45 protein-coding genes (2 of these 45 cut by a window edge) are annotated in these 57671 nt (G+C 69.1%); 20 read left to right on the top strand and 25 right to left on the bottom strand.

The window, feature by feature from the left end:
* Together AC07RM_RS21675 and AC07RM_RS21670 are read right to left on the bottom strand one after the other, a co-directional pair.
* Nucleotides 1-1589, bottom strand: partial view of an ATP-binding response regulator gene (locus tag AC07RM_RS21675; RefSeq protein WP_495335834.1) — the 5' portion only. 259 nt of this gene lie to the left of the window's left edge; only the first 1589 of its 1848 coding nucleotides appear in the window; it begins with the start codon at nt 1587-1589; its stop codon lies beyond the left edge, outside the window.
* 46 nt (nt 1590-1635) lie between these two features.
* Nucleotides 1636-1953 (bottom strand): winged helix-turn-helix transcriptional regulator, encoded by a 318-nt coding sequence (locus AC07RM_RS21670; protein WP_495335833.1) that lies wholly within the window; start codon nt 1951-1953, stop codon nt 1636-1638.
* A 112-nt stretch (nt 1954-2065) separates the two neighbouring features.
* On the opposite strand from AC07RM_RS21670, the gene AC07RM_RS21665 reads away from it, so the two are divergent.
* On the top strand, nt 2066-2629 hold the full coding sequence (locus AC07RM_RS21665; protein WP_495335832.1) for a carboxymuconolactone decarboxylase family protein: 564 nt from the start codon (nt 2066-2068) through the stop codon (nt 2627-2629).
* Between the two features lies 1 nt (nt 2630).
* Here the strand turns inward: AC07RM_RS21665 and AC07RM_RS21660 are convergent, their stop codons facing one another.
* Nucleotides 2631-4979, bottom strand: a complete 2349-nt coding sequence (locus tag AC07RM_RS21660) for a heavy metal translocating P-type ATPase (protein ID WP_495335831.1) — start codon at nt 4977-4979, stop codon at nt 2631-2633.
* A 118-nt stretch (nt 4980-5097) separates the two neighbouring features.
* Between AC07RM_RS21660 and cadR the strand changes: the two genes are divergently transcribed.
* Entirely contained in the window at nt 5098-5556 is a 459-nt protein-coding gene (gene cadR, locus AC07RM_RS21655) for a Cd(II)/Pb(II)-responsive transcriptional regulator (protein ID WP_296776027.1), read from the top strand.
* Here the strand turns inward: cadR and AC07RM_RS21650 are convergent.
* Together AC07RM_RS21650 and AC07RM_RS21645 are read right to left on the bottom strand one after the other, a co-directional pair.
* Nucleotides 5553-6575 carry a histone deacetylase family protein gene (locus tag AC07RM_RS21650; protein WP_495335830.1) on the bottom strand — a complete coding sequence of 341 codons (1023 nt, stop codon included), beginning with the start codon at nt 6573-6575 and terminating at the stop codon, nt 5553-5555. The two genes, cadR and AC07RM_RS21650, sit on opposite strands and share 4 nt — an antisense overlap.
* A 26-nt stretch (nt 6576-6601) precedes the next feature.
* Nucleotides 6602-7903, bottom strand: coding sequence for an MFS transporter (locus AC07RM_RS21645; RefSeq protein ID WP_495335965.1), 1302 nt, complete (start codon nt 7901-7903; stop codon nt 6602-6604).
* A 162-nt stretch (nt 7904-8065) separates the two neighbouring features.
* Here AC07RM_RS21645 and AC07RM_RS21640 point away from each other — a divergent pair, with 162 nt between their 5' ends.
* Nucleotides 8066-9040, top strand: coding sequence for a LysR family transcriptional regulator (locus tag AC07RM_RS21640; RefSeq protein ID WP_495335829.1), 975 nt, complete (start codon nt 8066-8068; stop codon nt 9038-9040).
* A gap of 16 nt (nt 9041-9056) precedes the next feature.
* Here AC07RM_RS21640 and AC07RM_RS21635 read toward each other — a convergent pair whose 3' ends face one another.
* From AC07RM_RS21635 to AC07RM_RS21625, 3 genes are all read right to left on the bottom strand, one after another.
* Nucleotides 9057-9806: a DUF4303 domain-containing protein gene (locus AC07RM_RS21635; protein WP_495335828.1), complete on the bottom strand. Its 750-nt coding sequence runs from the start codon at nt 9804-9806 to the stop codon at nt 9057-9059.
* Nucleotide 9807: 1 nt separating this feature from the next.
* The gene (gene cysE, locus AC07RM_RS21630; RefSeq protein ID WP_093339507.1) at nt 9808-10578 is read right to left on the bottom strand and encodes a serine O-acetyltransferase; all 771 of its coding nucleotides are present in this window, start codon (nt 10576-10578) and stop codon (nt 9808-9810) included.
* A 92-nt stretch (nt 10579-10670) separates the two neighbouring features.
* Complete coding sequence (locus AC07RM_RS21625) at nt 10671-11402, bottom strand: RNA methyltransferase (protein ID WP_431509603.1); 732 nt, start codon at nt 11400-11402, stop codon at nt 10671-10673.
* Nucleotides 11403-11596: 194 nt separating this feature from the next.
* On the opposite strand from AC07RM_RS21625, the gene AC07RM_RS21620 reads away from it, so the two are divergent.
* From AC07RM_RS21620 to AC07RM_RS21605, 4 genes are read left to right on the top strand one after another with little or no spacing between them, the layout of a single operon-like run.
* Nucleotides 11597-12655 (top strand): inositol monophosphatase family protein, encoded by a 1059-nt coding sequence (locus AC07RM_RS21620; RefSeq protein WP_208509205.1) that lies wholly within the window; start codon nt 11597-11599, stop codon nt 12653-12655.
* Nucleotides 12655-14931 carry an FUSC family protein gene (locus tag AC07RM_RS21615; protein ID WP_495335827.1) on the top strand — a complete coding sequence of 759 codons (2277 nt, stop codon included), beginning with the start codon at nt 12655-12657 and terminating at the stop codon, nt 14929-14931. Before AC07RM_RS21620 ends, AC07RM_RS21615 begins: the two co-directional genes overlap by 1 nt.
* On the top strand, nt 14928-16019 hold the full coding sequence (locus AC07RM_RS21610; protein ID WP_495335826.1) for a mechanosensitive ion channel family protein: 1092 nt from the start codon (nt 14928-14930) through the stop codon (nt 16017-16019). Before AC07RM_RS21615 ends, AC07RM_RS21610 begins: the two co-directional genes overlap by 4 nt.
* A gap of 29 nt (nt 16020-16048) precedes the next feature.
* The gene (locus tag AC07RM_RS21605; RefSeq protein WP_093339520.1) at nt 16049-16441 is read left to right on the top strand and encodes a YbaN family protein; all 393 of its coding nucleotides are present in this window, start codon (nt 16049-16051) and stop codon (nt 16439-16441) included.
* Between the two features lie 18 nt (nt 16442-16459).
* On the opposite strand, the gene AC07RM_RS21600 is transcribed toward AC07RM_RS21605, so the two are convergent.
* The 4 genes from AC07RM_RS21600 to AC07RM_RS21585 all read right to left on the bottom strand — a co-directional run bounded on the left by AC07RM_RS21600 (nt 16460) and on the right by AC07RM_RS21585 (nt 19951).
* The gene (locus AC07RM_RS21600; protein ID WP_495335964.1) at nt 16460-17692 is read right to left on the bottom strand and encodes a DUF418 domain-containing protein; all 1233 of its coding nucleotides are present in this window, start codon (nt 17690-17692) and stop codon (nt 16460-16462) included.
* Nucleotides 17693-17708: 16 nt separating this feature from the next.
* Nucleotides 17709-18371 (bottom strand): suppressor of fused domain protein, encoded by a 663-nt coding sequence (locus AC07RM_RS21595; protein ID WP_495335825.1) that lies wholly within the window; start codon nt 18369-18371, stop codon nt 17709-17711.
* A gap of 50 nt (nt 18372-18421) precedes the next feature.
* Nucleotides 18422-18913: a YfbM family protein gene (locus tag AC07RM_RS21590; protein WP_495335824.1), complete on the bottom strand. Its 492-nt coding sequence runs from the start codon at nt 18911-18913 to the stop codon at nt 18422-18424.
* Between the two features lie 108 nt (nt 18914-19021).
* Nucleotides 19022-19951, bottom strand: coding sequence for a LysR substrate-binding domain-containing protein (locus AC07RM_RS21585; RefSeq protein ID WP_495335823.1), 930 nt, complete (start codon nt 19949-19951; stop codon nt 19022-19024).
* A gap of 136 nt (nt 19952-20087) precedes the next feature.
* Here AC07RM_RS21585 and AC07RM_RS21580 point away from each other — a divergent pair, with 136 nt between their 5' ends.
* Nucleotides 20088-21092 (top strand): Bug family tripartite tricarboxylate transporter substrate binding protein, encoded by a 1005-nt coding sequence (locus AC07RM_RS21580; protein WP_495335822.1) that lies wholly within the window; start codon nt 20088-20090, stop codon nt 21090-21092.
* A gap of 10 nt (nt 21093-21102) precedes the next feature.
* On the opposite strand, the gene AC07RM_RS21575 is transcribed toward AC07RM_RS21580, so the two are convergent.
* Entirely contained in the window at nt 21103-21666 is a 564-nt protein-coding gene (locus AC07RM_RS21575; RefSeq protein WP_495335821.1) for a MarR family winged helix-turn-helix transcriptional regulator, read from the bottom strand.
* 143 nt (nt 21667-21809) lie between these two features.
* On the opposite strand from AC07RM_RS21575, the gene AC07RM_RS21570 reads away from it, so the two are divergent.
* Genes AC07RM_RS21570 through AC07RM_RS21560 form a run of 3 tightly spaced genes read left to right on the top strand, consistent with a single transcriptional unit; the run spans nt 21810 to nt 25202 of the window.
* Nucleotides 21810-22820 carry a Bug family tripartite tricarboxylate transporter substrate binding protein gene (locus tag AC07RM_RS21570; protein ID WP_495335820.1) on the top strand — a complete coding sequence of 337 codons (1011 nt, stop codon included), beginning with the start codon at nt 21810-21812 and terminating at the stop codon, nt 22818-22820.
* A gap of 31 nt (nt 22821-22851) precedes the next feature.
* Nucleotides 22852-23841, top strand: a complete 990-nt coding sequence (locus tag AC07RM_RS21565) for a Bug family tripartite tricarboxylate transporter substrate binding protein (protein WP_495335819.1) — start codon at nt 22852-22854, stop codon at nt 23839-23841.
* Between the two features lie 32 nt (nt 23842-23873).
* Nucleotides 23874-25202 carry a sulfatase family protein gene (locus tag AC07RM_RS21560; RefSeq protein WP_495319112.1) on the top strand — a complete coding sequence of 443 codons (1329 nt, stop codon included), beginning with the start codon at nt 23874-23876 and terminating at the stop codon, nt 25200-25202.
* A gap of 14 nt (nt 25203-25216) precedes the next feature.
* Here the strand turns inward: AC07RM_RS21560 and AC07RM_RS21555 are convergent, their stop codons facing one another.
* Nucleotides 25217-27241, bottom strand: a complete 2025-nt coding sequence (locus AC07RM_RS21555; RefSeq protein WP_495335818.1) for a helix-turn-helix domain-containing protein — start codon at nt 27239-27241, stop codon at nt 25217-25219.
* Nucleotides 27242-27458: 217 nt separating this feature from the next.
* On the opposite strand from AC07RM_RS21555, the gene AC07RM_RS21550 reads away from it, so the two are divergent.
* The 9 genes from AC07RM_RS21550 (at nt 27459) to AC07RM_RS21510 (ending at nt 37241) form a co-directional block, all read left to right on the top strand.
* Complete coding sequence (locus AC07RM_RS21550; protein WP_431509614.1) at nt 27459-28250, top strand: SDR family oxidoreductase; 792 nt, start codon at nt 27459-27461, stop codon at nt 28248-28250.
* Between the two features lie 49 nt (nt 28251-28299).
* The gene (locus tag AC07RM_RS21545; protein ID WP_495335817.1) at nt 28300-29565 is read left to right on the top strand and encodes a branched-chain amino acid ABC transporter substrate-binding protein; all 1266 of its coding nucleotides are present in this window, start codon (nt 28300-28302) and stop codon (nt 29563-29565) included.
* Between the two features lie 116 nt (nt 29566-29681).
* Complete coding sequence (locus tag AC07RM_RS21540; RefSeq protein WP_203201982.1) at nt 29682-30623, top strand: branched-chain amino acid ABC transporter permease; 942 nt, start codon at nt 29682-29684, stop codon at nt 30621-30623.
* A gap of 17 nt (nt 30624-30640) precedes the next feature.
* The gene (locus AC07RM_RS21535; protein ID WP_495335816.1) at nt 30641-31933 is read left to right on the top strand and encodes a branched-chain amino acid ABC transporter permease; all 1293 of its coding nucleotides are present in this window, start codon (nt 30641-30643) and stop codon (nt 31931-31933) included.
* A complete protein-coding gene (locus tag AC07RM_RS21530; protein WP_398492067.1) occupies nt 31930-32685 on the top strand; it encodes an ABC transporter ATP-binding protein in 756 nt (251 codons plus the stop codon). The genes AC07RM_RS21535 and AC07RM_RS21530 overlap by 4 nt, the downstream gene beginning before the upstream one ends.
* Nucleotides 32682-33401 (top strand): ABC transporter ATP-binding protein, encoded by a 720-nt coding sequence (locus AC07RM_RS21525; protein WP_495335815.1) that lies wholly within the window; start codon nt 32682-32684, stop codon nt 33399-33401. Before AC07RM_RS21530 ends, AC07RM_RS21525 begins: the two co-directional genes overlap by 4 nt.
* A 41-nt stretch (nt 33402-33442) precedes the next feature.
* A complete protein-coding gene (gene kce, locus AC07RM_RS21520; protein ID WP_057594877.1) occupies nt 33443-34384 on the top strand; it encodes a 3,5-dioxohexanoate:acetyl-CoA acetone transferase in 942 nt (313 codons plus the stop codon).
* Between the two features lie 38 nt (nt 34385-34422).
* The gene (locus AC07RM_RS21515) at nt 34423-35325 is read left to right on the top strand and encodes an SDR family NAD(P)-dependent oxidoreductase (protein WP_495335814.1); all 903 of its coding nucleotides are present in this window, start codon (nt 34423-34425) and stop codon (nt 35323-35325) included.
* Nucleotides 35326-35462: 137 nt separating this feature from the next.
* Nucleotides 35463-37241: a tannase/feruloyl esterase family alpha/beta hydrolase gene (locus AC07RM_RS21510; protein WP_495335813.1), complete on the top strand. Its 1779-nt coding sequence runs from the start codon at nt 35463-35465 to the stop codon at nt 37239-37241.
* A gap of 67 nt (nt 37242-37308) precedes the next feature.
* On the opposite strand, the gene AC07RM_RS21505 is transcribed toward AC07RM_RS21510, so the two are convergent.
* The 11 genes from AC07RM_RS21505 to AC07RM_RS21455 all read right to left on the bottom strand — a co-directional run.
* Complete coding sequence (locus AC07RM_RS21505; protein WP_495335812.1) at nt 37309-38376, bottom strand: hypothetical protein; 1068 nt, start codon at nt 38374-38376, stop codon at nt 37309-37311.
* Between the two features lie 118 nt (nt 38377-38494).
* Nucleotides 38495-40261, bottom strand: coding sequence for an Ig-like domain-containing domain (locus AC07RM_RS21500; protein WP_495335811.1), 1767 nt, complete (start codon nt 40259-40261; stop codon nt 38495-38497).
* A gap of 219 nt (nt 40262-40480) precedes the next feature.
* The gene (locus AC07RM_RS21495; RefSeq protein WP_495335810.1) at nt 40481-41131 is read right to left on the bottom strand and encodes a DNA-3-methyladenine glycosylase I; all 651 of its coding nucleotides are present in this window, start codon (nt 41129-41131) and stop codon (nt 40481-40483) included.
* 55 nt (nt 41132-41186) lie between these two features.
* Nucleotides 41187-42323 (bottom strand): acetylornithine deacetylase, encoded by a 1137-nt coding sequence (argE, locus tag AC07RM_RS21490; RefSeq protein ID WP_495335809.1) that lies wholly within the window; start codon nt 42321-42323, stop codon nt 41187-41189.
* Nucleotides 42324-42330: 7 nt separating this feature from the next.
* Nucleotides 42331-43056: an alanyl-tRNA editing protein gene (locus AC07RM_RS21485; protein ID WP_495335808.1), complete on the bottom strand. Its 726-nt coding sequence runs from the start codon at nt 43054-43056 to the stop codon at nt 42331-42333.
* Between the two features lie 24 nt (nt 43057-43080).
* Nucleotides 43081-43977: a DMT family transporter gene (locus AC07RM_RS21480; protein ID WP_490875983.1), complete on the bottom strand. Its 897-nt coding sequence runs from the start codon at nt 43975-43977 to the stop codon at nt 43081-43083.
* Nucleotides 43978-44066: 89 nt separating this feature from the next.
* Nucleotides 44067-44906 carry an AraC family ligand binding domain-containing protein gene (locus AC07RM_RS21475; protein WP_495335807.1) on the bottom strand — a complete coding sequence of 280 codons (840 nt, stop codon included), beginning with the start codon at nt 44904-44906 and terminating at the stop codon, nt 44067-44069.
* Nucleotides 44907-44966: 60 nt separating this feature from the next.
* Nucleotides 44967-46706, bottom strand: a complete 1740-nt coding sequence (locus AC07RM_RS21470) for a ShlB/FhaC/HecB family hemolysin secretion/activation protein (protein WP_495335806.1) — start codon at nt 46704-46706, stop codon at nt 44967-44969.
* A gap of 11 nt (nt 46707-46717) precedes the next feature.
* Nucleotides 46718-47326: a hypothetical protein gene (locus AC07RM_RS21465; protein WP_495335805.1), complete on the bottom strand. Its 609-nt coding sequence runs from the start codon at nt 47324-47326 to the stop codon at nt 46718-46720.
* A 121-nt stretch (nt 47327-47447) separates the two neighbouring features.
* Nucleotides 47448-48269: an immunity 49 family protein gene (locus AC07RM_RS21460; protein ID WP_495335804.1), complete on the bottom strand. Its 822-nt coding sequence runs from the start codon at nt 48267-48269 to the stop codon at nt 47448-47450.
* Between the two features lie 12 nt (nt 48270-48281).
* Nucleotides 48282-57671, bottom strand: partial view of a two-partner secretion domain-containing protein gene (locus tag AC07RM_RS21455; RefSeq protein WP_495335803.1) — the 3' portion only. The gene runs 2133 nt beyond the window's last position; only the last 9390 of its 11523 coding nucleotides appear in the window; its start codon lies off the right edge, out of view; its stop codon occupies nt 48282-48284.

Below are 57671 nucleotides of genomic sequence, written 5' to 3'. Positions count from 1 at the left end.
GCGCCGGCGCGCGCCAGCGCCTGCGCGGCGGCGGCCTCGTCGGCCACCGCGTGCAGGTCGATCGCGTGCTGGCGCAGCAGGCCGGTCATGGCATCGCGGATGTCGGCCTCGTCGTCGACCAGCAGCACGCGGCGCGGCATCGGTTCCATGCGCGGCATCGGCGCGCGCGGCCCGAACGAAGACGCGGGCGTGAAGGACTGGCGCCACGGCGGCGCGGCCGCGGCGGCGGGCGCGCAGGCCTCGTCGCGCGCCGGCGCGGCGGGCACCACCACGCGCACGTGCGTGCCACGGCCCAGGCGCGAATGCACCTGCACCGGATGGCCGAGCAGGCGCGACAGACGCTGCACGATCGCCAGCCCGATGCCGAGCCCGCGCGAGCGGTCGCGGCCCGGGTTGTCGATCTGGTAGAACTCCTCGAAGATCCGGCCCGACTGCTCGGGCGCGATGCCGATGCCGGTGTCGCGCACCTCGATCCACACCACCTCGCCGCGGTCGCGCGCGATCACCGTCACCCCGCCGCGCCAGGTGTACTTGAGCGCGTTGTCCATCAGGTTCGACAGCATGCGGTGCAGCAGCTGCGGATCGCTGCGCACCCACAGCCCGCTGGCGCGCACGCGCAGCTGCAGCTGGCGCTGCTCGGCCTGGGCCGAGAAGGTGTGGTTGAGCGGCAGGAACAGCGCATCGAGCGGCACCGCGTCGAGCGCCGGCGCGACCACGCCGGCATCGAGCCGCGAGACGTCGAGCATGGTGTCGAGCGAATGGCCCAGCGCATGCACCGCGCGCATCAGCCGCTCGGCATTGCGGCCCTCGGGGCGGTTGCGCAACTCGTTCTCGAGCGCGGCGCCGAACAGCGCGATGGCATGCAGCGGCTGGCGCAGGTCGTGGCTGGCGGTGCCGAGGAAGCGGCTCTTCTCCTGGCTCGCGCGTTCGGTGGCCACCACCTGCTCGCCCAGGCGAGCGGCCAGCACCTCGTTGCGAAAGCGCAGCCGCAGCGCCTCGTCGAGCACGCGGTGCTGGCGCGTCGCGATGCGCAAGGTCAGCACCAGGTGCACCGCGCCGAAGACCGCGAGGAACAGGTGCACGCCGTCGCCCTGCCAGGCCAGCGCGAGCACCAGCCCCGCCATCATCGGGATGCCGTAGCCGAACAAGGCGGGCTTGAGCGAGCACAGCGACTGCATCGAGCGGGTCCAGCCGCTCATGATGACCACCACCAGCAGCGTGGTCGTCACCAGGTCGTCGCGCGCCATGAAGAAGGCCGGCACCGGCGCCGCGACGAGGCTCAGCAGCGTGACCTGCGCGGCATAGCGACGCGCCCAGGTCGCGCTCATGGCATCGGGGATGCCGGCATGCCAGCGCGGCGCCAGCAGCACCGCGAGATCGGTGGCGATCACCAGCCCCAGCCACAGCAGCGCGAGGACCGAGCTGCGCTCGAAGGTCGCGACGCCGAGTGCGATCGCGAAGCCGATGTGGGTGGCGACCGAGACGTTGCGCGAGGCATAGAACGACGCCAGGTGCTCGCGCAGCACGCGCTGCGCGAGGGCACGGTCGAGGGGCTCGCCGTTCGGGTCGCGGGCTGCGGCGCTGGTCATCGGGACGATTCTGGGGACCGCCCCCGGCGCTCGGAAGTGCCCTAAGTCATGGGGCGAACCAGCGGTCGGCCCACTGGTTGAGCGGCTTCAGCCGCCGCACCAGCTCGGCGCCCGACTCGGTCAGCGCATAGCCCGCGTCGCCCAGCGCCACGATCCCGGTGGCGCGCAGCTCCTTGAGGCGGTCGTTGAGCACCGAGGGCGACATCTCGCCGCAGCTGGTGCGCAGCGCGCGAAAGCTCTGCGACTGGCCGTCGCGCAGCTCCCACAACACGCGCAGCGTGCCCTTGCGGCCGAGCTGCTCGAGCAGCCGCATGACGGGGCGGCGGTGCACTGCGGGGGCTTCGGCGGGTTCGTTCTCTTGCATGGTTCGTTGGGCGAGTCGCGTGCGTTACTTCGCTACGCATTTCGTAGCGATAGACTGGAGCATCGCTACGGATTTCGTAGCGATTTCGAGCCATTCTATGCAAGGAGTTCCCATGACTGCAGAGACCGCGCCCCGCATCCCGCCGCTCGAGGCGCCCTACCCCGAAGGCATCGCCGAACTGCTCACGCGCATGACGCCACCGCAGGCCCCCGAGGTGCTGGGCCTGTTCCGGGTGATGGCCGTGAATCCCCGGCTCGCCGAGCGCACGCTCGAGCTCGGCCGCCACTTCCTGGGCCGCAAGGCCTCGATCTCGCTGCGCGAGCGCGAGCTCGTGATCCTGCGCGTGTGCGCGCGCTGCGGCGCCGAGTACGAATGGGGCGTGCACTGGAGCGGCTTCGCCGACGCGGCCGGCCTCGGCGAGGCCGAGCGGCGGGCAACCGCCGCGCGCGACGCCGACCTGTCCACGCTGCAGCCGCGCGATGCCCTGCTGCTGCGCATGGTCGACCAACTGCACGACACGGGCGACATCGACGATGCGTTGTGGCACGCCCTCGGCGAGCACTGGGACCACGCGCAACTGCTCGAACTGATGATGCTCGCGGGCTGGTACCACGCGGTGAGCTACGTCTGCAACGCGGCGCGCGTGCCGCTCGAGCGCTGGGCCGCGCGCTGGTAGCTCAGGCGGCGTTCTTCTCGGCGCGCATCAGGCGCAGCCCGTTCGCCACCACCAGCAGGCTCGCGCCCATGTCGGCGAACACGGCCATCCACATGGTCGCGCTGCCGAACACCGCGAGCACGAAGAACACGCCCTTGATGCCGAGCGCCAGCGTGATGTTCTGCCACAGCACGGCATGCGCGCGGCGCGACAGCCGGATGGTCTCGGGGATGCGGCGCAGGTCGTCGTTCATGATGACCACGTCGGCCGCCTCCATCGCGGTGTCGGTGCCGGCGCCGCCCATCGCGAAGCCGATGTCGGCCTGCGCGAGCGCGGGCGCGTCGTTGATGCCATCGCCGGTCATGGCGGCCATGCCGTAGCGCTGCTGCATCGCCTTCACGGCATCGAGCTTCTCCTCGGGCAGCAGGTTGCCGCGCACGTCCTCGATGCCGGCATGCGCGCCGATGGTCCGGGCGGTGGCGGCGTTGTCGCCGGTCAGCATCACGGGCACCACGCCGAGCGCGCGCAGTTCGGCGACCGCGGCCTGCGACGAGGGCTTGATGGTGTCGGCCACCGCGAACAGCGCGAGCACCGCCTGTTCCGAAGCCAGCAGGGTGACCGTGCGGCCGGCCTCCTCGTGGCGCTTCAGCGCGGCCTCGATCGCGGGCGTGCAAAGGCCGCGCTCCTCGATCAGGCGGTGGTTGGCCAGTGCGTAGCGTTGGCCGCCGTGCACGGCTTCCACGCCGCGGCCGGGCAGCGCCGCGAAGTCCTGCACTTCCTCGAGCGCATGGTCGACCGACTTCAGCCCCTCGGCGATGGCCCGGGAGACCGGATGGTCGGAGCGCCCCGCGATGCTGGCCGCGATGGCGAGCACGGCCGCGTCGCCGCCGGCCGTGGCGCCGAGCACCTCGGATTTGACCAGCCTGGGCTTGCCCTCGGTGATGGTGCCGGTCTTGTCGAGCGCCACCGCCTTGAGCTTGCGCGCCTCCTCGAGGTAGGTGCCGCCCTTGATCAGGATGCCGCGCCGCGCGGCCGAGGCCAGCGCGCTCACCACCGTCACCGGCGTGGAGATCACCAGCGCGCAGGGGCAGGCGATGACCAGCAGCACCAGCGCCTTGTAGATCGCCTCGAGCCAGGTCCAGCCCATGGCCCAGGGCGTGAACAGCGCGATGGCCAGCGCGATCGCGAACACGGCCGGCGTGTAGATCGCGGCGAAGCGGTCGACGAAGCGCTGCGTGGGCGCGCGCGTGCCCTGCGCCTCCTCCACCGCGTGGATGATGCGCGCCAGCGTGGTGTTGGCGGCCACCGCGGTGACGCGGAACTCGAGCCCCGCGGTCTGGTTGATGGTGCCGGCGAAGACGGTGTCGCCCACGGTCTTGTCGACCGGGATGCTCTCGCCCGTGACCGGCGCCTGGTCGATCGCGCTGCTGCCGGCCGTGACCACGCCGTCGAGCGCCACGCGCTCGCCGGGGCGGATGCGCACCACCGCGCCCAACGGCACCTCGCTCGCGGGCACCGTCCGCCAGCCGCCATCGGGCTGGCGCACCTCGGCCTGCTCGGGCGCCAGCGCCAGCAGGCTCTGGATCGCATTGCGCGCGCGGTCCACGGCGCGCGCCTCGATCAGCTCGGCGATCGCATAGAGCGCCATCACCATCGCGGCCTCGGGCCACTGGCCGATGAAGAAGGCGCCGGTCACGGCCACCGCCATCAGCGCATTGATGTTGAGCCGGCCGCGCACCAGCGCCGCGAAGCCCTTCTTGTAGGTGTCGAGGCCCGCGAGCGCGATCGCCGCGAGCGCGAGCCCCATCTCGAAGACCATGAAGCCCCGGCCCTCGAGCGCGAGGAAGGAGACGGACTCGGCGCCGATGGCGAGCACCAGCGCCGCGACCAGGCGCGCGAGGCCGGCGCTCTTCCAGCCCGCGGGCTCGATGCTGCGCGCCGCGCCCGGCGCGGGCGCGGCCACCGGCTCGGGCTTGAAGCCGGCCTTGCGGATCGCCGCCAGGGCCTCGGCCAGCGCCGCTGCGTCGGCGGTGATCGCCATGGTGCGTTCGCCGAGCCGGAAGCGCAGCGCGCCGATGCCGGCCACGGGCTCGAGCGCGCGGCGGATCTCGGACTCCTCGACCGCGCAGTCCATGGTGGGAATGCGGAACAGCGTCGCGCCTTTGGGCAGGTCGGCCGGCTCCGGCGCCGACACGAAGGTCGACACCGAGGCCGAGCCGCAGCCCGTGTGGCTGCAGCAGGCGTCGTGCGCGGGCGGCGCGGCCGCGGGCGCATGGCCGTGATCGTGCGCATGGCCATGGTCGTGGCCGTGCGCGTCGGCGGGCGCCGTGCCCCCCCGAATATCCCTGTCGAGCGTGTTCTGGTTCGTCATGGGCTCGATTGAAAACCCTGAAGCAGGTGTAGAGTCAAACGCAGTTCCCCCACCCGCTGGCGGGGCTTCGCCGGCCACCACGGCCCGGCCCGCCCGCCAGCCTTCCATCTGCCGCATCATGAAAATCGGTGATCTGGCCAAGGCCGCGAACACGCCCGTCGAGACCATCCGCTACTACGAGCGCGAAGGCCTGCTGCCCGCGCCCGCGCGCACCGAGGGCAACTACCGCATCTACGGCGAGGACCACGCGCAGCGCCTGGGCTTCGTGCGCCGCTGCCGCTCGCTCGACATGACGCTCGACGAGATCCGCAGCCTGCTGAAATTCCGCGATGCGCCGCAGGAGGACTGCGGCGAGGTCAACCAGCTGCTCGACGACCACATCGGCCACGTGGCGGCGCGCATCGCCGAACTGCGCACGCTCGAGAAGCAGCTGAAGGCGCTGCGCCAGCAATGCGGCGGCGCCGACTCGGCCCAGCCCTGCGGGATCATCCAGGAGCTCGACGCAGTCGCGCTCGAGCCCGAGGGCTTCGGCCAGCACGCGGGCCACGTGCACGGCGCGCTGCACGCGCGCCGCTAGCGCTCGCGCGCGAAGCCCCTGAAGAACGCGGCCGCGTTCCGTTCGAGGCTGTCGAGGTGGTAGCCGCCCTCCTGCACGATCAGGGTCGGCAGCTTCAACCCGCCGATCGCCTCGCCCAGGCGAGCGAAGCCCGGCGTGGTCACCGAGACGCGCGACTGCGGATCCTCGTGGTAGATGTCGAAGCCCAGCGCCAGCACCAGCGCATCGGGCTGGTAGCGCCGCAGCGCGCGGGCCGCCGCGTCGAGCCGGTCGAAGAACAGCGCCTCGCTGGCGCCATGGGGCATCGGCAGGTTGAGGTTGAAGCCCAGGCCGGCACCGGCGCCGCACTCGTCCTCGTGGCCCGCGACCACCGGGTAGAAGTTGGTCGGGTCGCCATGGATCGAGACGTAGAGCACGTCGGCGCGCTCGTAGAAGATCTCCTGCACGCCCTGGCCGTGGTGCATGTCGGTGTCGAGCACCGCCACGCGCGCATGCTGCGCGCGCAGCGCCTGCGCCGCGATGGCCGCGTTGTTCAGGTAGCAGAAGCCGCCGGCGCCCTCGGCGCGCGCATGGTGGCCGGGCGGACGGCACAGCGCATAGGCCTCGCGTTCGCCGGCCAGCAGCGCCTGCGCGCCGGCCAGCGCCGACTGCGCGGACCCGTAGGCCGAGCGCCAGGTCTGCGCGCCCACCGGGCAGCTGCCGTCGGTCAGGTAGCGCGCGGCCTGCGCGAGCACGCCGCGCAGCGCGTTGCCTTCGCGCACGTAGATGTTCGACATCACCTCGTCGCCCCAGTCGGGGCCCGCGACCCGCCACTCGGCATGCGCCTCCTCGAGGAAGCGCAGGTAGTTCATGCCGTGCACGGCCGCGAGCGGCGCGGCGCCGTGGTCGGCGGGCTCGCGCACCTCGAAGCCCAGCGCGCGCGCGGCGCGCAGCAGCCGCAGCGCGCGCTCGGGCACCTCCTGCGGCGTGCGCATGCGGCCGCGCGAGAGGTAGCTCTGCGGATGGTGCTTCAGTTGCTCGGGATGGAAGTAGGTCAGCATCGGAATCGGATCGGTGTCGTTGCGGGTCAGTGCTCGGGGGCGCCGGCATCGGCGCGGCGGTGCCTGAGCGCATCGAGTGCCATCACGCAGGCCAGCGACACGCCGGCCAGGCCCGTGAAGAAGACGGCCAGCGGCCACCACTGGCCGACGAAGCGGTGCGCCAGGTAGGTGCCCACCAGCGGGGTCAGGCCGCCCGCGATCGCGCCGCACACGTGGTAGCCGATCGAGATCGCCGAGTAGCGCACGCGCGTCGGGAACACGCCGCTCACGAAGCCCGCGATCACCGAATAGAAGCTCGACAGGCAGACCACCGCGAGCGCGATGCCCAGCACCATCGACGGCACGCTGGTGCCCTGCACCAGCAGGAACATCGGGTAGGGCGAGAGCATCGCGAGGAAGGCGCTGAGCTTGAGGAAGCGCGCGCCGCCGATCTTCTCGGCCAGCAGCGCGGCCAGCGGCTGCGCCACGAACTGGATGATCGCGACCAGGAACAGGCAGTCGAGGATCACCGACTTCGTCACGCCCAGGTAGGTGGTCGTGTACGCGATCATGAAGGTGTTGGTGAAGTACACGCCGGCCACGCCGAGCGTGTTGGCGCCGATGCACAGCGCCACCAGCAGTCCCGAGGAACGGAACACCTCGGCAATGGGCAGCTTCACCGTGAGCCGCGAGCGCTTCTCCTGCTCGAACTCGGGCGACTCGTGCACGCCGAGGCGGATGCAGGCGCCCACCAGCAGCAGCACGGCGCTGGCCAGGAACGGCAGGCGCCAGCCCCACGAGAGGAAGTCGGCCGGGTCCATGGTCGAGACCAGGCGGAACGCGACCAGCGACAGGATCAGCCCGGCCGGGCTGCCGAGCTGCGCGAACGAGGCGAAGAAGGTGCGGCGGCCCTTGGGCGCGTGTTCGCCGGCCATCAGCACCGCCCCGCCCCATTCGCCGCCGACCGCGATGCCCTGCACGACGCGCAGCACGATCAGCAGCACCGGCGCCAGCACGCCGATCTGGCCGTAGGTGGGCAGCAGGCCGATGCAGACGGTGGCGATGCCCATCATCACGATGGTGGCCATCAGCGCCTTCTTGCGGCCGATCCGGTCGCCGATGTGGCCGAACACCACCGCGCCCAGCGGCCGCGCGAAGAAGCCGACGGCGAAGGTGCCGAACGAGGCCATCGTGCTCAGGAACGGGTCCTGCGAGGGGAAGTACAGCGCGCCGAACACCAGCGCGGCGGCCGTGGCGTAGATGTAGAAGTCGTACCACTCGATCATGGTTCCGACGAAGGCCGCGGCCGCCGCGCGGGCGGGTTGGCGGACCGGGGCGGCGGACGGCATCGAGGCCGCCGGGTTGGCTGTGTTCAAGGTGTCTCCTCCGGGTGCCGCGGCGAAGGCCGCAGGCGAGCCCGGACTATCGTCAGCGCCCAAATATCAGTCAAATTTCTGTTTTTTATTTTTCACATAAGTTGAGCTAATCTTGAAGGCGGAGAACCACCGCCCATGACCTCGCCCAACCTCGACAAGGCCCGCTTCCTCAACGACCGGCTCGACTGGAACCTGCTGCGCACCTTCCTCGTGATCGTGCAGGAGCGCGGCGTGAGCCGGGCCGCCGCGCGCCTGCACGTCACGCAGCCCGCGGTGAGCCAGGCGCTCAAGCGGCTCGAGGAGTCGCTGGACTGCCGTCTGATCCAGCGCCACGGCGCGCGCTTCGAGCCCACGCGCGCGGGCGAGGAGGTGTTCCGCATCGCGAGCGACATCTACGGCCACGTGTCGCGGCTGGAGAGCGAGCTCGACGAGCGGCGCGACGAGGTCGCGGGCTCGGTGCGGCTGCTGTCGCTCAGCCGCATGCAGTCGGCCGTCTACGACCAGTTCCTGGCCGACTTCCACCAGACCTATCCGCGCATCGAGCTGCAGATCGAGGTGATGCGCTCCTCGGACATCATCTCCTCGCTGCTGCAGAAGACCGCGACCGTCGGCCTCGGGCTGTGCCGCGCGCCCGACGAGCGGCTGGACCTGCGCTGCTTCATGCGCCAGCGCTACGCGATCTTCTGCGGCCGCCACCACCGGCTGTTCGGCCGCCACGGGCTGACGACGAACGACCTGCTGGCCGAGAACTTCGTCTCCTTCACCAGCGACCAGCTCGGCGACAGCCTCTCGCCGCTCACGGTGTTCCGCGACACGCGCGGCTTCACGGGCCGCATCGTGGCCGCCTCGTCGAGCCTGGACGAGGTGCGGCGCATGATCTTCGCGGGCTTCGGCATCGGCTGCCTGCCCGAGCACATCGTGCGCGAGGACCTGGCGCAGCAGCGCCTGTGGCGCCTGCCGCCCGACGAGGGCGTGACCGACGTCGACATCCAGCTGATGTGGCTGCGCGCACGCAAGATGAACGCCGCGGAGCAGGCCTTCCTCGAGGCCATGGAGCGCACGATGCAGCGCTACTCGCTGACCGAGCGGCTGAGCATGGTGCCGGGCTGAAGGCCCGGCCCGGCCTTCATTGGCAGAGATCGATCCAGCGCTGGAGCCGACCCGCCACGCGCGCGGTGTTGAGCCGGGCGACCGAGCCTTCCATGTCCTCGCCGCCCTCGACCTGGCACAGCAGCACCACCTCCTCGCGTGCGGCGCCGGTGCCGAAGAATCCCTCGCCATCGAGCTGTGCCATCGCGGCGATGCAGGCCTCGAAGAGGCCGTCGTGCAGCACGTCGAACTCGACGCCGCAGGGCAGGTCCTCGCGGTGGCAGGCCAGGATCATGCGGTAGGCGATGTCGAGGAACTCGCCGCCCTCGCCGTGGGACCATTCGCCGGAGCTCCAGATCTCGCTTTCGTCCTCCATCTCGCCCGGTTCGCCCAGGACGAGGTCGCTGGCGGCGTGGACGATGGTCATCGCGCTCTCGTCGCTGCCCAGCGCGAAAAGCCGGAAGGTCCGGTCGGGCTCGGCCGCGCGAATGGCCTCGAAGGCGCGGCGGGCGCCCTCGCGGATCTCGGTCGTGAGCAGCGCGAAGTCGACGCGGGCGGGGTCGTGGATGCCTTGGCGCACCCGCACGTAGCCCTGGGCCTCGATCTCGCGGCTGCGCTGCGCCAGGGCCTCCTCGGCGGCCTGGGGACTGGCGAACTCGGCGACGCTCGAGCGCCCCCAGGTCTGCATCTTGCCGCTCGCGGCCCACAGCGAGTTGCCGAACTGCCGCAGCTCGTGGAAGTCGGTGGGCCGCTCGTCCTCGAAACGATGGAACAGCGCCCAGCTCACGTCACTTCCCCACCAGCTGCGTGAGCTTCTCGGCCTCGAAGCACTCGTCGCGCGCCGCGTCGCCGGGCACGCAGTCCTTGGTGCCGGGATGGGCCGAGAGCTTCTCGATCGCCTGCCACAGCAGCGCGATCTGGTGCTCCTGGCTCGAGGCGTTGTCGATCAGGCCGCGCATCGCCTGGCTCAGCGGGTCGTCGTCCTGCGTGATGCCGTAGGCGCTGAATTTCTGCGGCACGGTCACGTCGGCGCTCTCGCCGGCCTTCGACGGGATGATGCGCGCCGGGATGCCGACCGCGGTCGCGCCGGCCGGCACCGGCTTGATGACCACCGCATTGCTGCCGATCTTGGCGCCGTCGCCCACCACGAAGCCGCCCAGCACCTTGGCGCCGGCGCTCACCACCACGTTGCGGCCCAGGGTCGGATGGCGCTTGGTGCCCTTGTAGAGCGAGGTGCCGCCCAGGGTCACGCCCTGGTAGATGGTGCAGCCGTCGCCGACCTCGGCGGTCTCGCCGATCACCACGCCCATGGCGTGGTCGAAGAACACCTCGCGGCCGATCTTGGCGGCCGGGTGGATCTCGATGCCAGTGAGCCAGCGCGCCATGTGCGCGATGAAGCGCGCGGGCCACTTGAAGCCATGGTTCCAACAGGCATGCGCCCAGCGATGCAGCACCACGGCATGCAGGCCCGGATAGACCGTGAGCACCTCCCAGGCGCTGCGCGCGGCCGGGTCGCGTTCGAGGATGCACCGGATGTCGGCGCGCAGGCGAGAGAACATCGCTGCCTTCGGATATTTTGGTTATGACGATGGGGGCCGCGCAGTCTATAGCCGGCCCTCATCGCGTACGGGCGATGGGGTTTTAGGCCCGCTCAGCGCCGGATCTTGCCGGCTGCGGCCTCGCTCATCGCCTTGGCGATGCCGCGCAGGATGTGGATCTCCTCGGCCGTGGGCTGGGCCCGGTTGAACAGCTGCTGCAGCCGCGGCATCAGCTTCTTGGGCGCCTCGGGATCGAGGAAGCCCACCTCCACCAGCGAGCGCTCCCAGTGCTCGAGCATGCCGGCCACGGCCTGGGCATCGGCCGCCGGCGGCGGCGCGACCGCGTCGCGCACCTCGAAGCCGCCGAGCGCGAGCCGCCATTCGTAGGCGATCACCTGGATCGCGGCGCCGAGGTTGAGCGAGCCGAAGTTCGGGTCGGTGGGGATGCTCAGGGCGACGTGGCAGCGGTAGACGTCCTCGTTGCGCATGCCGAAGCGCTCGGAGCCGAACAGGAAGGCCACGTGCGCCTCGCCCTGCGCGGCCAGCGCTCCGAGGTGCTCGCGCGGCGTGCGCGTGGGCGGGCCGAAGTCGCGCGGCACCATCGCGGTGGCGCACAGGTGGGTCACGCCGTCGAGGGCCTCGTCGAGGGTCTCGACGATGCGCGCGTTGGCCAGCACGTCGAGCGCGCCGCTCGCGCGCTGGATGGTTTCCTCGCGCCGCAGCACGTTGGCCCAGCGCGGCGCCACCAGCACGAGTTCGCCGAAACCCATGGTCTTCATGGCGCGGGCGGCGGCGCCCACGTTGCCGGCGTGGCTGGTCTGGATCAGGATGAAACGGGTGCGCATGAAAAGGGGTGGGGAGACAGGGACCGGCCGAGCCGTTAAAATCCCTCGATTCTCGCCGCCCGCATCGCCGGGCCGGTTTCCGGGTCCTTCAGGGTCCCACCCCCAGTTCTTCCAGTCAGTCAGGAACGACAGCCGTGGCCACCCGGGCCTTTGCCGGGTCCGCGCAGGCGTTCCGCTCACGCTCACAATTCAGAATGTCGTCCCCCAACCTGCATCCCATGCTCAACGTGGCCGTGAAGGCCGCTCGCGCCGCCGGCGCCATCATCAACCGCGCCGCGCTCGACGTCGAGGCCGTGCGCATCTCCCAGAAGCATGTGAACGATTTCGTCACCGAGATCGACCACGCAAGCGAGCAGGCCATCATCGAAACGCTTCTCACGGCGTATCCGGGGCACGGCATCCTGGCCGAGGAATCGGGCTCCGAGCATGGCGCCAAGGATTCCGACTACGTCTGGATCATCGATCCCCTCGACGGCACCACCAACTTCATCCACGGCTTCCCGTTCTACTGCGTGTCGATCGCGCTGTCGGTGCGCGGCAAGATCGAGCAGGCGGTCGTCTACGACCCCACGCGCAACGACCTGTTCACTGCCACCAAGGGCCGCGGCGCCTATGTCAACGACCGCCGCATCCGCGTCTCCAAGCGCACCCGGCTGTCCGAATCGCTGGTGGCCACCGGCTTCCCGTTCCGCACCGGCGACAACTTCAAGCAGTACCTGGCCATCATGGCCGACCTGATGCCGCGCATGGCCGGCCTGCGCCGCCCCGGCGCCGCCGCGCTCGACCTCGCCTACGTGGCGGCCGGCTTCACCGATGCCTTCTTCGAGACCGGCCTCAACCCCTGGGACGTGGCGGCCGGCTCGCTGCTGGTGACCGAGGCCGGTGGCCTGATCGGCAACTTCACGGGCGAGCCCGACTTCATCGACCAGCGCGAATGCCTGGCCGGCGCGCCGCGCATCTACGGCCAGCTGGTGCCGCTCTTGGCCAAGTACTCGAAGTTCGCGAGCGTCGACGACAAGCTGCGCGCCAGCGACCGCGTGCGCGCGATCGCCGCCGCGAGCAAGCCCCAGACCGAGGGCTCGGCCGACATCTACGCGCGCAGCACCGTGACCGAGATGGGCCCGGCCGAGGACGACCAGAACGCGGAGGCACCCGCCGCCACCGCCGCCCCGGCCAAGCGCAAGCTCACCCGCATCCGCCGCGACGCCCCCGCCGCCACCGGCCCGTTCGAGGGCGACGCTTCCGCCAAGTGATGGCAGGGGCCCGCGCCATCGGCGGCGAGACCCAGGCCTCGGTGCTGCAGCAGCGCCTGCGCGCCGCGCTGCGCATCGCGCTGAGCCACTACGTCGCCAGCGGCCTCACGGTCGCGCTCGGCCTGCTGTTCATTTCGGGCGGCGTGCATTTCTGGCTCGGTACCATCGCGGCCTCCTCGGCCGCGGTCGGCGTGATCGTCACCGCGCCGCCCGACCTGCCGGGCCCGCGCCGCGGCAAGTTCTGGCAGATGCTGCCGGCACCGCTGATCGGGCTGCCGCTGTTCTTCGCCGTGCAGCTGCTGCACGCCGCGCCGATCCGGCTCGGCCTGCTGCTGGTGCCGGCCACCTTCTTCGCCTTCCTGGCCATGGCCTGGGGCAAGCGCGGCATCCCGATCGCGATCGCCGTGATGTTCTCGATGATCTTCTCCATGGCCACGCCCACGCCGCACGGCATGGCCGAAGCCATCGAGCGCACCTGGCACTTCGGCCTCGGCGCCGGGCTGTACGTGGTGTGGTCGGTGCTCGCCAACCTGATCCTCAACACACGCTACCGCGTGCAGTCGGTGGCCGACGTGCTGTATTCGCTGGCCGCGCTGATGCGCACCGAGGCCAGCCAGTTCACGCCCAAGGACGAGACCGGCGACGTGCGCGAGACCCCCGCGCCGATGCTGGGCCGCCTGCTGCGCGAACAGGCCGCGCTGGCCGACCAGCTGCAGGCCACGCGCGACATCGTGCTCGAGTCGCCGCGCACGCCGCGCCGCCAGCGGCTGGCCGCGATGCTGGTGATCGTGCTCGAGATGCGCGACCAGCTGCTCGCGAGCGAGCTCGACCTCGATGCCCTCAAGACCCATCCCGCCCATGCTGACGCGCTGGTCGAGATGCGCTGCGTGCTCGAGGAACTGGCCGAGGACACGATCGCGCTGGCCGACGCGCTGCTCATGGGCCGCCACCCGCACCTCGTGGCCGACCGCCGGCCGCGCCTCGCGGCGATCCACGTCGACGGCGAGGATTCGGCCGGCCACCCGCATCCCATGCTGCCCGGCCCCAATGCCGCCATGCTCGCGCGCGGCCTCGCGAGCCGCATCGGCCACATCAACGACGAGGTGCTGCGCCTGTCGGCCATGGCGCGCGGCGACGCCGAGCCCAACCTCGCCGTGGTGCGCGCCAATTGGCAGATGTTCGTGAGCCCCACCGACTGGTCGTGGCGCCCCTTCTTCACCTTGTGGCGCTGGGACGCGCCGCCGCTGCGCCACGCGATCCGCGCCGCGCTCGCGATCGCGGCCGGCTACGCGGTCGCGGTCTCGATGCCCTGGGGCTCGCACGACTACTGGATCCTGCTGACCATCGTGGTGGTGCTGCGCGGCAGCCTCTCGCAGACGCTGGAGCGGCGCAACCACCGCGTGGCCGGCACCCTGCTGGGCTGCGTGCTCGCGGTCGGCCTGCTGTCGGCGCATCTCTCGGCGCTCGGGCTGCTGGCCGTGCTCACCGTGGCGCAGGCCATCGCCCACAGCTTCGCGGTGCGGCGCTACCTGATCACCGCGGTGGCGGCCACCGTGCTGGGCCTGCTGCAGGCCCACATGCTCAACACCGGCGCGGCGCCGCTGTTCGCGCTGTTCGAGCGCATTGCCGACACGCTGATCGGCGCCGCGCTCGCCTGGGCCTTCTGCTACGTGCTGCCCTCGTGGGAGCGCGGCCAGATCCCGGCGCTGGTGGCGCGCGTGCTGACCGCGCAGGCGCGCCATGCGCGGCTCGCGCTCGGCCTGGGCCAGTTGCAGACCGTCGACAGCAGCCCCGAGCTCGAATGGCGGCTGGCGCGCCGCGAGGCCTTCGACAGCCTCTCGGCGCTGGTGCAGGCCACGCAGCGTTCGCTGTCCGAACCGCGCGCGGTGCAGCCGCCGGTCGAGCCGCTCGAGCACCTGCAGGCCCACAGCTACCAGCTGCTGGCGCAGCTCAGCGCGGTCAAGTCGATGCTGGTGCTGCGGCGCGACCGCCTCACGCCCGGCGAGGTCGAGGGGCCGCTCGCGCGCACCACGCAGCGCATCGAGGCCGCCATCGGCGCGGTGCCCACCTCGGGCCCCACGCAGCCCGAGAGCACGGCCTCCACCGCCGTCGGCGGCCCGATCCCGCTGCCCGATCCCTTCGACAACGACATCAGTCCCTGGCTGCTGCGCCGGCTCGACTTGGCGACCGCGCTGTCGACCCAATTGCGAGACGATGCGGCCCGGATCCTCCAGGCATTGAACGAACAGGAAGCTTCGGGACTCGCATCGGCATGACCCTGTTGCAATCCATCCTCTCCCATCCCTGGTTCGGCACCTGGCTGGCCGCCGTCATCGCCGTTCCCGTCGCCCTCGTCGTCCACCGCATCGGCGGCATGGTGCTCAAGCGCATCACGCGCCCCGCGCCCGCCATCCATGCCATGGTGGTCGCCTGCCATGCCCCGGCGCGCGCGGTGCTGCCGCTGATCGCGCTGCAGATGGTGTGGCAGGCCACGCCCGAGGACCTGCGCTACATCGAGAACGTGCGCCACCTCAACGGCCTGCTGCTGATCGCGGCCACCACCTGGCTCGCGCTCAAGGCCATCGGCGGCTTCGCCGACGGCGTGCTCGCGCAGCATCCGTCGGACGTGGCCGACAACCTGCAGGCGCGCCGCGTGCTCACGCAGACCCGCGTGCTCGCGCGCACCGCCATGACCGTGGTGGTGGTGGCCGGCGGCGCGATGATGCTCATGACCTTCCCGGGCGCGCGCCAGGTCGGCGCCAGCCTGCTGGCCTCGGCCGGCGTGATCGGCATCGTGGCCGGCCTCGCGGCCAAGCCCGTGTTCAGCAACCTCATCGCCGGCCTGCAGCTCGCGCTCGCGCAGCCGATCCGCATCGACGACGTGCTCGTGGTCGAGGGCGAATGGGGCCGCGTCGAGGAGATCACCGGCACCTTCGTCGTGCTCAAGATCTGGGACGAGCGCCGGCTGATCCTGCCGCTGACCTACTTCATCGAGAAGCCGTTCCAGAACTGGACCCGCCACTCCTCGCAGATCCTCGGCTCGGTGTTCGTCTATGCCGACTACGGCATGCCGCTGGCGCCGCTGCGCGCCGAGGTCGAGCGCATCGTGAAGGCCTCGCCCGAATGGGACGGCCGCTTCTTCAACCTGCGCGTGACCGACGCCACCGAGCGCACCATGCAGATCCGCGTGCTGTGCACCGCCGCCACCTCGGGCCTGGCCTTCGACCTGCGCTGCAACGTGCGCGAGGGGCTGATCGACTTCATGCAGCGCGAATACCCGCAGCACCTGCCGAAGGTGCGCGTGGGCAACGACCACCCGGCCGAGCGCGAGCCCGGGCCGCTGCAGCCGCAGGCCGTGGCCTGAGCGGCCTTCTTCGTCCCGAGCGTGCCGCGTTGAAGCCCGATCCCGAACCCAGAGGCCCGCTGGTACGCGCCCTGCTCTATGCCTTCGCCGTGCTGTGCCTGGTGCTCGGCCTCATCGGCGTGGTGGTGCCGGGCATGCCGACCACCGTCTTCATCCTGCTGGCCGCCTGGGCCGCGGCGCGCAGCTCGCCGCGGCTGCATGCCTGGCTGCTCGGCCACCGCATCTTCGGGCCGCTGCTGCACAACTGGGCCCACGGCCGCACCGTGAGCCGGCGCGCCAAGTGGAGCGCCACCGTCACCATGGCGCTGTGCGCCGTGATCATCTCGTACACCGCGCACCGCGCCTGGACCGCGGTGCTCGCGATCGGCTGCATGGCGGTGGTGCTGGCCTGGCTGTGGTCGCGGCCGCTGCCGCCGCCCTGATCGGCGTACGCCGCGGGCTCAGGGCCGCAGCGGGGGCCATGCGAGGTTCGTGAACGCCCGCAGCAACCACTCGACGGGCCCGTAGGCGAAGCGCCCCATCCACCAGCGGCTCAGCGGCAGCTGGCAACCGAAGATCGCGAAGGCGATCCCCATCGCCGCGAGCGGCGGCGTCGCGCCGATCCAGCGCAGTCCGTAGGCCAGGAACAGCCACGCGCACACGGCCGACTGCAGCAGGTAGTTCGACAGCGCCATGCGCCCCGCGGGCGCGAGCCAGCGTTCGAGCACGCGGCCGCGCGGCGTGCGGAATAGCAGCACCAGCGCGCAGGCATAGGCGGCGCTCAGGAACGGTGCCGTGAGCAGCGTGGCCGAGAGCCCGAGGAAGTCGCGCACCGAGCCATCGACGCGCAGCGCCGACTGGGCATAGAAGGCCGCGCCCGGCAGCCCCACCACCAGACCCCAGGCCAGCAGGCGCCGGAACAGCGGCAGGTGCGCGCCGGTGTCGGCCAACAACGCATGCCGCCCCGCGACGAAGCCCGCGAAGAACATCGCGAGCGCCGTCGGTGCCTGCACCAGCGCCGTGAGCCACCAGATCTGCGACAGCTCGCGCAGGTGCTGCACGATGACCGTCATCGGCGTGCCGCGGTAGGCCGCCAACGCGGAGACGGCTTCCGCATAGGCGCTGCGCAGGTCCATCGGGCCGCCGCCCAGCGCGAACGACAGCAGCGCGCTGAAGGCCGCCCACAGCAGCGCGGTGCCGAGCACCAGCGCGATGCCGGCGCCCAGCAGGAAGCGGTCGCCGCGCCGGTGCAACATCAGCAGCACCACGCCGATCACGCCATAGGTCGTGAGGATGTCGCCCTGGTAGAGCAGCACCCCATGCGCCACGCCCAGCAGCCACAGCCCCAGCAGCCGGCGCGCCATGCGCGGCGCGAACGCGCGGCCCGCGCGCTGCGCGGCCTCCTTCTGCAGCAGGAAGCTGTAGCCGAACAGGAACGAGAACAGCAGGTAGAACTTGGTCTCGAAGACGAAGGTGCGCACGAACACCGCGAGCCGCTCGGGCAGCGAGTTCGCGAGCGGATCGGGCAGCCCCATGCCGTAGTAGGTCGAAGCGAAGGTCGCGATGTTGACCACCAGGATGCCCAACAGCGCGAAGCCGCGCAATGCATCGACCGTGGTCTGGCGCTGCGGCGCATGAGGCGCATGAGGCGCGTGCGGCGCGGGCGTTGAGGAAGGCGCTTCGGCCTCGTCCATTCCCTGCATGCGGCGCTCAGGCCACCGGCGCGCGCTTCGGGTCGGTCACCGGGCAGTGGCCATGCACCTCGAGCAGCCGCACCAGGTCCTCGGAGCTGCGCGCCTTGGCCCAGTCGCGCTCGGTGTCGGAGATGCCCACTACGTGCAGGAAATCGAACTTGCCCGAGTCGAGCTGCGCCGTCGCCGGATAGTGCTTCGGCTGCGCCAGCAACACGTGGCGCAGCACCGACGCGGCCTTCTGCCCGATCGGCCCGCCCAGCGGGATGCGGTCGCCGTAGTCCAGCGGCGGCTTGTCCTCGCCGAAGCGGCCATGCGCGAGCAGCACGTTGTAGGCCAGCAGCTTCTGCAGCAGCTTGATCGGCCAGGTCTCGCCAGCCTGCGACGGCACCTCGAGCACCAGCTCGGAGCCGATCCACGAGTAGTCCTCGGGGTCGTAGTCGGCGGGCTCGCCCTCCCAGGGCGTCGATCCGCCCGAGGTCACGTAGAGCCAGGAGTTGCGCACGGGCGTCGGCTCGAACTCGAACACGCCCAGGTGCAGCCAGCGCGGATCGATGTCCTGCGCGCCCAGCGCCGAGAAGTCATCGGCGCCCAGCACGAAGATGCCCTTGCGCTTCTCGCCGAAGAGCTGGGGGTAGAGCACTTCCTCGCGGTATTTCCAGACTTCTTCCATCGGGCTCATCGCGTCTTCTCCTGGTTCGGTACGGGCCGGCCCTGCGTGGACACGGGCCGTCAGAGAATGGCCAGCAGCATCGCGTCGCCGCGCCCGGCAGCCGCGGCATAGAAAAGCTGAAGCTGCGCATACCAGTGGGCCAGGTACTCGAAGGCTTCGTCTCCCTCGTCTTCCCAGATGCCCGTGGGATAGATGTAGGCCTCCTCGAGCTCGGCCGGCTTGAAGCGCTGGCGCAGTTCGTCGACAGGCAGGGCCGCCAAGGCCTCCGCGGCCTCCTTGACCTGCGGCGCGTCGAGATAGCGCGGCGCGCCATAGCCCATGTCGTCGCCGATCGCGGTGCCGCCCAGGATCGGCAGCGAGAGCGGTCCGCCGCCCCCATAGGCTTCGTGGGTCATCAGGAAGTGCAGGCCGTGCCAGGCCTTGTCGATGTCGAGCACGCGGTCCTCGGCATCGCCACCGATCTGCGCCATGAAATGGTCGGCGGCGGTTTCCGGAGCGGCCTTCAATGCCTCGAGCGTTTCCTGCGTCAGTGCGACGAACGATGCGGTCATTCCCATGGCGACTCCTTTCTTTTTGCGATGCGCCGATTAGATACCGAACGGGCGGCCCGAATCGGGGGCATGGCGCGGCTCGGGCGGCAACGCGACCCCGATCCGTCCTCAAGGCGCGGCCTCATGGCGCCGGCCCACGATCCGCCGGATCGCCTCCACCAGCAGCCGCGCGCCCTCCCCGAGTTCGGCGCCGCGCCGCACCGTCATGCCCACCGGTCCCTCGGTGCTCGCGGTGTCGATCGCCACGCGCCGCAGCTCGCCGCGCGCGATGAAGCCTTCCACCGCCCCCTGCGGCGCGAACCACACGGCATCGGAGCGCTGCAGCAGCCCGACGATGAAACTGGTGTCGGTCGCTTCCACGAGCCGGTGCGGCAGCTCCAGGCCGCGCGCGATCAGGAAGGCATCGGCCGTGTGGCGGATCAGCGTGCCCGACACCGGCAGCACCAGCGGATGGGCGGCCAAGGCATCGAGCGGCGGCCGGCGCCGCGCGGCCAGCGGATGGTCGGGGCGCACCACCAGCAGCAGCGGCTCGCTGTAGAACTGCTCGAAGGCGAGATCGGCCATCGCCGAGGCCTGGGCGAGCCGCCCCAGCACGAGGTCGATCTCGCCCTGGCGCAGCTGCGTCATCAGCTGCGCGTTGGTGCCGCTCATGACCCGCACGCGCAGCGCGGAATGCGCGGCATTGAGCAGCGCGACCGCCTCGGGCAGCAGGTTGGGCACCATGTTCGGCAGCGCACCGACGGCCACCAGCAACTGGTCGGCATCGGGCTGGTCCATGGCCAGGCCCATGCCCTCCCGCAGTCCGCGCAGGGCCGACACCGCGTGCCGCACCAGCACCTCGGCCGCGGGCGTGAGCTCGACGCCGCGCCGGCGGCGCAGCAGCAACTGGCGACCCACGATCTCCTCGAGCTCGGCGATGGTCTTGGAGACCGCGGGCTGCGTCAGCGACAGGGCCTCGGCCGAGCGCACCAGGTTGCGCTCCTGCGCCACGGTCACCAGGCACTGCAGGTGGCGCAGCTTCAAGCGAGAAAAGTTCATGGCTGACATGGCGGCTGGCTGTGGAGCGGCGGGCACCAAATATAACGAGACGGAATACCTGGCGGAACAGCTTTCAGTTGTGCGCGCGGCACCACGCTCCTAGAGTGCGCCGACACGGAGACAAGGAAACACCCGCATGACCCCCCGCATCCCGAAGGGCCGGCGCCTGGCGCTCGCCAGCGCCTGCATGGCCGCATCGCTCGTCCTGGGCCTCGGCGCCCCGGCCGCCGCCCTGGCGCAAACCGAAGCCGCGTACCCGGCCAAGCCCGTGCGCTTCCTCACCAACTTCCCGGCCGGCGGGCCGCTCGACATCCTCGGGCGCGCGCTCGGCGAGGTGCTGCAGAAGGAACTGAAGCAGCCCTTCATCGTCGACAACCGTCCCGGCGCGGGCGGCAACATCGGCGCCGACCTCGTGGCCAAGAGCCCGGCCGACGGCTACACGGTGCTGCTGAGCATCGACAGCACCTTCACCATCAACCCGCAGCTCTACGCCGCCATGCCCTTCGCGGCGAAGGACCTGAAGCCGCTGATGATCTTCAGCTCCTCGGGCCTGGCCTTCGGCACCGGCGCCGCGGTCAAGGCGAAGACGCTGCCCGAGTTCGTCGCGCAGGCCAAGGGCGAGTCGGTCACCTTCGGCTCGGCCGGCAACGGCAGTCCCGGCCACATCGCCGCGGAGATCTTCGCCAACGCCACCGGCGCGAAGATCACGCACGTGCCCTACAAGGGCAACGCACCCGCCGTGCTGGCGCTGCTCTCGGGCGAGGTGCAGGCCGGCATCCTGGCCACGCCGGGCCTGCTGCCGCACCTGCAGGCCGGCAAGCTGCATGCGCTCGCGGTCACCGGCCGCCAGCGTTCGCCGCTACTGCCGCAGGTGCCCACGGTGGGCGAACTCGGATTGAAGGACCTCGAGTTCGAGGTGCTCTACCTCGCGATGGTGCCGGCCGCCACGCCCGAGCCCGTGATGCAGACCTTGCGCACGGCGCTGCAGTCGGCACTGGGCCGGCCCGAGGTGAAGGCGCGGCTCGCCTCGCTCGACATGGTGGCGCTCGGCGAGACCGGTGCCGCGGCCGCGTCGCACCTCGACGGCAACCGCGAACGCTACGGCCGCATCGTCAAGGCCACGGGCATGAAGGTGGATTGAGATGCACCGCTCAGCGCGCGGCCGCCGACTGGCGCCTGCCGCGGTCCGCCTTCGGCAGCACCGCCTGCGCCACCATGCGCTCGGCCCGCTCCTGCAAGCGATGCAGCGCCGCATCGAAGCGCTCGGCCTCGCCGGCATCGAGCGCGCCCATCAGCTCGCCGTTGATCGCCGTCACGAGCGGAAAGAGCGCGTCGTAGAGCGCCTGCCCGCTGTCGGTGAGGCGCAGCTCCACATGGCGCCGGTCGCCCGCGCGCGCCACGCGCGAGAGCAGTTTCTTTTCGACCAGCGAGCCCACGGCCTTCGAGGTGCGCGCGCGGTCGAGCTGCGCATGCTCGGCCAGTTGCGAGGAGCCGAGCTCGCCGCGGCTCGCGAGCGTGGCGATCAGCCGCCATTCGCGGCGCGTGATGCCGAAGCGGCCCTCGCACAGGCGGATCACCATGCTGCCGGCCACCGCGAGCAGGCGCGAGAGGCGGTAGAGCAGCAGGTCGTCGAGCGGGCGGCGCGGCAACGCGAGGCTGGCGTCCTCGGCCGCCTCGATGGTGGCCTTGGCCGTCTTGCGAGCGGTCGCTTTCACGGGCACATCGATGGGCTGGGGCATCGCGCTCGGGTTAATCCGGGGAATGGTTGATTTGATCAATCGACTGTAGCGTCTCCAGAATCGTCCGCAGCCGCGGGACCACGCCCCGCCGACCCGGCGCCTTTCGGAGACTTCGCCCCATGCCTTCCCGCCCCTCGCACGCTTCCCACCTGCCCGCCCCCGGCCGCCGCCGGCTGGTCGCCGCGCTCGGCGGCCTCGCGCTCGCGCCCGCGCTGTCGCGCGCCCAGGGTTTCGCGCCGGGCCAGCCGATCAAGGTGCTGATCGGCGTGCCGGCGGGCGGCACGCAGGACGTGCTCACGCGGGCCATCGCGCAGGAGGTGCGCGACAGCCTCGGCCCGCTGATCATCGACAACCGCTCGGGCGCGGCCGGCCGCATCGCGGTCGAGACGGTCAAGACCGCGGCGCCCGACGGCCACACGCTGCTGCTGGGCACGGCCGGCATGATGACCATGTTCCCGAGCGCCTACCGCAACCTCTCGTACGACCCGATCAAGGACTTCGCGCCGATCCTCAACGCGGCGCGCTTCGAGCTCGCGCTGGTGCTCAACAAGGACGTGCCCGCGAACACGCTGCCCGAGTTCATCGCCTGGGCCAGGGCGCAGGGCGACAAGGTCAGCTTCGCCTCGTACGGCGCCGGCACGCCCTCGCACTTCCTCGGCGAGATGCTCAACCGCGCGGCCGGGCTGAAGATGGTGCACGTGCCCTACCGCGGCTCCACGCCCGCGCGGCAGGACGTGATGGGCGGCACCGTCCCGGTCTACTTCGACACCGTGGGCGGCGCGCAGCAGATGCTGCCCTCGGGCCGCGTCAAGGTGCTGGCCACCAGCGGCGAGAAGCGCTCGCCGCTGATGCCCAACCTGCCGAGCTTCGTCGAGGCCGGCTACAAGGACGTGGTCGCCACCGCGTGGTTCGCCTACTACGCGCCGCTGAAGACGCCGCAGCCCGTGGTCGAGAAGCTGCGCTCAGAGTTCGCGCGCGCCGTCAACAAGCGCGAGGTGCGCCAGATGCTGCTGCAGAACGGCATGTACCCGGTGGCCGACACGGGCGATGCGCTCGTGAAGACCATGCGCGAGGACACGGCACGCTGGGCCGGCATCATGAAGGCCGTGAATTTCCAGGCCAACGACTGAACCCCAATACATGAAACGCAAGGAGGACCCCATGCAACGCAAACACCCGATCACCCGCCGCCTCGCCGGCCTGATGGCCATCGCCGGTCTCGCGACGGCCCTGACGGCCACCGGCGCCGCCGCGCAGCAGCCGCTCGACGGCCCGCTGCGCATCGTCGTGGGCTACGCGCCCGGCGGCGCCACCGACCGCGTCGCGCGCATCGTCGGCGACAAGCTCGCGCCCAAGCTCGGCGTGCCGGTCATCGTCGACAACAAGCCCGGTGCTGGCGGCCGCCTCGCGGCGCAGCAGGTCAAGGTCACGCCCGCGAACCAGAACGTGCTGATGCTCGCCAACCCCGCCGTGATGGTGGTGGCGCCGCTGGTCTTCAAGGACAACGGCTATGACGCAGAACACGACTTCGTGCCGGTCTCGCACGTCAACGACTACGACTTCGCGCTCGCCGTGTCGCCCACGCTGCCGGTGCGCGAGCTCAACCACCTGCTGGCCTGGATGCGCGCCAATCCCAAGCAGGCCAACGTCGGCGTGCCGGCCACCGGCAGCCTGCCGCACTTCTTCGGCCTCATGGTCGGCGAGAAGGCCAAGGTCCAGACCCAGGTCATCGGCTACCGCGGCTCGGCGCCGCTGCTCAACGACCTGATCGGCGGCCAGGTGCCGATCGCGGTCGACACCGAGGACGTGGTGATCCCGCAGCACGAGGGCGGCAAGCTGCGCATCCTCGCGATCTCGGGCGCCAAGCGCTCGCCGTTCGCGCCCTCGGTGCCCACCTTCAAGGAAGCCGGCCTCGACCTCTCGGCCAGCGGCTGGAACACCTTCTTCGCGCCCGCCACCATGCCGCGCGAGAAGGTCGAGCGCCTCGCCACCGCGATTCGCGAGGTGATGCAGGACCCCGACACGGTGCGCAAGTTCACCGACTCGAAGATGACGCCGGTGGTCAGCACCCCGGCGCAGACCGCCGCGATGCTCAAGGCCTACCGGCTGCAATGGGGTCCGGTGGTGCAGAAATCGGGCTACCAGCCCTGACCTTTTTCCCGGCCCTGCAGGCCCTCGACACCATGACAAGACCCAACATCATCTTCATCGTCGCCGACGACCTCGGCTATGCCGACCTCGGCTGCTACGGCGGCCGCGACGCCGTCTTCGGCCCCGTCTCGCCGGTGCTCGACGGCCTGGCCGCCAAGGGCCTCAAGCTCACGCAGGGCTACGCGAACTCGCCCGTGTGCTCGCCCACGCGCTTCGCGATGATCACCGCGCGCTACCAGTACCGGCTGCGCGGCGCGGCCGAGGAGCCGATCAACAGCAAGAGCCGCGGCAGCAGCACGCTGGGCCTGCCGGTCGACCATCCCACCCTGCCCTCGCTGCTCAAGGACAGCGGCTACCGCACCGCGCTGATCGGCAAGTGGCACCTCGGCTATCCGCCGAGCTTCGGCCCGCTGCGCTCGGGCTACGAGGAGTTCTTCGGCCCGATGTCGGGCGGCGTCGACTACTTCACCCACTGCGACTCCAGCGGCCGCCACGACCTCTGGTACGGCGAGGAGGACAAGCAGGAAGAGGGCTACCTCACCGACATCCTCTCGAAGCGCGCCGTCGACTTCGTCGAGCGCATGGCGCAGCAGCCTTCCGAAGAGGCCAAGCCCTTCTTCCTGAGCCTGCACTACACCGCGCCGCACTGGCCGTGGGAAACGCGCGACGACGCCGACAAGGCGCCGCTGGTGAAGGACAACCTGTTCGACCTCGCGGGCGGCAACATCCACGTCTACCGCCGCATGATCCATCACATGGACGAGGGCATCGGCTGGATCATGGCCGCGCTCGAGAAGCACGGCATGGCCGAGAACACGCTCGTGGTCTTCACCAGCGACAACGGCGGCGAACGCTTCTCCGACAACTGGCCGCTGGTCGGCGGCAAGATGGACCTGACCGAAGGCGGCATCCGCGTGCCATGGATCGCCCACTGGCCCGCCGTCATCGCGCCCGGCGGCGAGAGCGCCCAGCACTGCCTGACCATGGACTGGTCGGCCACCATGCTCGACGCGGCCGGCGTGCAGGCCGACCCGGCCTACCCGCTCGACGGCGTCTCGCTGATGCCCGTGCTCAAGGATGCCAAGCACGGCTTCCGCCGTCCTCTGCACTGGCGCATGAACCACCGCGGCCAGCAGGCGCTGCGCGACGGCGACTGGAAGTACCTGAAGGTCGACGGCAACGAGTACCTGTTCAACATCCCGTCCGACGAGCGCGAGCGCGCCAACCGCGCGAAGCAGGAGCCCGAACGGCTGGCGGCGATGCGCGAGGACTGGCTGGCCTGGAACGCGACCATGCCGCCGATTCCGGAGGATGCGACGGTGAGCCTGGGGTATTCGGTGAAGGACATGCCGCAGCGCTGAGCGCCGCGCGAGGCTCAGGCCTCGTCGGCGCCGCCCCGCGCGCTGGACATCCCCAGGCTCCACAACCGCAGCGCCACATGGATCTCCAGCGCCCGGCTCGCGCTGCCCCAGTGCCCCAGCAGTTCCTCCACGCTCGCGAGCCGCTGCCGCACGGTGTTCACATGGATGCCCATGCGCGCCGCGGTGGTCTTCGCGTTCTGGTTGCAGTCGAAGTAGGCCAGCAGGGTCGACGTGAGCTCCGCGCCGCGCTTGCGATCATGGCTCGTGAGCGCGCCGATGGTGGCGTCGAGGAAGGTGTTGAGGCTGCCCTGGTCGTGGGTCTCGAACAGCACCGAATAGAGCGCCATCTCGTTCTGCCCGACGATGGCGCCGCGCATGCCCAGGCGCCCCAGCACGGGCAGCGCGCGGCGCAGCGCGGCATACAGCGCGGGCATCTCGGCCGGCGACTGCACCGGCCGCGACAGCACGCCGCGGTAGGCATCGCCGAGCTCGCGCCGCGCGAAGGCGGTGACGGCCTCGAGCACGTCCTGCGCGCGGGTGGCGGCGCAGACGATGGCGAGGGCGCCGTCGACCTCGTCGAACACCTGCTCGGACATCGGCGCGCCGGCGCGCAGGCGCCGGGCCCAGAAGCCGGGCCGGGGCTCGGCCATCTCGACCACCATCAGCGAGATCGGCTGCGAGAGGTCGAGCCCGAAGCGCTCGGCGCGGTCGCGCGTGAGCGCGGGCTCGTCCTGGCGCGGCGAGATCAGGGTGCGCAGCAGCGCCGCCACCTCGCGGCTCTTGCCGGCCTCCACGCGCTCCTGTGACAGCAGCACGATGCCGATGATGCTGGAGCTGCGCTCGAAGGTGCGCAGCGAGGTCTCGCGCAGGTCCTGGTGCCGGAACAGCAGCACTGCACCGAGCACCTCGTTGCCCCCGAGCACCGCGATGGCGCGGCACAGCTCGCCGTCGCGCTCGTAGGCCACCACCGAGCGGCCGGCCTGCCGGCTCTCGCGCAGCGCCTTCGCGAGCGCGGCGCTGTGCTCGTCGTTCGGCGCATAAGCGTCAGCGGCCGTGCCCTCATAGCCCGGCGCCAGCGCGCGGCCGATGACCTGGTGGGCCTCGTCGAGCACCAGCACGCCGCCGTTGAGCAGCTGCGCGATCGACTCGCACAGCGCGCCCAGCGACGCGCCCTTGGCCAGCAGCGAGGTCAGCTGCTCGTGCGCCTCGGCCGCGCCCTGCACGTCGCGCACGTGTCGCTCGAGTTCGCCACGCGCCTCGTCGGCATGCGCGAGCGCGTCCTTCGCTTCCGCGAAGGCCTTGGCGTTCTCGATCGCCACCGCCGCATGCGCGGCCAGCGTGCAGAGGATCGACACGTTGAGCGCGGTGTGCGTGCGGTGGTAGCGGTCGGCCACGAACAGCAGGCCGATCACCTCGTCGTCGCGCATCAGCGGCGCGCCCACCAGCGCGGCCACGCCCTCGTCGCGGAAGATGTCGTCGAGCGTGGGGTCGTGCACGAAGCGGTTGTCGTGCAGGTAGTCGGGCGTGAAGAAGGGCAGCCGCGTGCTCATCACGATGCCCGCGATGCCGAGGTTGCGGCCCACGGTCATGCGGCCGGTGCGGTCGGAGATCGCGCCGTCGGCCACCACCACCTGGAACGCGCCGGTCACGGTGTCGTAGACCGTGAGCCAGCACAGGTGCGAGCCCATCAGGTGGCGCGCGCGCTTCACGATGGTCTTGAGCAGGCCCGTGAGGTCGAGCCGGCCCGAGAGGTCCTGCGCCGATTCGATCACCGCGAGCATGCCGCGCTCGCGCTGCTCGTGCAGCTCGAGCCGGTTGCGCAGCGCCATCGCCATGCGCACCAGCTCGACCAGGCTGGACTTGCGCCGCAATGCATCGGGCAGGGCTTCCACGGCCGCGAGCCGGCCGGCGAATTCTTCCGCGGGCGCATTCCGGTGCAGCAGGCCGATGAGTTCGGCGGCGATCTCGTCGGCCGCCTGCTCGCTCGCGTCGCGCGAGGAGCCCGCCGCGCGCGGTCGTTCGGTGGACAGGGATGACATAGGGCCGCGAAGGCTAGCAGAACGATGCGGCCATGCCCATGGGTCCGATCCCTCTCCCCTGGTGCCGCGATGGCGATCGCGAACACCGCATCACATCGACAGGGGGTTGCCAGTGTGCGCGACGCACATAGTTTTGACGCGGTGCTTTCAAGACACTGCCGATGAAGCGAGAGCGCCATGGCGCCCGCATGGACACAACGAGACACCACAGGAACCCATGAGCATCATCGATTCACTGCGGCCCGCGCCGGGCCTGCGGGTGCTGATCAGCGCGGGCGCGTCCGGCATCGGCGCGGCCATCGCGCTGGCCTTTCGCGAGACCGGCGCGCGCGTGCATGTCTGCGACATCGACCGCCTCGCGCTCGACCGCATGGCGCGCGAGGCGCCCGAGATCACCTCGAGCATGGCCGATGCCTCGGTGCCCGAGGACGTGGCGCGCGTGTTCGACGACGTGGAGGGCGCGCTCGGCGGGCTCGACGTGCTGATCAACAACGTCGGCATCGCCGGCCCCACCGGCGCGCTGCAGGACCTGCAGCGCGGCGACTGGGAGCGCACGGTGGCCGTCAACCTGCACAGCCAGTTCTATTTCGCGCAGCGCGCGATCCCGCTGCTCAAGCGCTCGCAGGCCAACCCGAGCCTGATCGCGATGAGCTCGGTCGCGGGCCGGCTCGGCTATCCCTTCCGCACGCCGTATGCATCGACCAAGTGGGCCATCGTCGGCCTCATGAAGTCGCTGGCCATCGAGCTCGGCCCGCATGGCGTGCGCGTCAACGCGATCCTGCCGGGCACGGTCGAGGGCGAGCGCATGAACAGCGTGATCGGCGCGCGCGCCGCCACCGCGGGCGTGTCGGTCGAGGCCATGCGCGCCGAGTACCTGCAGAAGATCTCGCTGCGCCGCATGGTCACGCTCGACGACGTGGCGGCGATGGCGCTGTTCCTCTGTTCGCCAGCGGCCCGCAACCTCACGGGCCAGGCGATCAGCGTCGACGGGAACATGGAATACCTCTGAACGCCGGCGAGCGGCCCACCCCTTTTTTTCAAGAAGCATGGAGACATCAATGCGCACATCCGCCCCCTTCCCTCTCTCGTTCAACGCCGCCGCGTCGGCCCTGGCCTGCTCGCTGGCCCTGCTGTCGGCCGGTGCCTCCGCCGCGCCCGTGAAGATCGGCGTGCTCGAGACGCTGTCGGGCCCGCAGGCCTCGTCGGGCCAGGCCTACCGCACGGCCGTGCGCTTCGCCATCGACCAGATCAACGCGGCCGGCGGCTGGAACGGCGAGCCGGTGCAGCTGCTCGAGTACGACAACCAGGGCGGCCCCGCGGGCGCGGCCGACAAGCTCAAGGCGGCCGCGGCCGACGGCGTGCAGCTGATCGTGCAAGGCGCCTCCTCGGCCATCGGCGGCCAGATCACCGAGGACATCCGCAAGTACAACCTGCGCAATCCCGGCAAGGAGATGATCTACATCAACGTGGGCGCCGAGGCGCTGGAGCTCACGGGCGAGAAGTGCAACTTCCATCACTTCCGCTTCAGCGGCGACGCGCAGATCCGTACCAAGGCGCTGGTCAGCGCGATGAAGCAGGCCAACGCGCTCGGCACCCGCGTCTATTCGATCAACCAGAACTACTCCTGGGGCCAGGACATGGAGCGCGCCATCGTCGACAACGCATCGGCCGGCGGCTACCAGGTGGTGGAGAAGACGCTGCACGACGTCAACAAGGTGCAGGACTTCGCGCCCTACGTGGCGAAGATCAGCGCCGCCAAGGCCGACTCGGTGCTCACGGGCAACTGGTCGAACGACCTGCTGCTGCTGATGAAGGCCTCGAAGTCGGCCGGCCTCAAGGTGCGCTTCGGCACCGTGTTCCTCGACCAGCCCGGCAACATCGCGAACGCGGGCGATCTCGCGGTCGGCCATTTCGTGGCCCACACCTTCAACGCCGAGGCGGCCGGTGCCGAAGGCGAGCGCTTCGTGGCCGACTACAAGGCCAAGACCGGCCACGCGCCGGCCTTCATCGAGCCACAGACCGTGTTCGGCATGGCGATGGTGGCCGATGCGCTCAAGCGCACCAAGCCCGAGAACGGCGCGCTCAACGTCAACGCGCTGGCCCGCGCGATCGAGACCGCGAAGATCAAGACCCCGATGGGCGAGATGAGCATGCGCGCGGCCGACCACCAGGTGCTGCTGCCGATGGTGGTGTCGACCGTGACCAAGGACGCGCGCTACAAGGCCGACGACACCGACATGGGCTTCAAGCCGGTGAAGCGCTTCACGGCCGAGGAAGCCTCGACGCCCGCGCAGTCGAGCTGCGCGATGAAGCGCCCGGGCTGAGCGCCCGCGCGCTCCTCTCTCCGGGGCCGCGCCGCGCGGCCCCGTTTCCCGAATCCCCTCACCGGCAGGACGCGCGCGTCCCGCCGGCGCAGCCTCGGCTGCTCGCAAGGACACCCATGGACCAGCTCATCGTCTCGCTCATGAACGGCATCGTCTACGGACTGCTGCTGTTCATGGTGTCGGCCGGCCTCACGCTCATCTTCGGAATGATGGGCGTGCTCAATTTCGCGCATGCCTCGTTCTACATGCTGGGCGCCTACTTCGCCTACACGCTGCAGGGCACCATCGGCTTCTGGGCCGCGGTCATCGCCGCGCCGATCCTGGTCGGCCTGATCGGCGTGGTGGTCGAGCGCTTCTTCCTGCGCCGCGTGCACCACCACGGCCATGCGCACGAGCTGCTGCTGACCTTCGGCCTGTCGTTCATCATCGCCGAGACCATCAAGCTGTTCTTCGGCAACTTCCCGGTCGACTACCGCATCCCGCCCACACTCGACGTGCCGGCCTTCGCCATCGGCGGCGCGCAGTACCCGGCCTATCGCCTGCTGATGGGCGGCATCGCGATCGCGATGTTCGTGGCCATCTACCTGCTGCTCACGCGCACCCGCGTCGGCATCGTGGTGCGCTCGGCGATCTACAAGCCGCGCATGGCCGAGGCGCTGGGCCACAACGTGCCGCTGGTGTTCATGGGCGTGTTCGGCGTCGGCGCCGGCCTCGCGGGGCTGGCGGGCGCGGTGGCCGGTGCCTTCTACACCACCAACCCCAACATGGCGCTCGAGCTCGGCGTGATGGTGTTCGTGGTGGTGGTGGTCGGCGGCCTCGGTTCGCTGGGCGGCGCGATGCTGGCCTCGCTGCTGATCGGCGTCATCACCTCGCTGGCCGTGGGCATCGACCGCAGCCTGGCCGACCTGTTCGCGCTGGTCGGCGCGGGCGACTGGGCGCGCGGCGTCGGCGGGCTGATGACGCTCAAGGTTTCGAGCCTGTCGGCCACCATCCCGTTTGCGCTGATGCTGCTGATCCTGCTGGTGCGCCCGAGCGGGTTGATGGGCGAGAAGAACTGAGCGGGAGGGCCGAGACGATGAAGACCACCCTCGCCCTGCTCGCCGCCGGCGTCGCGCTGCTGCTGGCCCTGCCCTTCCTGCTGTCGCAGGGGCTGCTCAACGCGGCCATCCAGATGCTGATCGCCGCGCTGTTCGCCAGCGCCTACAACCTGCTGTGCGGCCAGGCCGGCATGCTGTCCTTCGGCCATGCGGCCTACTTCGGCGTCGGCGCCTTCGGCACCGTGCACGCGATGAACGCGCTCGGCGGTGCCGGCCTGCTGCCCACGCCGCTGATGCCGCTGGCGGGCGCGGTCTGCGGCCTGGCCATCGGCGGCATCGCGGGCTGGTTCGCGACCCAGCGCAGCGGCACCTACTTCGCGATGATCACGCTGGCCATCGCCGAGCTGATCCATTCGCTGGCGCCGCACCTCAAGGGCCTGTTCGGCGGCGAGGCCGGCGTGTCGACCATGCGCATGCCGGCCTGGGGCTTCGGCTTCGGCTCGACCACCGAGGTCTACTACCTCACGCTGGGCTGGGTGCTGCTGTCGCTCGCGCTGCTCTACCTCTACACCCGCACGCCGCTGGGCCGGCTGACCTGCGGCCTGCGCGAGAACAGCCACCGGCTGCGCTTCCTGGGCTACAACGTGCACGGCCTCGGCGTGCTGGTGTTCGCGGTCTCGGCCATGTTCTCGGGCATCGCGGGCGGGCTGCAGGTGGTGTCGAACGAATCGGCGAACTACGTGGTGTTCGATCCCGCGCTGTCGGCCGCGGTGGTGCTCAACACCTACATCGGCGGCGTGCAGGTGTTCCTGGGCCCGGCGCTGGGCGCCGCGCTCATGACCTTCTTCGGCTACGCCGTGTCGGACCTCACGCGCTCGTGGCTGCTCTACCAGGGCATCCTGTTCGTGCTGGTGATGATGTTCATGCCCGCCGGCCTCGCGGGGCTGGTGGGCACCACCGCGCGGCTGCGCCAGCGCTTCGGCCTGGCCCGGTTGCTGCCGGTGGCGGCGCTGTCGGTGGCCGCGGCGCTGCTGCTGAGCTTCGGCGGCGCCTTCGCGATCGAGATGCTGCAGCGCTGCTTCTCGCAGGACTACCGCTCGCTCGCCAACCTGCAACCGGGTGGCGGCTGGCCGCCGATCCAGTTCCTGGGCCGCGCCTGGCTGCCGCTGTCGTTCGCGACCTGGGCCGTGCCGCTCGCGCTGCTCGCCGTCGGCGGGCTGCTCGCGCGCTTCGCACGGCAACGGCTGCGAACCCTGGCGCAGCGCGAAGCCGACGGCACCACCGCGGCGCAGGCCGCGCCCCTGACCGAGCGCACCGGAGGCGCCGCATGAACGACCCGATCCTGAGCATCCGCGGCCTGCGCAAGTCCTTCGGCCCCACCGAGATCATGCGCGGCGTCGACCTCGACCTGCTGGGGGCAGAGCGCCATGCGCTGATCGGCCCCAATGGCGCGGGCAAGTCCACGCTGTTCCACCTGATCTCGGGCCAGCTCGCACCCACGGCCGGCAGCATCCATTTCGACGGCCAGTCGATCGCCGGGCGCACGCCGCAGGCCATCAACCGGCTCGGGCTCGCGCGCTCGTTCCAGATCACCAACATCTTTCCCAAGCTCACCGTGTTCGAGAACATCCGCCTCGCGGTCATGCGCCGCCATGGGCTGCAGTACGTCTTCTGGCGCTTCATCGACCGCGACCGCGCCATCCGCGAGGAGACCGAACGGCTGCTCGAACTGGTGCGCCTGCAGGCCCGCGCCGCGACGATTGCGGGCGAGATGGCCTATTCGGAACAGCGCTCGCTCGAGATCGCGATGACCTTGGCCTCCGACCCGAAGGTGATCCTGCTCGACGAGCCGATGGCCGGCATGTCGACCGAGGAGACGCACTACACGGCCGAGCTGATCCGCGAGGTCACGAAGGGCCGCGCGCTGATGATCGTGGAGCACGACATGGACGTGGTGTTCTCGCTGAGCGACCGCATCAGCGTGCTGGTCTACGGCCAGGTGATCGCCACCGGCACGCCGCAGGAGATCCGCGCCAACGCCAGCGTCAAGGAAGCCTATCTCGGCGAGGAGGTGGCGGCATGAGCACGACCGACACGCTGCTGAGCGTCCAGGGCCTCCACGTCCACTACGGCAAGAGCCACGTGCTGCACGGCGTCGACCTGAGCGTCGGGCGCAACGAGGTCATCAGCCTGCTCGGGCGCAACGGCTCGGGCCGCTCCACCACCATGAAGGCCATCATGGGCCTCGTGCCGCCTTCCGCGGGCAGCATCCGGCTGCGCGAACGCGAGCTGGCCGGCGCGCGGCCCTATGCCGTGTGCCGCGCCGGCATCGGCTACGTGCCCGAGGAGCGCGAGGTGTTCGCCAACCTCACGGTCGACGAGAACCTGCGCATGGGCGAGCAGCGCGCCGTGCCCGGCGCGCACCGCTGGACCGTCGAGCAGATGTTCGACTACTTCCCGCGCCTCAAGGAGCGCCGCAACACCAAGGCCGGCAGCATGTCGGGCGGCGAGCAGCAGATGCTGACCATGTGCCGCTCGCTGCTGGGCAATCCGCTGCTGATGCTGATCGACGAACCCACCGAGGGCCTGGCGCCCAAGATCGTGGCGCAGGTCGGCGAATGCATCGTCGACATGCACCGCAAGGGACTGTCGGTGGTGCTGGTCGAGCAGAAGCTCGCGATCGCGCTCAAGGTCTCGACCCGCGTCTGCGTGATGGGCCACGGCCGCATCGTGTTCGAGGGCACGCCGCAGGCGCTCAAGGCCGACCAGCAACTCGTCTCGGAGTGGCTCGCGGTCTGACGCGGCGCCACCCACCTTTTCTTTCTTCAGCGACACATCCCATGGCAAGCACCCAAGACAAGGTCATCATCTCCTGCGCGGTCACCGGCTCGGTCCATACGCCGAGCATGTCCGAGCACCTGCCGCTCACGCCCGACCAGATCGCCGAACAAGCAATCGAAGCGGCCGAGGCCGGCGCTGCGATCCTCCACCTGCATGCGCGCGATCCGGTCGATGGCCGCCCTTCGGCCGACCCCAAGGTCTTCGACCAGTTCGTGCCGCGCATCAAGGCCGCCACCGATGCAGTCATCAACATCACCACCGGCGGCAGCACGCGCATGACGCTGGCCGAGCGGCTGGCCTATCCGCTGCAGGCCAAGCCCGAGATGTGCTCGCTCAACATGGGCTCGATGAACTTCTCGATCCACACGGCGGCGCGGCGCATCGCGGAGTGGAAACACGACTGGGAGCAGCCCTACGTCGAGGGCATGGAGGACCTGATCTTCCGCAACACCTTCCGCGACATCAAGCACATCCTGCAGGTGCTCGGCGAGGACTGCGGCACGCGCTTCGAGTTCGAGTGCTACGACGTCGGCCATCTCTACAACCTCGCGCACTTCGTCGACGAGGGCCTCGTCAAGGGCCCGCTGTTCATCCAGAGCATCTACGGCATCCTCGGCGGCCTCGGGCCCGATCCCGAGAACCTCGTGACCATGCGTGCCACCGCCGACCGGCTGTTCGGCCGCGACGGCTACCGCTTCTCGATCCTCGGCGCGGGCCGTCACCAGATGCCGCTGCTCACCATGGGCGCGGTGATGGGCGGCAACGTGCGCGTGGGCCTCGAGGACAGCCTCTACCTCGCCCGGGGCCAGCTCGCGAAGTCCTGCGCCGAGCAGGTGCGCAAGATCCGCCGGATCCTCGAGGAGCTCTCGCTCGAGATCGCGAGCCCCGACGAGGCGCGCGCGATGCTGGGCCTCAAGGGCAAGGACGCGGTCGCGTTCTGAGCCCCGCCCCCTTTTTTCTTCATTCATCGGGAACAGCAATGAACAAGACACTGGACGGCCGCGTGGCCATCGTCACCGGCGCGGGCAGCGGCCTGGGCCGCGCCCATGCGCTGGCGCTCGCGCGCCACGGCGCGCGCGTGGTGGTCAACGACGTGGCCGGCGCGCACGAAGGATCGCCGGGCCGCGCCGTGGCCGACGAGATCGCGCGCGCGGGCGGCAGCGCCATCGCGGACGGCGGCGACGTCACCGACTTCGCGGCCATGGAAGCGATGGCCGCGCGCGCCGTGGCCGAATGGGGCCGCATCGACATCCTCGTCAACAACGCCGGCGTGCTGCGCGACAGGAGCTTCTCGAAGATGACGCTCGAGGACTTCCGCCGCGTGATGGACGTGCACCTGATGGGCAGCGTGCATGCCGTCAAGGCCGTGTGGGAGACCATGCGCGCGCAGCGCTATGGCCGCATCGTGATGACCACCTCCTCCTCGGGCCTGTACGGCAACTTCGGCCAGTCGAACTACAGCGCGGCCAAGATGGCGCTGGTCGGCCTGATGCAGACCCTCGCGCTCGAGGGCGAGCGGCAGGACATCCGCGTGAACTGCCTCGCGCCCACCGCCGCCACCGCCATGACCGAGGGCGTGCTGCCGCCCGAGGCGCTGGCGCGGCTGCAGCCCGACTACGTGAGCCCCGGGCTGGTCGCGCTGGTGGGCGAGGACGCGCCCACGCGCACCATCCTGCTCGCGGGTGCGGGCAGCTTCGAGAGCGCCAACCTCACGATGACGCGCGGCATCTTCATCGACGGCAGCGCCGACACCGCGGCCGAGGTCGCGGCGCGCATGGACGAGATCCGCGACCGCAGCGACGAGCGTGTGCCGGGCACGGGCTTCGAGCAGTACCAGTGGGAGCTCTCGAAGGCCGGCTTCGAGGTGCCGCTGCCGCACTGAGGGCCGCCGCTCAGGGTTTACGCGGCATGGGCCGCGCACACAGGAACGCGGCCTGCTGTGTCCGGCCCGCACATTGGATTCGGGACCCGCGCGCGAGAGACTGTGCCGCGTCCCAAAACCAACGACATCGGAGACCCATGACATCCAGCCATCGCGACATCGTCCTGGCCGTCGCCGCCTGCATCGCCGTCAGCGCCACGCTCGTGGGCTGCGGCGGAGGCGGTGGCGGCAACGGCTTCCTGCTGCCCATCTCGGGCAACCCGCCGCCCGCGCCGCCACCCCCTCCGCCCCCACCACCCGCTCCGCCGCCATCGAGCGCCGCGCTGAGCTGCGAGCAGCTGCCGGGCTTGAGCGTGCCGGCCGCGGCCATCGGCCTGCCGACCTCGGGCGCCACCGTCACGGCCACCAAGACCGTGCCGGCCGCCGGCACCGGCGTGGCCGCGCTGCCCGATTACTGCGAGGTGTCGGGCAAGATCTCGCCGGTCGACGCCAGCGCGCCCGACATCCGCTTCACCGTGGCCCTCCCCACGAACTGGAACCGCAAGGTCGTGATGTTCGGCGGCGGCGGCTTCAACGGCAGCATTCCCAGCGTCAAGGGCAACGTGCCCAACGGCCCGGTCGACCAGCCCGTGCCGCTGGCCCGCGGCTATGCCACCTTCGCGAGCGACTCGGGCCACCAGGCCAATGCGCTCGGCTCGCAGGACGGCCGCTTCGGCCTCAACGACGAGGCCGTGCGCAACTTCGGCGGCGATGCGCTCAAGAAGACGCACGACGCCGCGCTCGCGATCGTCCAGGCACGCTACGCGGCCAGCCCCTCGAAGTCGTACTTCGCGGGCGGCTCCACCGGCGGGCGCGAGGCCGTCACCGCCATCCAGCGCTGGCCCGCCGACTGGGACGGCGCCATCGCCTGGTACCCGGCCTGGAACGACGCCGCCGCGCTGCTCGGCGGCCACCGCATGAGCCGCGCGCTGGCGCAGCCCGGCGCCTACCCCAATGCCGCCAAGCGCGAGCTGCTCTACAACGCCGCCATGGAGACCTGCGACGCGCTCGACGGCGTGGCCGACGGCCTCATCAGCAACCAGACGCTGTGCAACGCGCGCTTCGATCCCACCACCGCCATGCTCAAGGGTGCGCCCGTGCGCTGCGCGGGCGGCGCCGACACCGGCAACAGCTGCCTGTCGGATGCGCAGATCGCGGCCATGAAGAGCATCAACACCGCGACCAATTTCCGCTTCGCGCTGGCCAGCGGCGAGACCCAGTACCCGGGCTACAACATCTGGGGCGCCGATCCCGGCATCAGCACCTGGACCTCGCCGCTCGAGCCCACCGTGACCTTCCTGGCCTTCGGCAGCGCGCAGCCCACGCGCCCGATGCCGGCCAACGCGCCCTACATCAGCGTGCTGACCGACCAGTGGATCAAGTACTCGGTGACGCGCGACGTGAGTTTCGATTCGCTCTCGCTCGACCCCGAGGACCCGGGCCCGTGGGCCAGCCGCATCAGCGCGCTGAGCACCCAGCTCGACGCCAGCACCGACATCTCGGCCTTCAAGGCGCGCGGTGGCAAGCTGCTGCTCGCGCACGGCCTGGCCGACGTGCTCGTGAGCACGCGCGCCACCGAGCAGTACTACCAGCGCCTGCAGTCGCGCTGGGGCCCGTCGGAGGTCGATGGCTTCGTGCGCTACTACGAGGTCGCGGGCCTGGGCCATGCGGTCAGCAGCGTGTTCAACGCCACCTGGGACTCGCTGACCGCGCTCGAGGGCTGGGTCGAGAAGGGCACCGCGCCGAGCAACCAGGTCACGACCGACACCGCCGGCGTGCCGGGCCGCACGCGGCCGCTGTGCGACTACCCGAAGTGGCCGCAGTACAAGGGGTCGGGGGATGTCAATCTGGCGGGGTCGTTTCAGTGCGTGAATTGAGGCGCTGAGGCTCCAAAAGGAAATGGCCCGATGTCGGGCCATTTCTGCGTGGAAGCGGTGGTCGGCTTCAGTAGATGCTCATGATCGAGAACGCATACAGGTCGCCGCAAAGAACGCCCTGGCATTGCGCGGAAGCCGAGTAGATGACCTTCTGCACCGGCTCCGACGAACCCGGGCCCGTGACCCTGTCGGTCCCCGAGGCGTAGTTGTCGATGAAGAAAGCCCTGCCGCGGCTCGCGTTGTCCTTCAACTGGGCCAGGAATGCCGACGCATCGGCGGGGCGATCGACGATCCAGTAGGTGAATTTCGGCGTCTGCGCCTTGTCCTTCACGTAGAAGGCCTTCGCCTCGCCGCTCTTCAGGAAGGCCATGAAGTTGAACCTGTATCCCCTCGCGCCCTGCGCATTCAACTGCGCGATGAAGTCGGCGTCCTTTCCAGCCCTCGGCAGCATCTCGTACTGGAAGGCACCGTTGCCGGCATTCTCATACACGCTCTGGATGTTGAAGCGGCCGTCCGGCAGCGGTGCGAAATGCACTTGCCCGACGTATCGATTGCCCTGCGCGCCCTTCGCGTTGAGCTGCGCCAGGAAGCCATCCAGGCTCACCGGATCGTTGTTGGGATCGGTATTGGAATTGTTCCTTCGCAAGCTCGTTTCCAGCGTGTAGCTGTACCAGGCGCTCACCGCGCTGTTGCGCACCACCGCCCCGTCGTTGAGCAGCTTGAAGCCATGGGCGCCCCTGGCATTGATCTGCGTGAGGTAGTCGTCCTGCGACAGCCCCACATCCAGGAATTCGTAGATGTATTTGTCCGTCGCCTTGGTGTCCTTCGACAGCACATGCCTCGGGTCGTTCTTGAAGTTGGGCGAGGTGACCCAGCGGAATCCCTTGCTTCCTTCCGCATTCAGCGCGGCGAGCAGCTTCACCGGATCGAATTCGTTGGTCAGCAGCTCGAAGTCCAGCGACAGGGCCGGCAGGACGGGATCCTGGGGCACCGGGTCGGGATTGGCTGCCGGTGGCGGCGTGACCGCGATGGGCGCGATCGGGAAACCGCCACCTCCTCCGCCGCCACCGCCGCCACATGCGGTCAACGTGGCAAGCAGCGCGATGCCTAGCGCGCGGTACGTGTTATTTCTCATCCTCTTCTCCTCTTGGTTTGTTTTGCGAAGTGCTTGGGGGGCATCCCCGAGAGACGCCCCGTGCGTCGGTCAGGCAGCTCCGCGAATGCGCTCCGACGCGTGTCAAGAGCGCGCTTTTTTATTTGAATCTGGCCGCAGAAATTGGCCCATTTCCGCGGTACTCCGCAGGCTCCATCCAAGCTGCCGCAATGGCGCCATCCGCTTGCACGTCCAGCGAGGTGTACAACGCCGGAGCGCGACCCGGGATACCTAGGCGAAAAGTGGGGCGCCAGCCTTCACCGGCTGCATATCGTCTTGCATACGTGCCCTGCTCCGCTGTGCCATCACCCGATTGGTAGCCGCCCCACAACACCATCAGGTTGCCGTTGCGGTCCGCCGCCAGGCTGGGGAGACGATTTTTGTAGTACGCGTTACTCGTTGTGCTGACGGTCGCGACGATGCTCCAGCCCGAACCAGGGGCGTACCGGCGATAGACGAGGTCGCTACCGTACTCGGAAGGATGTTGCTCCCAGACTGCATGAAAGTTGCCCGCGCCGTCGACGACCAATACGTGATTCAGGGCATGCCCCCCATCCTCGTTTTCGAGCAAGGCCGGCAGGGTCCAGTTGCCACCCGGTGTTGCGAGCGTGCTCCACCACAGGTCGAAGCGCTCCGTCGACCCGGAAATAAAGGTGTTCCATAGCGCCATCACCTGCCCCGAACTGGAAACAGCGAGTCTTGGCGCATACGGTTCGCCCAGCCGAGAAGCGCCCAGCGACACGGCGGGTTGCCAGCCGCTGCCGGCTTGATAGCGCGTTGCCCAGATCGGTGAGTTGCTGGTTCTTTGCGCCCACAGCACGTAGGCATTGCCCGCAGCATCCACGACCACCTGCGGCTGCTCGGCCTGATCGTAGGTGCCGATGCTGGCTACATCACTGAGTTGCACCGGTGCCTGCCAGCCGCCGGCCGGGGTGAAGCGAGCGGCCCAGATATCCGAATAGCCATATTGCTGTGGACGCTTGCTCCAGACTGCGAAGGCATTGCCGTCAGCATCGATCGCGAGCGAAGCGCCATAGCCCGAGCCGAGAGTGCTGTCCAGGCGTGTTGGCGCTTGCCAGCCCGTGTTCTTTACGAAGCGCGATGACCACACTTCAGCGCTTTCTCGATCCGATTGCGTCCAAATAGCCAAGCCGTTGCCTTGGTTGTCGAAGCGGACCTGAGGGAACTGGGCGTTATAGGCCCCGGGCGTATTCAACGTGCTGACACTGCCCCAGTCACCGCCTGCCCTTTGCAATGCCATACGGATTTCGAAGAAGCCGCTGGCAGCCTGCCCCACCCAGACTGCCAGCGTATTTCCTTGGCCGTCCTGGAGTGCGATGGGCTCGCCTGAGGCAGCCGTCTCGGCCTCGAGTTGCTGCGGGGCGCCCCAACTCCCATCGGCCGTCCGGAACGACCAGGACTTCTCCGCGGCCAGGCTGTTGCCCGCCAAGTCCTTCAGGCCCGTCCCCGCCGTCACCGTGTAATTGGCCAGCAGGTCCAGCGCCTTCGTCGGAGCGAAGGAAATCTTGTTTTTCGTGGCGTCGTAATTCAACGAGCCTGGAACTGCAACCCCCAAACGGGTAATGCGCAGATTGCTGTCGGTCACCGTCGTTGCCAGCAAGGCTTCGCTCAAGGTGGCCGATATCTCGGTGTTGCGGGGAACGTCGGTGCTGGTCGTGGGATCGAAAGCCACGACGCTTGGCGGTGTCGTGTCGGCTGCAGGCGCCGGTGCGGGCGCGGGTGCCGGGGAAGGTGCCGGTGCAGGTGCCGGGAATGGCGGAAAAGCCCCGCCGCCTCCGCCACCACCACCGCCGCAGGCAGAAAGCAACGTCGCCACGCAGGCGATCGCCAATGACTTCTTCAACATGAAGGCTCCTCTTTTTAATTCGAAAACCGCGCCTCCCTCTCCGGAGCGCGTCGCGAATGGTAATCGCGTAAGTCCATGTCATTAATCCGATGTGTGCAGATCAGCGGATTTTTCTTATCTATTGCAAGCCGCCTGTTTGCAATAAACAACCAAATGGCGGCCAAGCGGCAAACCCGGATTGACGTTGCCCGGGCGGCGAGGTCTGGGTCGACGCGCGATTCAGCCCGGCCGCTTGAAGCGCTCGCGCGCCGCCTCCACCGCCGCGCGGCAGGCGCAACCCTCGATATGGTCGTTGACCAGCCCCATCGCCTGCATGAGCGCATAGAGCGTGGTCGGGCCGACATAGGTCCAGCCGCGCTGCTTCAATTCCTTCGACATGCGCTGCGACGCCGGCGTGGTCGGGTTGGCGCGGTAGTAGGCGATGTCGACCACGGCCGGCCGATCCTTCGGCCCAGGCTCGAAGCGCCAGAACCATGCCCCCAGCGAGCCGGCCTCGGCGATCAGTTCCTGCGCGCGCTTCGCGTTGTTGATCGCCGAGACGATCTTCGCGCGGTTGCGCACGATGCCGGCATCGGCCATCAGCCGCTCGATGTCCTTCTCGCCGAAGGCCGCCACCTCGTCGATCTCGAAATTGGCGAAGGCCGCGCGGAAGGCCTCGCGCTTGCGCAGGATGGTGATCCAGGCCATGCCCGACTGGAAACCCTCGAGGCAGATCTTCTCGAACAGCGCGCGGTCGTCGCCGACCGGGCGGCCCCACTCGTGGGCGTGGTAGTCGGGCATCTGCGGGTGCCAGGCGCAGTGGCGCCGGCCGTCGGCGGACTGGATCAGGCCGTCGTCGGCGGCGGGAGAGGCATCGGGTGCGAGGTCCATGGGGGTGGCATTGTCGCGAAGTGCGCTCGCGCGTGCCTCGCCGGTTCCGGTCTTTCTATTCACGCCGGCTCGCGTGCAAGCGCCCGGCCACGTCGCGCATCGCCCACGCCCCCACCGAGGCCATGAAGCCATCGGCCGCACACAACTGATCCGCCGCGATCCATTCGTCGGGCTGATGCGCCTGCGCGATGAAGCCTGGCCCGCACACCACCGTCGGAATGCCGGCCTGCTGGAAGAAGCCCGCCTCGGTGCCGAAGGGCAACTCGGCTTCGGGCCACAGCGCGCCGAGCGTGCGTGCGATCGAGACCGCTGCCTCGTTGCCCTGCGCCGACAGCGCGGGCACGCCCGCGACCTGCTCGGCCTCGACCTTCACGCCCGCGGGTAGGGCCGTAAGGATGCGGCGCACCGCAGTGCGCACGCGCTCGGCCGCGGCCTCGTCCTCGGGGCGGAATTCCCACAGCACCTCGCAGCAACCGGGCACGATGTTGATCGCGCTGCCGCCATCGATGCGCCCGACATTGAGCGTGGCCACCTGCCCTTGCCGATCGAGGCTGCGGCGCAGCCGAGCCAGGCGCGTGACCAGATGCGCCGCGGGTTCGATCGCGCTGGCGCCGAGCGAGGGGTCGCTCGAATGCGCGGCCAGCCCGCTGAACAGCGCGCGATGGCCGAAGAAGCCGCGGTGCCGCACACCGATGCGCATGCCGGTGGGCTCGCCGACGATCGCGAGCGCGGGCGCCTGCACGCGCGCCTTGAGGCTGTCGACGAGGCGCGGCACGCCGAGGCAGCCGATCTCCTCGTCGTACGAGAACGCGAGATGGATCGGGCGCATCAGCCTGCTGCGCTGCCATGCGGGCACGGCCGACAGGCAGGCCGCGATGAAGCCCTTCATGTCCGCCGCACCACGGCCATGGAAGCGGCCCTCGCGCTCGACCAGCGCGAAGGGCTCGGAGCGCCACGACTGTCCAGCCACCGGCACCACGTCGCTGTGCGCCGACAACACCATGCCGCCCGCCGCATCGGGACCGATGCGCGCGAGCAGGTTGGCCTTGCGGCCATCGTCGCTGCGCACGAGGTGCACATCCGTGCCGTGCGCCGCGAGGTAGTCGGCCACCCAGTCGATCAGGTCGAGGTTGGAGCGCTGCGAGGTGGTGTCGAAGGCGACCAGCACGCGCAGGATCTCGACCGTGGTCATGCCGGCCCTATGCGGCCAGGCCGACGCGGATGCGCCGGTTGTGCTGCCCCTTGTTCTCGATCTTGAGGATGCGCAGCGGCGCCGACTGCGAGGTCTTCGTCAGGTGGGTACCGCCGCAGGCCTGCCGGTCGAGGCCCGCGATCTCGATGATGCGCGTCATGCCATCGTCCTGGCGCGGCGGCGCGACCGAGCGGCTGCGCAGCAGGCCGGGCTCGCGCGCGAGTGCGGCCGCATCGAGGTACAGCACGTTGACCGGCAGGCCGTCGCCGATCAGCGTGTTGAGTTCGGGTTCGAGCGCGCGCAGCGCGTTGTTGTCGGCGGCGGGCAGGTCGAAGTCGATGCGGGCCGTACCGTCGGCCGCCATCTGCACGCCGGTCACCAGCGAGCCCTCGAAGCGCTGGTAGACCAGCGCATTGAGGATATGCAGGCCCGTGTGCAGCTGGCTCATCAGGAAGCGGAAGGCGGGGTCGACGTTCGCAACGACACGCTCGCCGGACTCGGGAGCGATCTCGCCCTCGGCGAGGCAGTGCCAGGCGTTGGCGCCTTCCGTCTCGATGCGCTCCACACGCAATTCGCTGCCCTTCCATTGCAGCGTGCCGCGGTCGCTCAGTTGGCCGCCACCGCCCGGATAGAAATACGAGCGGTCGAGCAACACGGCGTCAGGCCGGCGCGCGATCACGCCGGCTTCGAAGCGCAGGCAATCGGGGTCTAGATGGCAGAGATAGGGTGACATCGGATCTTCGGTCTGGCGGAGGAACTAGGAAAATCGCCGAGCGGTCACGATGCCGATCAGGATGATCGCGCCGCCGGCGAACTCGGTAAGGCTCAGGTACTCCTGGAACAGCCAGCCACCGAGCACCGTCGCGATCACGGGCTGCACCAGCAGCGTGATCGAGGACAGCGCCGCGGGCAGCTTGGCCAGCGCATAGGCGATCAGGCCCTGCCCGCCCACGTGCGACACCAGCGCCAGTGCGAGCAGCATCAGCACGCCGTGCAGCGTGTGCGGCAGCAGCGATTCGCCGCGCAGCAACGCGACCGGCAGCAGCACGACCAGCGTGCCGAGGCTGCTCCAGGCCATCACGCTCATGGTGCGGTGGTTGGAACGCACGAGGCTGACCGCGAGCAGGTAGCTGCCGTAGAACACCGCCGACAGCAGGCCCAGCAGGTTGCCGGCCATGCGGCCCGAGCCGAAGTCGAGCCGGTGGCCGATCAGCAGGAAGGCGCCGGCCAGCGCGCACAGCATGCCAGCAAGAAAGCCGCGTTTGAATTTCTTGCCGAGGAAGAGCCGCGCCCCGAGCACCACGAAGATCGGCGCGAGGTTCGCGAGCAGGTTCGCATTGGCCAGCGTGGTCAGGGTCATCGACCAGTGGTAGAGCGCGAGGTTGCCCGAGAAGATGAAGCCGACGAGCACCAGCTTGACCGGAAACGCCGCTGCGGCCCGGGGCGCGGGTTCGGCGCGTGCCGCCAGTGCATCGAGCAAAAAGAAGACCGGGATCGCGAGCGCCACGCGGTAGACCGCGCTGGCCGTGGGCTGCAGCTCGCTGTGGCGCAGGAACACGCCGCCCAACGCCAGCGCGGCCGCGCCGAGCAGCAGCGCGGCAAAGGAGAGGAACTGGCCGCGCGTGGCGGCGGGAAGCGCGAGGGTCGTGGTCATGGAGCGTGCCGTGGCGGAAAGGCCGAAGCCGTGGCACGCATCCTGGCCGGCGAACGCGCCGGCGTATTGGCGAAAATTGCGAGGAGCGCTCAGCCCTTGCGGGCGCGCACGTACTGCAACGGCGTCATGCCGAAGGTGCGCTTGAAGTGCCGCGTCAGCGCGCTCTGGTCGTAGAAGCCGCTCGCGATCGCCGCGTCGGTCAGCGGCCGGCCCGCCGCGAGATGACCGATGGCGACCCGGATCCGCAGCTGAGTGAGGTACGCATGGGGCGTGAGGCCGATCGTGCGGTTGAAGGCGCCGATCAGCTGGAACGGCGTGAGGTCGGCAACGGCCGCCATCCGCTCGAGGTTCAGGTTCTCGGCATAGGCGTCGTGCAGCAGTTCGAGCACCGGCGCGAGCACGCGTGCGCCTCCGGGCATCGGCAGCGCGCGCCGCCCGGCAAGGGCATGGCGCTCGAACAACGTGCCGAAGCCCTGCACGAACAACTCCTGCCGGCGCAGCGAATCACCGGAGTGGCCGTCGCCGTCGAAGGCCTGGTGCAGCGCGAGGAAGCTGTCGACGAGTTGCGGATCATCGAGCGTGTTCGATGCGAAGTAGCGAATCTGGTCCAGCCCCAGCGAGTTCATCAGATGCCTGATGCCCGCATCGGCCAGATAGAAGGAGCGATAGCGCCAGCGCTCGCTGCCCGCCATGCGCCCCGAATGCGGCTCGGCCGGATTGAAGACCAGCAGCGAGCGCGGCTGCGCGATGCCGGTGCGGCCCCGGCTCGTGAACTCCGAACCGCCGGCCTCGGTGACCGCGATCACGAAGGAATAGTGCACATGCGGTGCGTACTCATGGGTCCTGAAGTCCGCATGCAGCAGGTCCATGCCCGGCAGGTCGGGGGCATGCCAGTAGCGCGAGGTGTTCAGCGGATCGAGCTTGGCCATCTGCGCGGGATTCGATCACCTCCGGCGAAGAAAGTCGAGACGCGGGCCCATGTCCCGGCATCAGAAGCTGGCGTTGAGATTGAACCCCAGCGCCACCTTGGCGGTGCGATAGCCTTGCGGCTTGCGGATGGGCGCGCCGGCGAAGAAGTCGTAGCTCAGCCGGGCCCACTGGCCGCGCACGCCGACGACCGCGCCCGCCAGGCTGCGGCCCAGCAGATCGACGGTCGAGCGTCCGCCCACATGACCGTAGTCCATGCCCGCGTAGAGTTCAGCGCCGCTCGGGCCGTCGCCCCAGGGGATGGCCCAGCCGATGTCATTGCGGATGAGCCAGCCGCGCTCGCCCATCAGGCTGGTCTCTCCGTCGAAACCGCGCACCGTGTAGCGCCCGCCGATCGCGAAGCGGTCCTGCGGCGTCAGCGGCGTGCGATTCCATTGGGCGCGCACCAAGCCCGAATAGCGCAGCCTCTGTTCGCCGAACTTGAACGGAGCGCTGAGGCCGATCTCGGCCGTGTAGAGCTTCAGCCGCGAAGTGCCTTCGCCGAACTCCTCCTCCGGCGCGGTGCGCGAGCCGAAGCCGCCGGTGCCGCGCTTGTAGGCCAGTGTACCGTCGAGTGTCGCCTCGCCGATGAACTCCTTGTGGTTCAGGCTGGCCTCCCAGCCGCCCACCACGCGGTGCTGCACCTCGACCTCGGTGTCGTCGACGAAGTTGCGCGACTCGCGACGCCAGCCCTTGATCGCCAGCGTGGTCTTGCGCTGCTGGTCGCGGTAGATCAGGCGCGAGAGCTTGATCTCGGCGTTGTTGGTCTTGCCGGCGTAGATGTAGTCCTGGCTCAGGCCGGCCACGGTCTGGTGGTACTGGCTGTTGGAGGCCGTGAAGGCCAGCATCCAATCGCCATGGGGCAGCGAGTAGTGCACCGTCTGGCCTTCGGTGCCGTAGCGCGGCTCCGAAAGGAAGTGGCCGTTGATGCTGTGGTTGGCGTTGAGGTAGAAGAGATCGTTGAGTCCCAGGGGGTTGTCCAGCGACAAGGTGACACCGGCCTGGTTGCGGCCCGTGGCCTCGGTGCCGCTGTCGTCGAGGTTGAAGCTCAGGCGCCATATCCTCGACTGGACGTACTTGACGACGAGGTCGCTGTCGCCGGGCTTGGCGTTGGGCGCGGTCGAAGGCTCGATCTGGATGTCGGCTTCGGCGGTAGGGGTGCGCTTGAGGTTCTCGAGCCCCTGCTCGATGTCGCGCAGGTTCAGCAGCTCGCCAACGCGCGCGGGGATCGCGGTGGCCAACAGGGGGCCCCCGCCGAGCAGAGTCGACGAGGAATCCGGTGCGAGGCGGATGGCGGCGATGCGGCCGGGCACGAGCGACAGCGTCAGGGTGCCGGTGGAGAGGTCTTGCGGCGCGGCCAGCACACGGCTGGTGACGAAGCCGCGCGCGATGACGGCCCGCTGCGCGCGCGCGAGCACGACGTTGACGCCGGCCGTGCCGAGGCAGCGGCCCAGCGGCGAGTCGTTGTCCTCGGGGCCGGACAGGTCGGCGATGGCCCACTGGAAACGTTCGGACTGCTCGCCCGCCAGCAGCACACGATCGATGCGAAAGCACGGCGCCTCGGCCTCGGGGATGCGTTGCGTGGGCGCTGGAGGAGCCGCCTGCGAACGCTGGTCGACGCTGCGTTCGTTCTGCTCGCGCAGGGCGCGTTCACGCTCCTGCTGACGCTGCTGCTCGACGAAGGGTTGCGGCGTGGCAGCGAGCTGCGCGGAAGCGAGCAAGGGCAAGGTGGCTGCCACCGCCGCCGACAGATACTTCTTCATGGCGACGGCGCTCAGCGCGCGGGTGCCGGGCAGCCGGGGACGGGCCTGGACCCCACCGGTTGAGGCGCGTCGGGGTCTGTCGCGTCCATCACCGCGAGGCGGCAGGACATGCCCTTGCCCCAGATGAACTCCACCGCGTAGGCGTGGTCCGCCTGAGGCGTGAAGCGCACGACCTCCGGTCCGCAACTGCCGTGCTGAAAGGCGATGTTCGCGCCGCCCGTGCTCCATTTACCGATGCCGCGAACCTGGATCGGCTGCCCCGGCGTCGCCTCGTGAACCAGGAAGGGCTCGGCTCCCGAGCCCACGCGCGTGGCCCGCGCGATCCACGGATAAACGACGCCGTGGCCCGCACTCGCCGCGGCGCCCAGGTGCTGGAAGCCCTCGCAAGGCGCCTCGGCGGTGCTGACTGCGTACTGGGCCGCGGCCGATGCGGCAGCGACGCCGGGTGTGCGCAAGACAAGCTTCGTGCTGCCGGGCTCGACGCTTTTCAGTTCGTAGTAACCGTCGTTGGCGCGGATATCTTCCAGCGCGGCTTGCGGGTTGATCTGCGAATAGGTGCAGGAAGCCAGCAGGAAGGCTGCGGGCATCGTGACGAAGAGAAAGCTCCCTGAATAGGTCATTGTTTTACTCCCGAAATTCCAAGATTTCCGGTGTCACGTAGCCTTAGGCCGTCATGACGCCGGAATGGGCCATGGTGCCTTTGACTGCCTTTCGTGGCATCGGGCACCGTCGCAGAATCGCTCAGACAGTGGGCGAGTCGGCGTCGTACGCGCGCATGAAGGCGTACGGTTCCTCGTACTTCGCCAACGGCTGGATCGGCAACCACTCCTTCGGGATGTAAGGCGTGTCGACTTCGACCTCGTACCCGGCTCTCCAGGCGATCTTGGCGTACATCGTTGCGTGCGTACCGATGAAAAAATGGGTATAGCCAAATTCCAATTGCCTGTTGCGCACCTTTGCCATTTTGGGCGAAGTCAGGTCAGCCAAGGCTTCTTCCATGCCAGCTTTATCACCCCGAGCCAGTGCTAGATAAAACCGCTGATCGACCATGAATCGTTTGAGTCCGGCTGGCTGTGCATCGAGCTGTTCCTGCGCACGACGACCCAACTCCTCCCACTCACCTCGCAATGCCAATGTCATCTGGTAGTGGCGAAAGAAGTGCTTTCGGGGATCGCTTACCTCTTTGATTGCTTGCTGGCTCCTTACCTTAAAGCTCGCCCAGAAATTTATCAGAGGAGCATGATCGCTCATCAAAACAGTAAAAAAATCTTGCTCCCACAATACTCCGAACTCATTGGCCTCTTTTTTTCGAATGTATTGAAGTCTGCTGGCGACGTAGCAGTCTTGCTTGAATGAAAAAAGATCGTGCCCACCAAACCAATCAACCATCGCCCGAGCCGTATGAATGCTTTCCAAATGTCTCATACAGCCATCACGATTTCCCCGCCCTTCTTCAATAAGAAAAAGAGGATGAAATTTTTTGTCAAAATTAAAAAAATCTGCAGCATGCCCACGCGCATGCTCCAATCCATCACTCACGGCCTGTTGGTAATTTTCATTCATTGAATAGAATCCTCAATTCCACGGCTGCTTGTTTGGCACAGTAACGGGGGCGACAATCAATTGTCCGGTCGTCCGGTTAACCCCACCAACAGCTACCGTCAAGGCATTGTTATTAATTGCTTGTTGAATTGCATGTCGGGTTGGCGAGTTTTGAGGAAGTGCGTTCAACACACTTCGTATCCAATCTGGTGACAGCTGGTTTGTACCCTTGGCTCCATCTGTCGAGAGCTTGATCGACCCTGCCTGGGTAATCTGCTTAGCGTCCATGATGACCGTCACGTTGCCCGCCGCATCCTGCAACACCAGATCAAAGCCGTTGTTACTGCCATATTTTCCGCCGGCCAGGACAGTCATCCCCGTGCGCTGAGAAACCGATGTCAGCAACTGCTCCGTCAAGTTCCCGCCAGCGGAGTCTTCTCCATTGCGGATGCGCGTAACCAGTTGCTGCTCCGGCTGGGTCAGCCCTCCAATGGCGCAGCCACTGACACAGATATCGGCCCCCTTGACGGTACCGGCCTGCGTGGCGGCAATGGGGTTGCCAGACACGGCCTCACCCATGGTCGATACCGTGCGCCCGGCGGCGCTCGGTGCCGTGATGGTCCGCTGTGCGCCGATGGCATTCGCGACCGTCTCGACATTTCCGGCGGTGGCCCTTGCGGCGTTGGCGGCGGCAGCGGCTTCGGACTCCGCCACGCGCGTCAATGTTCGCGCGGTGCTCCCGGCATTGGGAAGAGGCGCCCCCGTTACGGGAACGCCAGAGACCGTGGCGGCCACGATGTCGGCGCCGACAATGCAGGCCGCCGGATTGAGCGTGCAGTACGCCACCGGGTTCTGCGCGAATGCATATCCCTCGGCGGCAACGCCACTCAAGCCAGGCGCCAGGGCGAGCCCCCCCGCTAGCGCCGCGGCCTGGATCGTCAGCTGTGCGATTTGGCTCCGAGCGCCTTGGTCCTTGCTCGCGGCCGCTGCGATCTGGGCAATGGTGGGCTGCTGGATGTTGTTGTCGCGATAGAACTGCAGCGCTTGAGGACTCCGAATTACCTCATTCAGATAGATCGCGGCATTGACCTTCTGCGCAGGGGTGGCCTGGAAGTAGTACCCCGGGCCGGCTTGCGGGAATGCCGGGTCTAGCGGGAGGTTCTGCCCCTGGCCGTATCTTGCGAGTTCCTGCAGGAATGCATTGGCGTCCTTGTCCCAGGCGCCGGGCGCACCGAACTGAACCTGTCTGAACGCCTGGGCAGCCAGTTCCTTCTCGGCGTCGGCCACGCTGATGCCCTTCCTGGCCGCGTACTCCTTTGCATGGTCTTTGATCAGCCTGGTTTCCGCAGGATGCAACTGACGATTGTTGATATCCACGCCATAGGCGCTGGCCGCAGCTGTCGTTCCTCCGACGATCCCCCCGATCGCCGCCGCGCTGATGGCACCCAGAGCCTGCGCGACGGGTCCAGGCAAGTTCATGTCCTCGATCGCCTGCGCAATACGGGGCATCAGGGTCGCACTGACACCCGCGCCCAGCGCGCCGCCGATCCCGCCTCCCAATGCCCCTGCGGCGGTATGCAACGCCACTCGATAAGCGCCCCCCTCGTCCCACTGCCTCGCTTCGCTCAGAAGCAACTGTCGCCGTCCAGGATCAGTCTCGGCTTGCGCGCGATCTCGAAGCTGGATAGCCCGGTTGCCCGCATAGGTTCCGATTTCCCGCGCGGCGTTCTGATTGAACTGCTGCGTGAGCTGCGCCTGCGCCTGAACGTTCTTGACGATGTCCTGGGCATTCCAGTCCTTGACCAAGGTGCCGACGCCGCTGCTGTCGCCGGTGCGCACGTCCTGGCCACCCGCGATGCCGGAGATGCCCGACTTCGTGACGCTGCTCTGGCTGCTTCCGTAGCTTCCCCCGCCCGCGCTGCCAGAAGGCATGGAGTTGCTGGCCGCGGCGACCTGGCTCTCGCTCATGTTGCGGTCCATGCGCATGGCCGCCTGCTGCTCGCTCGCACCGCCAGCCATGAAGCCCACGCCGCCGCTCACGCTGTAGCTGCTGCCGCTGGACTGGCTCAGGTTTTGCAGGTCGCGCGTAGTGAGCGCGCCGCCGGTGTCGAAGCGATTCTTCTTGTCGTCGACGGCAGCCTGTGTGCTCTCGATCACGGCACCCACGAGGTTCGTGTCGCCCTTGACCTTCACATCGAAGCCACCATCGCCGGCCTTGATGCCCGCCTGCGCATTCGGACTGACAAAGACACCGTCGGCCTTGGCTCCGGCCGCGCTGCCGCCCACCGTGGAAACTCCGCCGCAGATCGGAGGAATGCACAGGCTGACATTCAAGCCCGAACTGCTTTGACGGGACTGGCCGATGCTCACATCCTGCAGCGATTCGATGTTCAGATTCCGCCCCACATCGGCCGCGATGCGATTGGCTTCGATGATGCCGCCGCGCATGTTCAGATCGCCGCCGCTGCTGACGTTCACGGCCCTGCCGCCGCTGACGCTGGTGGCGCTGTAGCCGACGTCGCTCTGGTTGTTCTTGCCCTTGCCGCTATTCACGCCCAACTGGAAGCTGACGCCGTTTTGCGCGCCGGCACCCACGGTCACGCCGACGTTGGCGCCGCGGCTGGAGTTCTGACCCGCCGCCACGCTCTCGCTCTTGCTGGCCTCCAGGGTGATGTCGTTGTCTGCCGTCAGGTTGACTGTCTTGCCGGCGGCGATGGTGGAGCCCGCGACACGGATGTTGGAGTCCTTGCCCCTACCGGTCGAAACGATGTTGACGTTGTTCGCTCCCACGATGCCCGAGCCCACCGCCTGAGTGTTGTTGGTAAAGCTCGTGCTCTCGGTACTGTTGCGGCTGACGTTCACGCTCACGCCGTAACTCAGTTGGCCGCCGTTGGCCAGCGCGCTGACGTTGTCGTAGGCCTGCTTGCCGCTCATGGCCAGGTTGATGGTCCCCAGCGCCTGCAGGCGGCCATCCCCGCCACCGATGTCGCCCATCGCCCTGATGGTGCTGGAGCCGCCCTTGAGCGTGTCGGTGCCAACTCCCATGACACTGGCGCTCCCGCCCACGATGGTGCTCGAGCGCCGATCCAGCGTGACGGACTGCGTGGTGTCGTACGCCTCGTTGATGACGACGTTCTTCGCGAGGATGTTGACGTCGCCGCCCGCCAGCGCACCGGCTTGCCCGGCGGCCAACACGCTGCTCGCGGTTTGTCGGTATTCGTTGCCAGCCACCAGCGTCACGTTGCCTTGCAGGCTGGCCACCTGGCTGGCTTGCTGCGTCGTGCCCGTGGTCGCGTTGGCCTGCGAGCCCTTGACGTTGCCGATGGCCGGGTTGTACCACTGGCCGATCATCCCGGAACTGCTGCTGGCGTCGTAGCGGTTCTCCACACGGGTGCCTTGCGCACTCTCGATGCGCAGATCGCGCCCGGCCATCAGGGTGACGTCCTTGTCCGCGACGATCGTGGCGCCCTTCAGGCCGATGTCGCGTCCGCTCACGGCCTGCAGGCTGCCGGCCGAGATTTGGGTGCCGACGGTCTGGGTATCGACGCTGGCGCCGGCGCTGTTGCTGGACTTCTTGTTGCCGGCAATGGCCACGGCTGTCGGATCGCCGGCGAAGGTCGCGGCAGCGAGTGCCTGCCCGAAGACGGTGCCACTGCTGCGGCTTTGCGCCGCATGCAGTTCCACGGTGCTGCGGCTTGCCGTGCTCAGGTTGATGTCCCGCCCCGCCGACAGGCTGGTGGCATCTTCGGAGCGAAGCTGCGCGGCCTGCAGGTTGACGTCGTTACCAGCCACCAACACCACGCTCTTTCCGCTCAGGCTGCTGGAAAGCACTTCGGTGGTGGTGGTGCTGTCGAAGGTGCTGGAGCTGCTCTTCCTGAGCAGGCTCTTCGAAGACCTCTGCGTGGCGGTCGACACGCTGCTCGTGGCCTGACCCGCCGAGACGTCTATGTCGTTGGTGGCGGTGGCCACCAGAGCACCGTCGGTGCTGGCCACCGCGCCCGCGCGAATACGAAGGTCGTTGCCGGCCGCGAGCCGCACATTGCCCTGCCCCTGCACGACCGAACCCACCTCCCGGCTCTCGGACGCGATGCCCGCGCCGTTGCGGCCCACGATCGCGATGCCATGGCCTTCGGTCACGGTGCCCAGGTCGATGTTGCGCCGGGCGTCCACGGACACATCGCCGGCGCTGACCAGGGCCGCCGCGACGAGGTTCGCGTCGCGGCCTGCGGAGGCGACGAGCGTACCGCCTGGGTTGGTCACATAGACGCCGGCCACGCGGTCGATGGCCGTGTTGCCAGCGGATGTCGACGTCGTCGTCCGGATGTCGATGTCGCGCCCGGCCGTGAGCACCGCGGCGTCCCGTGCGGTGATGCTGCCGCCGATGTTGTTCAGGTCGTTGCGGGCGTTGATGCCGATGGCGCCGCCGTCGATCCGGCCACCCAGGTTGCCGACGTTCCCGGCGTCGATCCTGACCAGGCTGCGACCGGCGATGGTGCCGGTGTTCACCAGGTCGCCCTGGCCCTCGATGACGGTGGTGTCGGCGCTCAGCAGCGCCCCCGAGCCATCGATGTCCCCGGGCCGCACCCGCACATAGACCTGCGGCACCAGTACGCGCTGGGTGCTGCCGTCGGGCAGCGTCACGGTCTGTTCGACCAGCCAGACGATGTCGCTGGTCAGTTGCGCCATCTGCGCCGCGCTCAGCGCGACACCAGGCCGCAACCCGTACTGCCTGGCGAAGGTCGCACCGGCATTCATCAGCGCGGTGTACTGGTCGTCGTCGTTGCTGAAGCCCTCCAGGTAGCGATAGCCCGTGAGCTTGGCCACCTGTTCGCGAATGAGCTTCTGCTCGTAGAAACCGTCGCCCAGGCGCTTGAGCGTGTTGTTGGGATCGAGGCCCAGGTTGTTCAGAAGGTAATCGCTGCCGAGCCAGTTGCGGTAGTTCGCGAAGCGCGGGTCGGTCTCGATCAGGTAGCCGCCGCTCGTGCGCAGGCTGAACAGGCTGGCGTTGGGAATGCCCGTGCTCGGCGCGCTGGTGCGCACGACCATCGGAACGGTCCGGCTTGCGCCGGCCTGGGCGGAGGACGCTGTGCCCTGCGCCGATCCATTCGCGGCAACGGTCGTGGTGCCCACGCCGGCCTCCGTCGGTGCGGTGCCTCCAGGTCCGCTCGAGCCCGCCGAACTGCCCACGCTCCGACCATCGGTCTTCATCACCTCGCCCACGCTGGCGGCCACCTCGACGATGGCGCCAGGGCCGTTGCCACCGCTCACACTGCCCGTGCCGGCCGCGCCACCCGTGGCGCCACCGACCGGTGCTGTCCCGGCGTCGTAGCCCGTGCTCGCGTTCAGGTTCGACTGGTACTTGTAGCCACCCAGCGAGATCGTCTGCGGTGGTATGACGATCGGTATGGGGACCGGCGTCTGCAACTGCCCTGTGTTGTCGATCACAGTGGCCGAGCCGACGACAGAGCGCGTGCCCGACAGCTGGGAAGACTGATAGCTGGTGGCGGTGATCGTTCCGCCGGCCAGCACCTGGCTGTTCTCGTTGTAGAGACGGCCGTCGACGTTCATGTTGCCTCCCGCGACGAGCCGCGCGGGATCGGCATCGACGGCCGTGTCTTCCGTGGTCGTGGTGACGTTCTGCCAGATGCCATAGCCGCCGATGCCCACGAGTTCGCCGGTGTCCTTGCGGAAGACAAGGCCGTTGGCGGCATCGACGTTGACCTCGTCCAGGGTGTAGAGCGTCGTCCTGCCGATGCCGCTGCCCACGGGCGTCGTCGGCGCAATGCCTATGGCGCCGCCGGGCGTCACCGTGGGCGTGCCCTTGCGGATGTGCACATCGCGGTTGTTGATCTGCGCCATCGCGATGCGCATGTTGCCGATGGACTCGATGTCGGCACTGAGGTTATCGAGCACGGCACCTTGCCCGGTGGCCTTGCGCTCGGCATCGAGCGCTCCACCGATGGACATGTTGCCCTGGCTGAAGATCAGTGCATGCTCGCGGTTGCGGATGTTCGCCGCGCCGATGTTCAGGTCGCCACGCGCCGCGATGGTCCCCGCCTTGGTCACGCCTGCGACCGTTTCGGCCGCGTTGTCGAGCGTACCGGCGCCGATGGAGACAGCATCGCCGTAGATGCGTCCGGTGCCGGTGTTGGTCAGCACGCCCGCATCGATCCGGGTCGTTCCCCGGCTGTCGATCAAGCCTCGGTTGGTGAGCGTTCCACTGGCCTGGACGACGGTGTGCTGCCCCGACATCTCCGCATTGGCGGTGTTGTCGATGGTGTTGCCGCCCACCGTGAGGGTCTGGCCCGCCAGCAGCTTGCCGTTGTTCGTGAGATGGCCGGTGGTGGTATAGCTGAGGTCTCCGTTGGCAGCCACCTCGCCGTTGTTGACGATGTCCTGTGTGAGCGCGATGCGCAGGTCCTTGCCCGAGACGACCTTGCCGTCTCCGCTGAACCCGGCGGCATCGATCTTCAGGCCCTTGTCGGCCACCAGCGTGCCGTCGGTGTTGATGAGATTGAGTGTCTTCGCGCCGGGATTCGCTGCATGAGGGTCGACGATGGCGAGCGTGTCGCCAGCCGAGATCAGGCCATTCCTGTTGCTGACCGTGCCGCTGCTGCCAATGGTGACGTCGACGTCGGCACGGATCGCTCCCCCGTCGTTGTCCAGGTTGATGGCATCGACGACGACGTTCCTGCCCTCGATGCCCTGATCCTGGCCCTGCGTGGTGGTGTTGATGACGGTGCCGGCTCTCAGCGTCGTCGTTGCGGCGGAGCGCACGAGGCCGCCCGAGTTCTGGACATCCGCGGCCTCGATTCTGAGATCGCTCACAGCCTGCGTCTTGCCGCCGCTGTTGTCGTAGGTGGCGCCATGGGTGACGACCGCGACGCTGGACTGGCCGAGAACGATGCCGCCCTGCGTGTTGTAAAAGTCCCGCGTGCTGGCCGCCAGCGCGTTCTTCGCGCCGATGAACCCGGCCGCATTGTCGAGCGCGCCGGTGTCCAGCGTGAGCGTGCTGGCGCTGACGATGCCACCCTGCTTGCTGCCATGGCCCGCGGCGTTGGTATTGCTCAGGCTTCGGCCATTCGTGTCGAGGGTCATCGCGCCGCCGCTTTGCACCAGGCCGGCATCGTTGAGGAGCGTGCCGGAGCGAATGGCCACCGTGGCGGTCGCGGCCATGGTGCCGTTCGCGCTGTTGTCGAGCGTGTTGTCGTGCGTGTCGACGGACAAGGTCTTTCCGAAGACCTTGCCGCCCCGATTGACGAAGCCGCCAGTGCTCAGCGTGGTGCCGCCGCCCGCCTGCAACATGCCGCCGACGTTGAGCGTCGGCCTGGTGGTCATCACGCTCAGGTTGCCGTTGACGGCCGCAGCCGTCCCCGCGCTGTTGTCCAGGCTGTCGGCCGTGAGCGTTGTGTTGCCATTGGACGCGAGCGTGCCGCCGACGTTGGTGGCCACGCCCGACACCGTGGCATCGAGGTTGCCGACGGCCGTCAGGCTGCCCGCGTCGTTCGCGAGGCTGCCGGCCCGGACGGCAACGTCGCCGCCAGCGCCGATCGAGCCCTTGTCGCTGTTGTCGAGCAGGCCGCTCACGTTCACGGCGAGGCCGGCAGCCTGTGCCGCACGAATCGAGCCGCCCCGGTTGGACAGGCTGCCGGCCACGATGGTCGTGTCGCCATTGCTGGCGATGACGCCCGCATTGCCGTTGTCGAGCGTACCGGCCACGGCGATGCGCGTGGCATCGGTGCCGGTCTGGAGGATCTGGCCGCCGCGATTGTCCAGCGAGCCGGCGTCGATCGTGATCCGCTTGGCGCTGGTCGTGCCGCCGCCTTGGTCAAAGGCTCCCGACATTTCGACCGTCAACGCGTTGTTCGTCGTGATCCGCCCGTTCTCTCCATCGAAGCTGCCGCCAGCGATGCCCAGCGCGCCGCTGCCTGCATGCTCGATGGTGCCCGCCTTGTTCGTGATCGCGCCGGCGCGCAGGCCGAGGTCGCGTCCATTGCTGGCAAGGCGCCCGCCATCGTTGTTCAGCGTGCCACCCATGGCGATGGTGGTCGCCTCTAAGCCGGTCTGCACGATCTCGCCACCGTTGGTGTTGGCAAGGTTCGAAACATCGATCAGCAATCGGCCGGCGCTGAGCAGGCCCGCATCGTTCACGAGCGCTTGCCCGGCGTTGCCGTTGGCGCGGATCGCCAGCGTGCCCGCGGTGAGCACCTTGGACCTGCTGGTGGTGACGTCGCCCTGCGTTGCAACGAGCGCGATGTTCGCCGCACTGGCCTGGCTGTTCGAGAGGTCGACGCTCGCCCCTTGCAAGGTGGCGTTGCCGGCCGCGAGATGGGTTCCCGTTGCCACGAGCGCCCCGCCAACGCTCACCACGAGGTCTCCCGCCGCGCCGAGCTTGCCGTCGCTCTGGATGCCGGCGCCGACCACCCCCGAGCTGCCGCCTTGCACGCTGCCGGCCGCGATGGTGGTGTTGTGTCCCGCGGTGATGTTGCCATTGTTGGCCAACAGCCCCTCCACCGCGACGGCGAGGTCGTTGCCGGCGCGCAGGCTGCCTGCATTGGACAGGCTCCCCGCCTCGATGCGCAGGTCGGTCGCGCCCCCCGCGAAGCCCGAGCCATTGGCCAGCGCACCGCTCACGTTCAAGCGGGTCGAGGCCCGCGTCGACTGGATGGCACCCTTGTCGTTGGCCAGCGAGCCCGCATCGAGCACGAGTGCCCGATCGGCGACCAACGTGCCCGAGGCGTTGTTCACCGCGCCCTGGACACTGGCCGTCAAGGAGTCCAGCGCGGACACCTTGCCACCCGTGTTGTCCAGGCTCGCGGCGTTCAGCGTGACACGCCCGTTCGCGGCCATCGTGCCGCCGCGGTTGCTGATCTCGCCGCTCGTGGCGCTCGATACATCGCCAGCGGCCGCGATGCGTCCGTTCTCGTTGTCGAGACCGCCCGCTCGAAGCGCGGCGTTGCCGCCCGCGCTCATCTCGCCCTGGCGGTTGTCCACGAGGCCCGCCACCGTGACCACCAGGTCCGACGCCTGAGCCGCCCGCAGGATGCCGCTCCTGTTGCTCAGGCTCGCCGCGACGAGATCGAGGCCACCGTTGCTCGCCAACGTCCCACCGCTGTTGTCGATGGCGCCGGAGGCCACGATCCGGGTGACTCCGTTGCCGGTCTGCACGATCTCGCCCTTGCTCGTATTGGCGATGTTCGAGACCTCGATCCTCAATCGGGCTGCACCGAGCTTGCCGGCGTCGTTGACGAGGGTTTGCGTGGCATTGCCGTTGGCGCCGATCGCCAGCGTGCCGGGAGTGGTCACCGCGGCGTTGGTAGTGACGACATTGCCCCGCGTGGCCGTGATCGTGATGTCGGCTGCATGGGTCTGGCTGCCGGAGAGATCGACGCTCGCCCCCTGGAGCACTGCATCGCCGGCCGC

The organism is Variovorax sp. GW821-FHT09B05 (assembly GCF_059418265.1).
Note: the sequence above shows the minus strand (reverse complement) of the source record. Positions and strands in the feature narration are given on the sequence as shown.

Excerpts from the sequence above, each read along its gene's own strand:
- AC07RM_RS21670 (WP_495335833.1), bottom strand. The coding sequence starts at position 1,953 with ATGCAAGAGAACGAACCCGCCGAAGCCCCCGCAGTGCACCGCCGCCCC.
- AC07RM_RS21665 (WP_495335832.1), top strand. The coding sequence starts at position 2,066 with ATGACTGCAGAGACCGCGCCCCGCATCCCGCCGCTCGAGGCGCCCTAC.
- AC07RM_RS21660 (WP_495335831.1), bottom strand. The coding sequence starts at position 4,979 with ATGACGAACCAGAACACGCTCGACAGGGATATTCGGGGGGGCACGGCG.
- cadR (WP_296776027.1), top strand. The coding sequence starts at position 5,098 with ATGAAAATCGGTGATCTGGCCAAGGCCGCGAACACGCCCGTCGAGACC.
- AC07RM_RS21650 (WP_495335830.1), bottom strand. The coding sequence starts at position 6,575 with ATGCTGACCTACTTCCATCCCGAGCAACTGAAGCACCATCCGCAGAGC.
- AC07RM_RS21645 (WP_495335965.1), bottom strand. The coding sequence starts at position 7,903 with ATGCCGTCCGCCGCCCCGGTCCGCCAACCCGCCCGCGCGGCGGCCGCG.
- AC07RM_RS21640 (WP_495335829.1), top strand. The coding sequence starts at position 8,066 with ATGACCTCGCCCAACCTCGACAAGGCCCGCTTCCTCAACGACCGGCTC.
- cysE (WP_093339507.1), bottom strand. The coding sequence starts at position 10,578 with ATGTTCTCTCGCCTGCGCGCCGACATCCGGTGCATCCTCGAACGCGAC.
- AC07RM_RS21625 (WP_431509603.1), bottom strand. The coding sequence starts at position 11,402 with ATGCGCACCCGTTTCATCCTGATCCAGACCAGCCACGCCGGCAACGTG.
- AC07RM_RS21620 (WP_208509205.1), top strand. The coding sequence starts at position 11,597 with ATGTCGTCCCCCAACCTGCATCCCATGCTCAACGTGGCCGTGAAGGCC.
- AC07RM_RS21615 (WP_495335827.1), top strand. The coding sequence starts at position 12,655 with ATGGCAGGGGCCCGCGCCATCGGCGGCGAGACCCAGGCCTCGGTGCTG.
- AC07RM_RS21610 (WP_495335826.1), top strand. The coding sequence starts at position 14,928 with ATGACCCTGTTGCAATCCATCCTCTCCCATCCCTGGTTCGGCACCTGG.
- AC07RM_RS21600 (WP_495335964.1), bottom strand. The coding sequence starts at position 17,692 with ATGGACGAGGCCGAAGCGCCTTCCTCAACGCCCGCGCCGCACGCGCCT.
- AC07RM_RS21595 (WP_495335825.1), bottom strand. The coding sequence starts at position 18,371 with ATGAGCCCGATGGAAGAAGTCTGGAAATACCGCGAGGAAGTGCTCTAC.
- AC07RM_RS21590 (WP_495335824.1), bottom strand. The coding sequence starts at position 18,913 with ATGACCGCATCGTTCGTCGCACTGACGCAGGAAACGCTCGAGGCATTG.
- AC07RM_RS21585 (WP_495335823.1), bottom strand. The coding sequence starts at position 19,951 with ATGAACTTTTCTCGCTTGAAGCTGCGCCACCTGCAGTGCCTGGTGACC.
- AC07RM_RS21580 (WP_495335822.1), top strand. The coding sequence starts at position 20,088 with ATGACCCCCCGCATCCCGAAGGGCCGGCGCCTGGCGCTCGCCAGCGCC.
- AC07RM_RS21570 (WP_495335820.1), top strand. The coding sequence starts at position 21,810 with ATGCCTTCCCGCCCCTCGCACGCTTCCCACCTGCCCGCCCCCGGCCGC.
- AC07RM_RS21565 (WP_495335819.1), top strand. The coding sequence starts at position 22,852 with ATGCAACGCAAACACCCGATCACCCGCCGCCTCGCCGGCCTGATGGCC.
- AC07RM_RS21560 (WP_495319112.1), top strand. The coding sequence starts at position 23,874 with ATGACAAGACCCAACATCATCTTCATCGTCGCCGACGACCTCGGCTAT.
- AC07RM_RS21555 (WP_495335818.1), bottom strand. The coding sequence starts at position 27,241 with ATGTCATCCCTGTCCACCGAACGACCGCGCGCGGCGGGCTCCTCGCGC.
- AC07RM_RS21550 (WP_431509614.1), top strand. The coding sequence starts at position 27,459 with ATGAGCATCATCGATTCACTGCGGCCCGCGCCGGGCCTGCGGGTGCTG.
- AC07RM_RS21545 (WP_495335817.1), top strand. The coding sequence starts at position 28,300 with ATGCGCACATCCGCCCCCTTCCCTCTCTCGTTCAACGCCGCCGCGTCG.
- AC07RM_RS21540 (WP_203201982.1), top strand. The coding sequence starts at position 29,682 with ATGGACCAGCTCATCGTCTCGCTCATGAACGGCATCGTCTACGGACTG.
- AC07RM_RS21535 (WP_495335816.1), top strand. The coding sequence starts at position 30,641 with ATGAAGACCACCCTCGCCCTGCTCGCCGCCGGCGTCGCGCTGCTGCTG.
- AC07RM_RS21530 (WP_398492067.1), top strand. The coding sequence starts at position 31,930 with ATGAACGACCCGATCCTGAGCATCCGCGGCCTGCGCAAGTCCTTCGGC.
- AC07RM_RS21525 (WP_495335815.1), top strand. The coding sequence starts at position 32,682 with ATGAGCACGACCGACACGCTGCTGAGCGTCCAGGGCCTCCACGTCCAC.
- kce (WP_057594877.1), top strand. The coding sequence starts at position 33,443 with ATGGCAAGCACCCAAGACAAGGTCATCATCTCCTGCGCGGTCACCGGC.
- AC07RM_RS21515 (WP_495335814.1), top strand. The coding sequence starts at position 34,423 with ATGAACAAGACACTGGACGGCCGCGTGGCCATCGTCACCGGCGCGGGC.
- AC07RM_RS21510 (WP_495335813.1), top strand. The coding sequence starts at position 35,463 with ATGACATCCAGCCATCGCGACATCGTCCTGGCCGTCGCCGCCTGCATC.
- AC07RM_RS21505 (WP_495335812.1), bottom strand. The coding sequence starts at position 38,376 with ATGAGAAATAACACGTACCGCGCGCTAGGCATCGCGCTGCTTGCCACG.
- AC07RM_RS21500 (WP_495335811.1), bottom strand. The coding sequence starts at position 40,261 with ATGTTGAAGAAGTCATTGGCGATCGCCTGCGTGGCGACGTTGCTTTCT.
- AC07RM_RS21495 (WP_495335810.1), bottom strand. The coding sequence starts at position 41,131 with ATGGACCTCGCACCCGATGCCTCTCCCGCCGCCGACGACGGCCTGATC.
- argE (WP_495335809.1), bottom strand. The coding sequence starts at position 42,323 with ATGACCACGGTCGAGATCCTGCGCGTGCTGGTCGCCTTCGACACCACC.
- AC07RM_RS21485 (WP_495335808.1), bottom strand. The coding sequence starts at position 43,056 with ATGTCACCCTATCTCTGCCATCTAGACCCCGATTGCCTGCGCTTCGAA.
- AC07RM_RS21480 (WP_490875983.1), bottom strand. The coding sequence starts at position 43,977 with ATGACCACGACCCTCGCGCTTCCCGCCGCCACGCGCGGCCAGTTCCTC.
- AC07RM_RS21475 (WP_495335807.1), bottom strand. The coding sequence starts at position 44,906 with ATGGCCAAGCTCGATCCGCTGAACACCTCGCGCTACTGGCATGCCCCC.
- AC07RM_RS21470 (WP_495335806.1), bottom strand. The coding sequence starts at position 46,706 with ATGAAGAAGTATCTGTCGGCGGCGGTGGCAGCCACCTTGCCCTTGCTC.
- AC07RM_RS21465 (WP_495335805.1), bottom strand. The coding sequence starts at position 47,326 with ATGACCTATTCAGGGAGCTTTCTCTTCGTCACGATGCCCGCAGCCTTC.
- AC07RM_RS21460 (WP_495335804.1), bottom strand. The coding sequence starts at position 48,269 with ATGAATGAAAATTACCAACAGGCCGTGAGTGATGGATTGGAGCATGCG.